Raw genomic sequence first — 57,671 nt, forward strand, 5'->3', positions numbered from 1 at the left:
CTCCTGCTAGGATTTTGGAACTGCGGCACAAGGGGTTCAACATCACGACCCATATCCAGTCTCACGTGCTATATCGCGGCCACATATACAAGAACACAGCGACCTATGTTCTAGGACACCCCGAATGGTCACCCACTTCCCAGTCTGACAGCAACGTGACCACCAGCTAACTCCTCTAGAGACCAACACCATGACGATTAACATCAATGGGCGTAGTGCTCAGGGTGAAGCCTTACCAAAAATCGGGAAACATAGCCTCAGAACCCTCCAGATAAAGGCGATTTTTGATGCCCGGGCCAGCAATACGCTGGTGGCAATTCAGACCGGGAGTGAGAGATGAGCAAAGCAGGATTCGTCTCGGATGTGGCCGCTGCGGCTACCGGTCATTGGCCCGATCTGCTGACGACTGTGGGTATCGACACCCCGCATCGTGGCAAGCATGGCCCCTGCCCTGCTTGCGGAGGGAAAGACCGCTTTCGACTCGATAACAAGGGAGGGCGCGGTACTTGGATTTGTAACCAGTGCGGTGCCGGAGATGGGCTGACGCTGGTTAGCTTGGTGACTGGCAAGCCGATCAAGGCGGCGGCTGAGTTGATCGCCCCACTGGTAGGGTTGTCTGCTAGTAGTCTGGATATAGTGGCTCAGATCCTGCTTTGTGGCGACAACGACATCACCACCGATGGCAACCCTGGCAAGGCAAAGGCCGAGCTCGCCGCTGCAGCCGTAGGGGGGCTGCTGGCCCTACCTCATGAGTTTTCAGGAGATTGGAACGACTACCACCAAGCCCACGGACTGACTAGGACACAAGAGGCCATCATGATCGCCAGCACAGCCATAAATCAACCACCGGACGCCAGCCAGAAAGAAGTGGCACCCTGCCGGGCCGAGGTTGTCTCACTCCATCCGGTTCGCCATGACGAAGTGACGGAAGAGCAAGATCTACCATCAGGGTTCGCGGTCCGGGGGGATCGCCTCTGTGTCTGGGAACTGGTTGTGCGAGGCGATGATGCCAGGCAAGAGCTGATTCCTATTTCAAGTCCGATCCGGGTATTAGCTGAAACCTCAGACGAGCATGGGCGGGGGTATGGTCGCCTGCTGGAGTGGCAAGATAGTGTCGGTCGGGTACGCCGATGGGCTATGCCGGTACGTTCCTTGGTACCACGCAACGGTGAAGAAGTGTTCACTGCTCTGCTGGACTCAGGTTTGCCTTTTATCGATCTGGGCCACAAGCGGAAGCTGGCAGCCTACCTGATGGCCTGCCAACCGGATAAACGGATCACCTGTGTGGAGCGTACCGGTTGGCATAATCATGCCTATGTGCTGCCAGGCAGGGCCATAGGGTCCGACGGCCAAAGCGTCATTCTGCAGACTACCGGTTACACCCCCAGCGACTTCACCGAACGCGGAACGCTGACTGACTGGCAACAGAGTGTTGCGGCACTGGCTGTCGGCAATTCCCGTCTCTGCTTTGCATTATCACTGGCCTTTGCGGCCCCACTGCTATCGCTGGTAGATATGGAAGGAGGGGGATTTCACCTCAAGGGCGAAAGCACGGACGGCAAGACTACTATCATGAAGGCCGCCGCTAGTGTCTATGGCAACCCGGATCGTTACAGCCAAACATGGCGGGCCACCGGTAACGCCATTGAGGGGATCGCCAGTCGCCGTAATAATGCTCTGCTCTGCCTGGATGAACTAGGTGAATTGGATGGACGCGAAGCGGGGCAAGTGGCCTATATGCTCGCCAATGGTCAAGGCAAGGGCCGCAGCAAGCAGGATGGCGAGCTACGGGAGCGTAAAGCGTGGCGGCTGCTGTTTCTGTCTACCGGTGAGCTGAGCCTTGAGGATCATGCTGCCAGCGCCGGAAAAAGCACCCAGGCGGGGATGGAGGTGCGCACCATCCAAATCCCGAGCGATACCGGCCACTATGGCGCGTTTGAGTGGCTTCACAGCATGGATGGCGGGCGTACTTTTGCCGATACCCTCAAGGCCCATGCAGAACACCAGCATGGTACAGCCTTTCACGTTTTTGTGAGGGAGCTTGCAGAAGACATGATGAAGCACCGTGAATACATGAAAAGCGAGATCCTGCGTCTTGCTGCCGATCTGACCCCAAGCGGAGCAGGCAATCAGGTGGGCCGCGCCATCAATCGGTTTGCGCTGGTGGCCGCTGCCGGAGAACTAGAACCCGACTGGGTGTGACGGGCTGGCCAGAGGGTGAGGCAATCAGGTCGGTGCGGATATGCCTCAAGGCGTGGCTTGCTGAGCGGGGTCACCTTGGAAACAAGGAGGATGCTGCCACGCTGGCGCAGGTGCGCAGTTTTGTCGCGGCGCACCAGTACACCCGCTTTGCAGATTGGTTCGACACCAACCATCGTCCGGCCAACATGGTGGGCTATCGCAAGGTTGAGCAGGATGGTGTGAGCTTCTTTGTGCTATCCCCTGGCTGGAACGAAATCACCAAGGGGCGAGACCCCAAGCGAGCGGCGACTCTGTGCCTGGAGGCCGGCTACCTGTTGACCAGTAAGGACAAGAAGCGACTCCAGCGCAAGACCAGGCTGCCTGGCATGCGTGGAGCCGCGTGGGTATACCTTCTGACCGAGCGAGTGCTGGCCGATGAGGTAGAGGAGCAAGAGAATGAACAATGCTAGCCAGAGGGAAGCAGTTGCCGCCAAGCCAGGTTCCTTTTTCTCCGACTAATGCGCGTGCGCGAAAGCACTGAACATGGTGGAACGGTGGGAACTGTGTCCTCAATGAGCCGGCAATCCCTTACGTACCAACGTCTATGGTTGTTCCCACCTGACATGGTTGGGGTGGGAACAAGGAGGGAACCGTGGGAACAAACAGGCAATCTATTTGAGTTGATCCCACCGGTTCCCACAGCATGACCAGCTTGGTGGGAACAGCGAATCCCAGTAATGGCGGGGTATTGCGGACTTTGTTCCCTCACTCCCACCGTTCCCACTTATTTATGCATAGAGAACGAGCACTGGTCATCAGTGGGTTGTGCTTTGGTAAGGCGGTCGGTTTGCCGATCACCACAGCTTCGGAATGCGTACAGATATAAAGACAGGTTCTAACTGAACACAGGAGGAGCATAACGTGAGAACCCAAGAGATGGACAAAGAGGAAAAACTGCGGCTGCAGTTGCAATTAGAACGCCAACGAAAACGGCTGCAAAAATTATGTAAACAGCCACCGGGTGTTGAACCTATCACTAAGTATCGTAATGCTTGGCCCCGGTTTTTGGGCGGGCAGCGGAGCCGACGATTGATGGAGAGAGCAGAACGAGAGCTGGCTCTTGAAGATTTGGGACCCATCGATCACTTGGCTGCTTTGGTCATTGCAATGGCCTGGCACCCCCATCGTGCTTACATCTTGTGCGTGGCAACACATCCAGGCGTCACCTGTGACGAACTGACGCACGACTATGGCTTGACGTACTCAAATCACAGAATGGTGTTTCGTCGCTTCAACAAAGTGCTGGGGAAAGTGGGTTGGCGTTTCACTTCACACCTCAAGGGGGCACAAAACGAGCCATGGGGCTGGACGCTGGAAAAAATCCCGATGGTCCCATTTCTAAGATGATCACTTTATTTGTTACAAGCGATCATAGCGCTGTGACTATGGCCTTCATGCTTGCAGAACTCAGTGATAGTGCGGGTTGTAGTCATGTTTAGGATTCTCAATCCCGGCAAAATGATCGTTTTTGGCAGTGTCACATCAGCCGATCGCTTAGTATCGACCTAAATATGGCTTAACAAGTTGTAATAAAAGTGTTTTTCATGAATTTTCGTCATCGAGCATGATCGCTTTCTCTATGCTGTTAGCGATCACTTTTCTTGCTAGCCAAGATCGTTTTTATCTCACCACGAGCCCACCAGGTCACCGCCATGCCAGTCATGGCAAGGGTTTTCTGGGTGGGGTGCACACAAGCACCAGCGGTTTAACGCCGAAAATAAAAAACCTTTATATGCTTACAGGTGATCACTGTTGCCAGCAGTCAGCAAAATCCGTGAGCGCATGACTCCGTCTGTCACTCGCAGCGGGTAACCGATTTCTCATCTCACACCACAATCCGCCGCAGCTGTGGTTTATAGGGCACAGGCTCGGGGGTAGACCAACTCATCAACCCATTCGCGGCAAGGGCCTGTTCTGGCAGGTGTTTGCCCTCTTGCTTTACCCGGTGCCATTCATGTTTGAACAAGCCTTCAAGAATATCGACGATGCCCTGCACAAATAGGCTCTTCCATCAACATAACTGGAGCGGCTAAGAGGCCCGATGCGGCTTCTTGTCATGCTTGTTGATTACTTACCCACTGATGGTTATTTTTGAACAATCATGGGTAATGCTTGTAACCGGGGTATCGGCGGCGGGTCGGTCGGTACGGAGCGCCGGTGGCTCTTTCCTGTCAGCACCCTCGACCCGACCATTTTCCCCTTCGACCAAACAACTCAAACCCGTGTCGCATGGCTCGCCAACAAATGGCATCGTCAAGAGCATGCCCTCCCTACTTGTTGATTGCTCCGTTGCCAAGTATTGATTAGCATACGGACAAAACATAACAAACATAACAGACATGACAAAACCAAACAATTTCCCGGCTATACTCCGTGCCACTCGTGCGGCCCTCAACCTGACTCAGGAGCAGCTCGCCGAGCGCCTGGGCGTCTCCTTTGCCACGGTCAACCGATGGGAAGGTGGCGGCAATAAGCCACAGCGTGCCGCGCAGGAGACCATCCTCGCGCTGGCGCGAGAGGCCGGGGTCGAGGGTGCTGAAAGCCCCCCACCTGCTGAAGCGGCTGCTCAGGTAACCCGGCGTCGCACTGGGCGGGCGGCGGCTGCGCCCACCACCAAGCCGATGGAGCAGATGCTGTGGGATGCCGCCTGCTCAATCCGGGGCGAGAAGGACGCGGCCAAGTTCAAGGATTACCTGCTGCCGCTGCTCTTCCTGAAGCGGTTGTCCGACGTCTTTGACGACGAAATCGAGCGCCTGGCCGAGGAGTACGGCGACCGGGCCACCGCTCTGGAGATTGCCGAGTCGGACCATTCCCTGTTGCGCTTCTACCTCCCCCCCGAAGCGCGTTGGGCGGTGATCAGCGGGCGCGAGTCGTTCGATTGGCCGCTTGATGACCGTGGCCGCCCGACCGCACCCCGGGATATCGGCGAGCACCTGACCAAGGCCGTGCGTGCCGTGGTTAAGCAGAACCCGACGCTGTCCGGCGTGATAGACGTGGTGGACTTCGCCGCCGAGCGCAACGGCGAGCGCGACATCAACCCGGCCAAGCTGCGCGGCGTGGTCGAGACGTTCTCCGACCCGCGCTACCGCCTCGGCCTTGCCGACGTGCAGCCCGACTTCCTTGGCCGCGCCTACGAATACCTGCTGCGCAAGTTCGCCGAAGGCTCGGGCCAGAGCGCGGGTGAGTTCTTCACCCCGACCGAGGTCGGCTTTCTGATGGCGCACATCCTGCGCCCCAAGCCCGGTGAGACCTGCCACGACTACGCCTGTGGCTCGGCGGGGCTGCTGATCAAGCTCCAGCTCGTCGCCCGTGAACTCGACCCCACCAGCCGCGTGCCGCTCAAGCTCTCCGGTCAGGAGCTGCAGGCCGAGAGTTATGCCGTGGCACAGATGAACGCCATCATCCACGACATGGAGGTGGAGCTGGCGCGCGGCGACACCATGATCAACCCCAAATTCCGCGAGTCCAGCGGCAAGATTCGTGGGCACGACATCGTGGTGGCCAACCCGATGTGGAACCAGCCGTTCGCGGCGGACCTGTTCGCCAACGATCCGTTCGATCGTTTCCGCACGGCGGGCGGCATCACCAGTGGCAAGGGGGATTGGGCCTGGCTACAGCACACGCTGGCCTGTCTGGATGACCACGGCCGCGCCGCAGTCGTGCTCGACACCGGCGCGGTAACACGTGGCTCCGGCTCCAAGAACGAGGACAAGGAACGCAACATCCGCAAGTGGTTCGTTGATCAGGACCTGATCGACGGCGTGATCCTGTTGCCCGAGAACCTCTTTTACAACACCACGGCGGCGGGCGTCATCGTGGTGCTGAACAAGCGCAAGCCCGCTGCTCGCAAGGACAAGATCGTCCTGCTCAATTGCAGCCGCCACTTCCAAAAGGGCAAGCCCAAAAACTATCTGCCCGAGGAAGATATTCGGTCATTGGCTGCTATGTACGTCAAGGGTGAACCCGTTGACGGCGAGTTAGCCGTCATCACCAAAACGCAGGCAGAAGAGACCGACTACAACCTCAGTCCAAGTAGATGGGTCGGACAGGCCAGTTCAACGGAGTTTGGATCAGTCAGTGCGTTGGTCAAGAAGGTGACCGCTCTGGATCAAGAGACGCACCGCCTTTCAGCAATCATTTCGAAGCTGCTGGCAGGAGTCGAAGATGAGTCTGTTTGACGTCGATCTTGGCTCTGGACGGATTTGGAGTCGCGTTGGAGATTCCTATGCAGTCACGAAGAAACCTCGCGGCCTCAATGTCGGCGCTGTGGCCGAAATTCCCTTCTCAGCGATGGAGGCAATTCCGCAAGGTGGCGCCTACGATCCAACCTTCACGATGAGGTCGCCGCAGGCAATTACCAGCGGCACGTACGTTGAACGCGGCGATGTGCTGGTCGCGAAGATCACGCCTTCATTCGAGAATGGTAAGCAGGCGTTGGCCCGCAGCCTTCCAGCGCCATTCGGTTACGCCACTACCGAAGTTATTCCTTTGCACCCGAGCAAGCCAGGGCATGATCCTCGGGTGCTGTTCTTCTATCTCCTGCATCCCGATGTTCGTCACCATGTCGCGGAACGGATGGAAGGCTCTACCGGTCGTCAGCGAGTACCAGAAGGCGTACTTCTCGATTTACCAATCCCGGAAATCGAGCCAGACGATCAATCGGCCATTGCGGATGCGCTGGAGACGATTCACGAAGCTGCTGCCGCTGAACTGAGCGCCGAACAAAACGCTAGGGCCCTGAAGCGTACCGCGATGAACGCTCTCTTTACGCGCGGCTTGCGAAATGAAGCTCAGCAAGATACCGAGATTGGACCGGTTCCGGCTGGTTGGTTGGTTGAGCGGCTCGGAGTGCATCACTCTGTCGTCTCAGGCGGCACGCCATCGCGGAGTAATCCCGCATTTTGGTCGGGAGGCACCATTCCGTGGGTTAAGACTGGAGAAGTGAATTACTGCGTCATTAGGGAAACCGAGGAGCAGATTACGCCGCTTGGGATTGAGCAATCCGCCGCTAAACTGCTGCGAGCCGGCACCCTACTGATGGCCATGTATGGACAGGGAGTGACCCGGGGTAAGGTTGCCATCCTTGGTATCGAGGCTGCATGCAATCAAGCTTGCGCAGCCATCTCACCGAAAGACGACGCGATATTGCCGCATTATCTGTACCACTTCCTTAGCTGGCGCTATGAGGAAATTCGATCTCTTGCGCATGGCGGTCAACAGCAGAACCTCAATCTCGAAATAGTGCGAGAGCTTCCTGTTGCGTACCCGCAGAGCCTCACAGAGCAGGAAGAGATCTTCACAACACTTGACGCACTAGACCGCAAGATCGATCTGCATCAGCAGAAGCGATGCGTGCTGGAAGAGTTGTTCAAGGCGCTGCTGCACAAGCTGGTGACCGGCGAGATAGCCGTGTCGGATCTGGATCTGTCGGCGCTGTCCCCGGCCTCGACGCAACCCGAGGAGGCCACGGCATGAGCACACTCAAGATCAGCGAAGCCGGCACGGTGCAGTTCCCGATGGTGAAGCACGCGATGGAGATCGGCTGGACGTCGATCACGCCGCAGGACGCACGCACCAAGCGCGGCGGCGAGGCGGGCACCTTCTTCCGCGACGAGCTGGAAGCCAAGCTCGCCGCGTTCAACTCCTGGATGACCACCGATGCGGTGCGCTCGGTGGTGGAAACCCTGGATGCTCTGCCGGCCACCATAGAAGGCAACCGCGAACTGCTTGCCTGGCTGCGCGGTGAACGCCAGTGGTACGACGAAGGCGAGAAACGCCATCGGCCCGTCACCGTGATCGACTTCGAGCACGTGGCGGACAACGTCTTCCACGTGACCTGGGAGTGGAAGATCAAGCCGCCCGCGCGCAAGGGCAACCGGGCCGACGTGATGTTTGTCGTCAACGGCGTACCGGTGGGGATCGTCGAGCACAAGAACCCGAAAGACAACGACGCCATCGAGCGGGCGATCAAGCAACTGCGCCGCTACGAGCTGGAAACGCCGGAGCTGCTGGCGACCACCCAGCTGTTCAACGTGACGCACCTGCTCGATTACTGGTATGGCGTGACCTGGAACGCCAACCGGCGCGACATGGCGCGCTGGAAGCAGGCGCCGGAGGAAACCTACCGCTTTGCGGTGCAAGCCTTCTTCGAGCCGACCGACTTCCTGCGCACCCTGCAGCACTGGATCTTGTTCTATGTGCAGGACGGCGAGACCCGCAAGTCGGTGCTGCGCCAGCACCAGCGGCGCGCTATCGACGCGATCCTGGACCGCTGCGCCGACCCGGCCAAGACACGCGGCTTGGTCTGGCACACCCAGGGCTCGGGCAAGACCTTCACGCTGCTGACGGCGGCGCGTCAGATCCTTGAGGACAAGGCGCGCTACGCCAACGCGACGGTAATCCTCGTGGTGGATCGTACGGAGCTGGAAGGTCAGTTGAAAGGCTGGGTGGAACGCCTGCTGGGCGAGATGCAGCAGCAGGATATTGCGGTTGAGCGGGCCAACAACAAGGCCAAACTGCAGTCCCTGCTGGATGCCGACTTCCGGGGCTTGATCATTTCGATGATCCACAAGTTCGAGGCCATCCGCAAAGACAGCTGTCTGCGCGACAACGTCTACGTGTTCATCGACGAGGCGCATCGGTCGGTGGCCAAGGATCTCGGCACCTACCTGATGGCGGCCGTGCCCAAGGCCACGATCATCGGTTTCACTGGAACGCCCATCGCGCGCACCTCGCAGGGCGAAGGCACCTTCAAGATCTTTGGCACGCAGGATGAACTGGGCTACCTGGACAAGTACTCCATCGCCGAGAGCATTGCCGACGAGACGACGCTGCCGATTAAGCACGTCATGGCGCCGAGCGAGATGACGGTGCCCGCCGAACAGCTGGACAAGGAGTTCTTCGCGCTGGCCGAGAGCGAAGGCGTGACCGATGTAGAGGAACTGAACAAGGTGCTCGACCGCGCGGTGGGCTTGCGCACCTTCCTGACGGCGGACGACCGCATCGAAAAGGTGTCCACCTTCATCGCCGAGCACTTCAAGGAGAACGTGCAGCCCCTGGGCTACAAGGCCTTCGTGGTGGCCGTGAACCGCGAGGCCTGCGCCAAGTACAAGAAGGCGCTGGACAAGCTGCTGCCGCCCGAGTGGAGCGCGCCGGTCTACACCGAAAACTCTGCCGACGTGGTGGACCGGCCACTGGTGGCCGAGTTGCAGATTTCCGACGAGGCCGAGGAGCAGGTGCGCCTCCTGTTCAAGAAGCCTGCCGAGAACCCGAAGATCCTGATCGTCACCGACAAGCTGCTCACCGGTTACGACGCGCCGCCGCTGTATTGTCTATACCTCGACAAGCCGATGCGCGATCACGTACTGCTGCAGTCGATTGCGCGCGTGAACAGGCCCTACGTGGACGCCAATGGCGTGCAGAAGCGTGTCGGCTTGGTGGTCGACTTCGTCGGTGTGCTGCGTGAACTCAAGAAAGCGCTGCAGTTCGACTCCAGTGATGTCAGCGGTGTGATTGAGGATTTGGACGTGCTGCTGCAGGACTTTTTGCAACGCATCGAGCAGGCCAAGAAGGACTACCTTGAGTCGGACGCCGGTGGTTCGCCCGACGAGCGACTCGAACGCCTAGTGTTCGGCCGCTTCCTGACGCCCGAGGCGCGCAAAGCGTTCTTCGAGCATTACAAAGAGGTTGAGGCACTGTGGGAAATCCTCTCGCCCGACCCGGCGCTGCGTGACCACATCGCGACGTATAGGCAGCTTAGCCAGCTATATGCGACTGTGCGCAACGCCTACGCCGAAAAGGTCGGGTTCGTTGCTGACCTGGCCTACAAAACCCGCCGCCTGATCGAGGAAAGCGCAGAGCAACATGGTCTTGGACGATTGACCAAGACCGTGACCTTTGACGTGGCAACCCTGAAGTCGCTGCGCGGTGATAATGGGTCCGACGAAGGCAAAGTATTCAACCTGGTGCGTGGTCTGCAGCACGAGATCGACCAAGACCCTGCCGCCGCACCGGTGCTGCAACCGCTGAAGGACCGAGCTGAGCGCATCCTGAAGGATCTGGAAGAGCGCAAGTCGAACGGTCTGGCTGCGATGGACCATTTAGCAGCTCTGGCGGCTGAGAAGGAAGCGGCTATGAAGGCGGCGCGCGACAGCGGCCTGTCCGCTCGCGCTTTCGCCGTAGCCTGGGTGCTGCGTGAGGATGCCGCCGTCAAGACTGCGGGGATCGATCCCATGACGCTGGCCAAGGACGCCGAAGAGTTGCTCGGACGCTTCCCGAATGCCCCGGTCAACGCCGACGAGCAGCGACGGCTGCGTGCGTCGCTGTACAAGCCCTTTCTTGCCCTGGCACAGGAGGAACGTGCACGGATCGTCGACCTGGTGGTGCAGTTGCTGCTCGCGGATGGTGGCGAATGAAATCGTCGCTGTACCCGGCACAAGACTTAAGGCGCCGCGCACTGGCCTGGGCGGTCAAGCTGAAGGTTAATCCCCGCGTTGTACGGGTGCAGGAGATGCGCAGGAAGTGGGGCTCCTGCTCATCAGCAGGAACCGTCACCTTGGCCACTGATTTACTCGATCAGGATGAGCCTTTTCAGGATTACGTCATCGTTCATGAACTGCTTCACCTGCGTTACGCGAACCACGGGAGGATGTTCAAGGCACTGATGAGCGCCCATGTCCCTGGTTGGCGAACGATCGAGGAAAGTCAGATAGCGGGTGCTGGTGGATCATCCGTTGAGCGACGCTCGCGCAAACCTAGCAGATATGTCAAATAACGATGGAATCCCCAAAAGCTATGTCCTTCGTGACACGAGAACACAGAATGCGCAAAACGAGCAATAACATGCTGCGCACGCAGAGCTAACGAGGAAGGCTCCATCACTGAGACGACTGGCGGCGCAGACTTCCCAACATACCGTAAGAATGTGACCCTGAGAGGAACCCAAAGGGGGCCTATATGAAAGACTCACCCACCCTCGGCAAGGGGTGCACCGTCACGAATGGTAACACTGACAGTAACAACGCCGAGTTACATCTAAAAATATAAACCTTGCAAATCAACAGGCTGTTAACTTAATTAAGGTTCCCCCAGCGTTTGGAAAGGGCCATCTCGCAAGAGGTGGCCCTTTTTTATTACTCTGTTTTCAGCAAACACCCAATCCGCATAATCTCGCCGCCAATCCCGTTACTCCTCGCAACGAGCTATCAACTCTGACATCAGAGTGATGGTCATGGCGATGCTCATGGTGTCACCGCGCTGCAGCAGCCGCAGGCCGGGGTGACCGGCCATATGGTGGGCATTGGCGGCGTGGCTCTGGGGCTCAAGACAAACAAAACCGCTCGCTTCATCCGGCTGATAGAGCATCAGGAAAGAAGCGTCGCTGACCACCTTCAGCCGTTGCTGGCGGGTGGGGTGCACCAGCTCGGCCGTACCATGCCAGCCACCGTAACAGTGGTTGAGCCACCCTTGCGGGCACTGCCACTGGCGAAAGTCAAGGTGGGGCGCTAGCCGGCTAGACCAGTCGGTCGGCAGATGCTCCGGCCCCTCCTGCCAGACGCCGCTCGCCAGAAAGCGAATCTTTGTCTGCTCGTCGCGCCAGAAGAGGGGATGAAAACCGGCGCCGTAGAGACAAGGCGCCTCCCCCAGATGGGTCAGACTGATGCGTGCCAGCAGGCTCACCCCCTGTAGCCGATAGTCAATCTCGGCCAGATAGTGAAAAGGGCCGCATTGGCTGTTGAGCTGCAGCGTCACCGAACTGGCAGAGCCTGCCACCCGCTGCCATGGCAGCAACCAGCCATCGCCATGCAGGAAGAAGTCGGGATCAACCAGATTTTCTGGCAAGCGATGCTCCTCCTCCCACAACTCAAAACAATTGCCTGCCACCCGGTTGGCCAGCGGCACCATAGGAAAGAGGGCGCTTTCGCCGGGATAACAAGATGTACTGGGGTCACTATCGCGCAGCAACGGGCGCCCTTTGTCATCCTCAAGACCCTGCAGACAGGCCCCTTGTGTTGAAACCCGCATCCTAAGATGCGGGTTGCTCAATGTGTATACCGTCATGCCGAGGCGCTCGCCTTGGTCGGCGTCAACTCCACCTTGCCCTGGGCCAGCTGGGCTTCCAGCGCCTCCAGCGTCACCCCCTTGGTCTCGGGCACCTTGCGATAGATAAAGATGAGCCCGGCGAAACAGATGATGCCGTAGAGCAGGAAGCTGCCTGCGGCCCCCAGCCCGGCGTTGAGCAGCGGGAAGGTGTAGGTCAGCACGAAGCAGGCGATCCAGAGCGCCAGGGTTCCGGCCGACATCGCCAGCCCACGCACCCGGTTGGGAAAGATTTCGGAGAGCAGCACCCAGGTGACCGGCGCCAGGGTCAGGGCATAGATGGCGATGGCCGCCAGCACCAGCAACAGCACCGGCAAGCCCAGCACGCCGCTGGCATAGGCCGCCGCCATCATGCCGTAGATGATGGTGAGACCGGCCGAGCCAATCAGCATCAGCTTGCGGCGGCCGAGCTTGTCCACCATGGGCAGTGCAATCAGGGTAAACAGCAGGTTGATAAGGCCGGTGGCGACAATGGATTTGAGGGTGCTGTTGATGTCAAACCCGGCGGAGGCAAAGATCTCCTGCGCGTAGTTGAAGATGACGTTGATGCCGCACCACTGCTGGAATACCGCCAACACCATGCCGATGATGAGGATGGGGCGCACCGAGGGCTTGCCCAGCTCCGCCAGCGATACCTTGTGCGCCGACTCCCCCACCAGCGTCTGGCGGATCTCGGCCAGCGTCTGCTTGGCATAGCCATCGCCACCAATCTTGCCGAGCATGCGGGCCGCCTGCTCATACTGGCCATCTTTGGCCAGCCAGCGCGGTGACTCCGGCACGAAGAACATCAGCACCAGAAACGCCAGCGCCGGCACCAGTTCGGCCCCGAACATCCAGCGCCAGCCGGACTGGCCGTTCCAGGTGGCCAGAATATCGGCCTGGGTGGCGTTGCTCGCGACCGGATCGGCGATCATCAGGTTGACCAGCTGAGCCGCCAGCACACCGATCACGATGGTGAGCTGGTTGATGGCAACGAACTTGCCCCGCTTGTCGGCCGGACTGATCTCGGCGATGTACATGGGCGAGAGCGCAGAAGCCAGACCGATACCGATCCCCCCCACAATGCGATAGACCACGAACAGATCGAAGTTGCTGGCCGCAGCCGTACCCCATGCCGAGATGGTAAACAGGATGGCGGCCAGGATCAGCGGCTTCTTGCGGCCGAAGCGATCCGCCGACCAGCCGGAGATGGCGGCCCCCAGCACACAGCCCACCAGCGCCGAGCTCATTGCCCAGCCGGACTGGGCCGGATCGGTGATGGAAAAATAGGCCTCATAAAAGGGCTTGGCCCCGCCGATGACCACCCAGTCGTAACCAAACAGCAGGCCACCGCAGGCGGCTACCAGGCAGATCATCCAGACGTAGCCCATGTTGAGCCGGTGCGTATCCGAGCGATGTTGAGTGTGTTCCATGACTCATCCTTATTATCTTGTCGATTGTAGGGTGCAGTGGCGCCCCGTACCGTGGCGGGGCGCCCGTTGTTGTTATGGCTGTGATGGATTGAGTGACAGCTCGCGGCAGATCAGGGCGAACAGCTGCCCCTTGTCGTGAGCCGGGTTCAAGATGAGCAGCTCGCGCAGGGTCTGGGCACACGCGTCGCGCTGATCCAGCCCCAGCTGACCGAGGGCCCTCACCAGCAGACAGTGCTGGCGGTGTTTATGCTGCGGGTCGTCATCCAGCACGATGAGATCCGGCAGCGAAACGGCGAAGAAGTCCGCCTCGACCGACTCGCCCATTGCCTGCTCGGCCCAGCCTACCATCCCTTCAAACAGACGCTGCGCCTCGGCAACCCGACCAAGACGCGTCAGCGCCATACCCTGATAGAAGAGGTAATCCACCGGCTGATCGTTGTAGTAGCGGCTGGCCCCCAGCGACCCCTGACCAAGACAAGCCGATTGCAGGCACTGGGCCGCCAGACTCTGGTTGTCACAGGCCAGATGGCAGAGCGCCAGCAGGTAGTGAATGTCGTTGTCGGTTTGTCCTACAAGGCGCCCCTCTCCCAGATTGAGGGGGTAGTGCAGCGCCTGTTGCAGCAACGGAATAGCCTGCTCGTGGCGTCCCTGAGTCATCAACACCAAGGCACGGCGCTGCTGGTTGATGAGGTACTGGCCGGTCACCTTGCCCTCGCCCCCCTCCCAGGGGTGGAATTCGCGCAGCCGCAAGATCTCGGCCGCAGCCTCCAACTGACCGGTGATGTGATAGAGGCTGAGCAGTTCGGCGGTCAGATCATCGCGCTTGAGGGCGACCGCCCGGTGCGACTCCAGCAGGGCCAGCCGCTCTGCGGGGGCCATGGCACAACGCTTGTGCAATTGATCCAGCTCGAACAGCAGCCGCGCATCGTTCGGCTTGAGAGCAAAGGCCCGACGGAGGCACTGCTCGGCCGCCGCCATATCACCCGCCTTGTTGAAGTGGTGGATACCGAGGTTACGCCAGACCGGGGCAAAGTCCGGTGCCTGCTCGCACACCCGCAGCCACAGGGCAATCGCCTGCTCGTAGTTGCGCTTGCTGTAGTGAAAGCAGGCCAGCAGATAGCTGGCAAACCAGCTGTGGGAAAGCTGCGCCAGCATGGCCACCTCGCCCAAGGTGTTGGGGAAACGTACCTTGCGGCCAAACGCCTGCTCGGCCCGCATCAGCAGCGCCTCCTGCTCCGGCCCCGCTGCCAGCAAGCTCGCCTCGAACAGCAGCGGCAGGGTCTCCTCCATCGGCAGGGCTGCCAGCAGCTTGCTGGCCAGTTCGGGGCGCCGCCAGCTCAGCAGTTCGCTGGTGAGGAAGCAGAGGTTGGTGCCACGCCCGTTGCAAAGACGGACCAGCGCGTCGCGATCGGCGGTCTGCTCGCTCGCCAGCCAGCGCAGGAAGGCCAGCTGATAGTGAAGCGGATAGCGGACTCGCTGCTCGTCGATATAGGTAATAGCTGCCTCCGGCTCACCAGACTCCAGCAGGGCCAACCCCTTGAGAGCGATGGCACCGTAGTGAGTGCCGTTGACGGCGAGGCTGCGCTCGACAAATTGCAGCGCCTGCGAGGCGTCGCGGCGCACCATGGCGATACGGGCCAGCCCGAGGAAGCCGCCATCGCGACAGTTGCCACTCCAGGTCGCCTTGTAGAAGTCATCGAAGGCGGCATCGAACTGGCCGAGTCGCTCCTCGATATGGCCGCGCAGCAAGCTGGCCTTGCCGCACTGGGGGTTCTTGTTGAGGCGATGGGCCCGGGTCAGCGCCTGATTGACGTAGACCAGCGCCTGCTCATAGTTGGCACGGTTGTACTCCAGGGTCGCCAGTGCCAGGTTGCAGCGATAGTCGCCGCTATCGAGCTCCAGCCCCCGCAGGTAGTAATCAAAGGGTGAGCGGCTGGCGTGCAGATACTGCTCCAGATGCTGGCCGATGAAGTAGAGCTCGTCGACCGAGTCGAGGTTGACGGCGGGCTCTGGTGCGGTGGCCGGATCCGGCAGAGCCTCGCCTGCGGGCTGATGCTCCAGATAGCTCAGCACGCACTGACCCTGCTCATCCAGCAGACGGGCCTGCAAACGCCCCTCGCTGGTAATGGCGAGCGACTCCAGCCAGGCCTGACCCGGCTGCAGATCCAGAGGTTGCGTAAACAGCACGCCCCCCTCGTCGCTTACCTCGAAGCTGGCCCCGCGAAGTGGCGCCACCGCATAGACCCCGCAGACGAGGCCGTCATCGCTGCGCTCCAGCTTGATAGCGGCGCGGGTGTTGGCGTTTTGCAGAGTGCCCAGGGTGTTGTAGGGCAGGAAGTTCTGCACAAACACCTTCTCCTCCCCCGCATCCAGCCAGGTGAAATCGGGCTGGTTGTCGGTATAGACCCCGGTCATCAGCTCGATGTAGGGGCCGTTGTCGTCGGTCAGGTTGCGATCCCAGGCCTGACCAAAGTCACAGTTGCCCCAGCTCCACTGCTTCTTGCCCGGCGAGACGTGGTGATCCGCCACGTGCAACAGGCCGCCCTGCTCGTCATAACAGTAGGCACCAACGAAGTCGTAGTCAGATTTGTCCGCCATATAGGAGGTGGGCACCGGAATGTTGCGGTAGCGGGAGATATCGACCCCGGCGGAGTAGTCCACCTTGTAGTAGGTGCCACGGGCGATGGGGAAGGCGCTGACGTCGCGCTTGCCGTGGTCGTAGACGGCGGTGACATCGGGCGGGAAGACGCTCTGGTGGGCATCCCCCCCTTTCACTGCCGGGTTGGACCACCAGAGGAAATGGCGCGGCGTGTCGTTGCCGTTGAACACCTTGCCGGTGATCTCGATGAGCGCCTTGTCGGGATAGAGGGTGAAGCCTGCCATCACCTGCAAACCACGCATCGGCTCAACCTCGCCCAGCCAGACGGTCTTGGCGCCACCCTCCTGCTCCGCGATGGTGAAATCCACCGGCATGAAGGTGGTGGGTCTGTGGTGCTGCGGCCAGTTGAACTCGATGCCGCCGGAGATCCAGGGCCCTACCAGCCCCACCAGCGCGGGCTTGATCACTTCGTTGTAATAGACGAAATCCCGCTGCATCACCTTGTCGTAAGCACGGTGGATGCGACCACCCAGCTCCGGCAACAGCATCACCTTGATGAAGTCGTTCTCCAGCCAGACCGCCCGATAGGGCTTCATCTGCTTCTGGCCGGTGAGGGTATCGATCACGCCATAGGGATAGACGGCCCCCGAGGAGCCCTGATAGACCCGCTTCTCGAGAAACATGGGGTTGGGATCTTCGGTACCCACCTCGTAGGTCGGCAGGGTGATGGTCTCGACCCAGACCTTGACATCAGCTCTCATCAATCTCGCCTCACTTAATACTTGTTAGTAAAAATTTCAGTGAGACCAGATTAGAATGGTTAAACCACCATTAATTGCCTAAAGATCACGCAATACAGTAAGCGGAGTTTAGTGAAGTGATGAGCACAGGGTTGAACAATCAGAAGGTACGCCACCACAACAAGCAGGTGCTGCTGGCCCTGCTCTACCAGCTCAAGGAGGCGAGCAAGTCCACCCTGGCACGCCATTGCGAGCTCTCCATTCCGGCGGTCAGCAAGATCCTCGACGAGCTGGTGGCCGAGGGGGCCATCAGCCACAGCGAGCAGAACCTCTCCCAGCGCGGCATCAATGGCGGCAGCTACCGCATCGCCAGCGGTCAGGGGGCGATCCTCTGCCTCAATATCAGCCCCACCAGTCTGGAGAGCATTCTGGTGGACAACCTGATCACCCCGCTCGATGACTACGCCGGCCAGAAAATTGCGCCGCAAACCCCGGACGAGCTGCTGCGCCTGATCGAGGTCTGCTACTACCAGCACAAGCGCCACCACAAGGGGCTGGCGATCCGGCTGGCCATCGCGGTACACGGTCAGGTCAACCCGGCCAGCGGGGTGTCACAGACTATGCCACAGGCCCCCTGGCACGCGTCGGTCGAGCTCAAGTATCTGCTGGAGGAGCGCCTCGGCTGCGAGGTGATGGTGGACAACGACTGCATCATGCTGGCGCTGGCCCAGAAGTGGCAGGGGGTGGAAAACGTCGGCGATTTTTGCGTCATCAACGTCGACTACGGCATCGGTTCAGCCTTCATCATCAACGGCCAGATCTACCGGGGAGCCCTGTTTGGCAGCGGCCAGATCGGCCACACCATCATCAACCCGGATGGCAGCGCCTGTGCCTGCGGCCGTTACGGCTGTCTGGAGACGGTCGCCTCCCTCTCGGCCATCAAGAAGCGGGCCCGGGTCTTTCTCAAGCAGCAGGGGGCGGATCCCGCAGCACTGGCGGAGGGGCGTGTCGGCACAGCCCAGCTGCTGGCACGCTATCAGCAGGGAGAACCCATGATCCGGGCCATGGTGGACGAAGGAGCCCGCGCCATTGGCCTGAGCCTCTACAACTTTCTCAACATCCTCAACATCAACCGTATCTGGCTCTATGGTCGCAGCTGCGGTTTTGGCGAGGAGTGGCTGCAGACCATCATCCACCAGACCGGTGCCAACCCGTTCGACTGCAGCGACGCCGTCAACGCCACCCACATCCGCTTTGGCCAGCTCAGCCGCGCCCAGCAGGTGATGGGGATTGGCTATCTCTATGTGGAAAGTGCCCTGGCACAGCCTCACTAGCCTGTTTGCGCAAGGGCTGACTCAGACCCCCGCCTGCTGGCAGGCCCAGTCGATGAAGGCTTGCGCCTTGGGGTTCTGGCAATTGGGCAGGGTGGCAATGTAGTAGCGCTGGGCGCAGTGCACCGCCATGTCCGGGAAGGGGGCCACCAGCTCGCGCCGTGCCAGTCGCTTGCTCACCAGGTTCTGGCGCCCCATGGCGATCCCGGCGTGGTTCATGGCGGCGATGATGGCGAGATCGGAGCGATCAAACCCCATGCTGGCCCTGCATGCCGAAAGCGACACGCCGGACTGCTCGGCCCAGCTGGACCACTCGTCGCCGTCGGAGTCATGGCCCCAGGCTTGCCGATCGTGCAGCAGGCGGCAGTGCGCCAGGTTGGCCGGGTTGGCCGGGTTGGCCGGGTTGCCGAGCAGCCCGTGCTGTTCGGCATACTCAGGGCTGCACACCGGCACCATGTACTCGTCCATCAACGGATGGATGGCGAGCCGCGCAGGCGTCTTGTCGTCGAAATAGAGGGTGAGATCGATGCCGTAACCGTGCAGGTTGATGTTCTCGTTGCCGGTCATGATGTTGAGCTCGATCTGGGGATGCAGGCGAGAGAAATCCGCCAGTCGCGGCACCAGCCAGCACTGGGCGATGGAGGGACGCGAGTAGACGGTCAGGGTGCCCGACAGCTCCTGATGGCGGATCTCAAGGATCTCCTGGTTGATGAACTCCAGCGATGACTTGAGCGCCCAGAATACCCGCTGCCCGTCTGCCGTCAGCGCCACCTTGCGGTGAAAGCGCTGGAACAGCTTGAAGCCGAGATCCTCCTCCAAGGCGCTTATCCGGTGGCTCACCGCACTCGGGCTGAGCGCCAGCTCGTCGGCGGCCAGCGCAAAGGAGCCGTGTCTGGCTGCCGCCTCGAAGGTGTGCAGCCTGGCCAGCTGATAGCCGTTGAGCAGCTTGTTTCCCGCAACACAGCTTCTCGCCACATAGTTCTCTTCGCCGTACATATGCCCCCCTTGCGAAATCGGCACCGATGATACCGAAAAAGTGGCCCGCTGCATCAGCTCACACCACGCAAAACCACCTTCACAACATAAATGTGATGAATGTGGCACCTTTGCATCAACCCAGCTCATCCAAGCTGCCGATTTCATCATTTGTCAGGGAACCTGCATTTTCATTCAATAGCGCCAACATCATTCCCATCACAGAGGCACGCCATGAATTCAGAAATGTGGATCGTCGGAACCCTGCTGACCAGCATATTGCTGATCGTCGTCACCATAGTGAAAGGCAAGGTCCACCCCTTCCTCGCCCTGCTGCTGGCGAGCTTCTATGTGGGTGCCCTGATGGGGATGAACCCGCTCAAGATGGTCAATGCCATGGAGGAAGGCATAGGCGGCACCCTGGGCTTTCTGGCCGCCGTCATCGGCCTTGGCACCATACTCGGCAAGATGATGGAGGTGTCGGGCGCCGCCGAGCGCATCGGCCTCGCCCTGCAGCAGTGCCGCTGGCTGTCGCCCCAGGTGACCATGGTGCTGGTCGGGCTGGTATGCGGTATCACCCTGTTTGTGGAGGTGGGGGTGGTGCTGCTCATTCCGCTGGCCTTCTCCATCGCCCGCAAGACCAACACCTCGCTGCTGACCCTGGCCATTCCACTCTGTACCGCCCTGATGGCCGTGCACTGCATAGTGCCGCCCCACCCCGCCGCCCTCTATGTCACCAACCAGCTGGGTGCCGATGTGGGATCCGTCATCGTCTATGGCCTCGCGGTCGGGCTGTTTGCCTCGCTGGTGGGTGGCCCGCTGTTTCTGAAGCTGCTGGGCAAGCGGGTACCGTTCAAGGGGGTGCCTGCCGCCTTTGCCGACATCCAGGCCCGCAACGAGGACGAGCTACCGACCTTGGGCGCCTCTCTCTTCACCGTGCTGCTGCCTATCCTGCTGATGCTGGTCAAGACGGTGGCCGAGCTCAACATGGATCACGCCAGCCACCTCTATACCCTGCTGGAGTTTATCGGCAACCCCATCACCGCCATGTTCATCGCCGCCTTCACCGCCTACTACGTGCTGGGGATCCGCCGGCGCATGCAGATGGAAGGGCTGCTGGACCAGACCGAGCAGTGCTTCTCCTCCATCGCCAACATACTGCTGATCATCGGTGCCGGCGGCGCCTTCAACGGGGTACTCAAGGCCAGTGGCCTTGGGGACGGCCTGGCCACCATCCTCTCCCAGCTCGACATGCATCCCATCCTGCTGGCCTGGCTGGTGGCCATCGTGCTGCACGCCGCCGTGGGCTCAGCCACCGTCGCCATGATGGGGGCGACCGCCATCGTCTCCCCCATCATGGTGCACTACCCGAACATCAGCCCGGAGATCATGACGCTCGCCATCGGCTCTGGCGCCATTGGCTGCACCATGGTCACCGACTCCCTGTTCTGGCTGGTCAAGCAGTATTGCGGCGCCACCCTGAACGAAACGCTCAAGTACTACACTACCGCCACCTTTGTCGCCTCCCTGATGGCGCTGGCCGGCACTTTCCTGCTCTCCTGTATCGTGTAACGAGGCCGAGAACAACATGAAACACATCGACGTATCACAACTCACCCAGCAGTTTCCGCTGCTGCAATCCCTGATCGCGCTGGAACCGGTCAGCTGGTTCAACCCCAAGGCCACCACCCTGGTGGAAGGTCTTCCCTATGTGGGGCTCGATGGCAGCGATGTGGCGGATGCCTCCGCCCGCCTAGCCCGCTTCGCCCCCTACCTGTGTGAAGCCTTCCCCGAGACCCGTGCCAGCAAGGGCATTCTGGAGTCCGAGATCGCAACCATTCCCGCGATGCAGGCCACTCTCAACCAGCGTTACGGCGTTGAGGTCACCGGTCGATTGCTGCTCAAAAAAGACAGCCATCTGCCCATCTCCGGTTCCATCAAGGCGCGCGGCGGCATCTACGAGGTGCTGGCCCACGCCGAGCAGCTGGCGATCAAGGCTGGCCTGCTCTGCGAAGAGGACGACTATCGCAAGCTGTTTACAGACGAGTTCCGCCACTTCTTCAGCCAGTACAGCATCGCGGTGGGCTCCACCGGCAACCTCGGCATGTCCATCGGCATCATGAGCGCCCGCCTCGGCTTTCGCGTCACCGTCCACATGTCGGCCGATGCGCGGGAGTGGAAGAAGCGCAAGTTGCGCGAACATGGCGCCATCGTGGTGGAATACGCCGAGGATTACGGGGTGGCCGTGGAGCAGGGACGCAAGGAGGCCGAACGCGATCCCGCCTGCTTCTTCATCGACGACGAGAACTCCCGCACCCTGTTCCTCGGCTACGCAGTGGCCGGTGAGCGGGTGAAAACGCAGTTTGATGACATGGGGATTGTGGTGGACGCCGACCATCCGCTGTTTGTCTACCTGCCTTGTGGTGTCGGCGGCGGCCCCGGCGGGGTGGCCTTTGGCCTCAAACTCGCGTTTGGGGACAATGTTCACTGCCTGTTTGCCGAGCCGACCCACTCCCCCTGCATGCTGCTCGGGGTCCACACCGGCTTGCACGATGCCATTGCGGTGCAAGACCTTGGCATCGACAACCTCACTGCGGCCGACGGCCTGGCGGTGGGGCGCGCTTCCGGCTTTGTCGGCCGCGCCATGGAGCGGCTGCTGGCCGGTTTCTACACCCTGAGCGATCAGGAGATGTATGACCTGCTCGGACTCTTGGCCCGCGCTGAACAGATCAAGCTCGAACCTTCTGCGCTGGCCGGCATGGCAGGTCCGTGGCGCGTGGCGGCCAACCTTGAATGGCAGGCTGTCCAGGGGCTGGATGCAGCCAGAATGGCCCGGGCCACCCACCTGGTGTGGGCCACCGGCGGCGGCATGGTGCCCGCCGAGGAGATGGAAAAGTACCTGGCCAGCGCCCGCCTCTGATCTTTTTTCCAGCCATAAAACCCGCCAGACTGGCGGGTTTTTCTCGTGTGGGATCAGCAAGATGGCGCCGCTGTTCGCCCCCTTGCAAGCCAGACGGCCAGACAGCTGGACACCCTGAATTGCCGACAATCCCCCCAAGCTGGTTATTTTGTGATACGATAGTGACCGTTTTTTGACATCTGCACCCACGTTGGCGCCCTGATCCGGCGAGATCGCGACCCAATCCGTCGATCACAACCATGTCGGGCATGCAGAAAAACCGTGGCCTGATGGCCCCGTCCGGCACAAAGCCTGGCGGTGGTCAGCAAGACACACGAGATAAGGAGATCGGGCAATGAAACAATATCAAAGCTGGCTGGGACAATATCTGATGAGTCGCCGCGATGGGGATCACGCCATGGCATCCGAACTCGCCAGCTCCATCTGCGAGTTCTGGCAGGCCCAGGGAGACGAGGCCGAGTTCAGCAAATGGCAGCAGATCTACCAGCAGCACGTGGAAAAGACCACCTGACCCATTGGGTGCCCCCATCGGCACCCGCCCATCACCCATAAAAAAACCGGCGCTCATGGCGCCGGTTTTGCATTTCAGGGACCAAATTACATCTGGTCGACCATGTCCTGGGCGAACTGGGAGCAGGAGCGCAGGGTGGCCCCTTCCATCAGACGCTCGAAGTCATAGGTGACAGTCTTGTTGCGGATCGCCGCTTCCATCCCCTTGATGATGAGATCGGCCGCTTCGGTCCAGCCCATGTGACGCAGCATCATCTCGGCAGAGAGGATGAGGGAGCCCGGGTTGACCTTGTCCTGACCAGCGTATTTCGGCGCGGTGCCGTGGGTTGCTTCGAACAGGGCCACGCCGTCGCCGATGTTGGCACCCGGTGCGATGCCGATGCCGCCCACCTGGGCCGCCAGCGCGTCGGAGATGTAGTCGCCGTTCAAGTTCATGCAGGCGATGACGTCATACTCGGCCGGGCGCAGCAGGATCTGTTGCAGGAAGGCGTCGGCGATGACGTCCTTGACGACTATGGTCTTGCCGGTTTTCGGGTTCTTGAAGGAGCACCAGGGGCCGCCGTCGATGAGCTGGGCATCGTACTCTTTCTGGGCCAGGGCATAGCCCCAATCCTTGAAGGCACCTTCGGTGAACTTCATGATGTTGCCCTTGTGCACCAGGGTCACGGAGTCGCGATCGTTGTCGATGGCATACTCGATGGCGGCACGGACCAGACGCTCGGTACCGGCCTTGGACATGGGCTTGATGCCGATGCCGCAGGTCTCGGGGAAGCGAATTTTCTTCACGCCCATCTCGTTTTGCAGGAAGGCGATCACCTTCTTGGCCTCGTCGCTGTCGGCTTTCCACTCGATGCCGGCGTAGATGTCTTCGGCGTTCTCGCGGAAGATCACCATGTCGGTCAGATCAGGACGCTTGACCGGGCTCGGGGTGCCCTCGTAGTAACGGACCGGACGCAGGCAGATGTAGAGATCCAGCTCCTGACGCAGAGCCACGTTGAGGGAGCGAATACCGCCACCGACCGGGGTGGTCAGCGGGCCCTTGATGGCCACGCAGTATTCACGAATGAAATCCAGGGTTTCGGCCGGCAGCCAGGTACCTTCGCCATAGACATGAGTCGACTTCTCGCCGGTGTAGATCTCCATCCAGGCGATCTTGCGCTCGCCTTTGTAGGCTTTCTCGACCGCGGCATTCACCACATTCAACATGGCCGGGGTCACGTCCACACCGATGCCATCCCCTTCGATAAACGGAATGATCGGATGGTTGGGAACCTGCAGCTTGCCGTTGGCATCGACTGTGATTTTCTGGCCCTGGGTCGGGATAACTACTTTGCTTTCCATCGGCATCTCCTAACTTCCGTTTGTTATCAATCTGTAAGTTGCGCGCGGCCATCTTAAGCCCATCCATTTGCAGAATCAAATGGCGAGCACGCATGTCAGACCATAGTCGCGCACTGGATCACAATGCGTCCCTTCGGCCTGCTCCGGATCCGAAGCAGCCCCGCCGGTGCCTGACTCGGACAGGCTCCAGCAGCATCCCTGCTTATCCCGCCAGCCCCTCGGCCTGCCCCTGCGGCTGGCTGAGTGCCCGGTACTGGGAGGGGGTCAGCCCGGTCTTCTGCTTGAACACCCGGCAAAAATAGTTCACATCGCTGTAACCACAGCGGCTGGCCACCTCTTCGAGGCGAAAGCGGTATTTCTTGAGCATGAACTTGGCCCGATCGATGCGCACCCAGCTGATGTAATCGGCCAGACGCATGTGCCCCTGCTCTCGAAACAGGTGCGACAGGTGGCTGGCCGAGACGTTGAAGCGATGGGCGATCGAATCCCGGCTGATGGGGCGGTGAAAGTTCTCCTGGATATAGATGCAGATCCCGTGAAACAGCTCGGCCCCCCGCGGCCGCTCGAAGGTGGACTCGGCCAGCAGCTGGCGCACGCTGGTGAGCAGCGCCTGCAGCAGGTGATTGTCGGTGGGGGAGCGAGCGGGATCCTCGGTCAGCACGTTGAGTGCCGCCAGTATATGTTCGTTCACATGGCCGGCCCGGGCCATGATGCTGTGCTTTTGCACGTCAAAGAAATCGGGGTCTTCCCGCCGCTTGCTCACCAGACTGAAACCCAGCTGGCGCTTGCCGAACAGCAGGCTCAGCACCGAGCAGTCGGTGGTCCAGAGCGGCTTGTTCCAGCCGTTGGGGGGGATGTAGAGCGCCTGCCCCGGGGCGATACAGATCTCCTGGCAGCCCTGCTCCCTGTCCCAGATCTGGTTGCGGTACTCGCCGCTGAACACCAGCTCGAGGCGAGGAAAGTTGACCTGATAGCTGAAACCGGGCGGCACCCCCTGATCCTGGGCAAACCAGATCTGGTCGAAGGGGGCCTGCTCGTGGAGGGCGCCATCGAGCAACTGGCTGAAGACAAGAGACATGCTGATCCTGATCAAGAGAGAGGCAAGCGGTTGCGGTGCCCGCGACCGCCCATGTTATAGTCCGGTCCGCGGCAGCAATGCCACCCTTTTCTGCACCCGATTTTCTGCACACCAAATGAGGCATCCCTTATGAGCAGTCGCGATCTGCCCTCTTTTTTGTCAATGCAAAATCCGATTCAAGGCTACGACTGGGGCAGCCATGACGCCCTCACCACCCTGTTCGGCATCCCCAATCCGGCGGGCAAGCCCCAGGCCGAACTGTGGATGGGTGCCCACCCCAATGGCTGCTCCGAGGTCGTGCTGGCCGGGCAGGCGCAAAAGCTCTCGACCCTGATAGAGAACGCCCCCGCCGCCGTGCTGGGGGACGCCACCCAGGCCCGTTTCGGCAGCCTGCCGTTCCTGTTCAAGGTGCTGTGCGCCGAGAAGGCTCTCTCCATTCAGGTGCACCCGAGCAAGGCGCAGGCCGAAGCCGGCTTTGCCAAGGAAGAGGCCGCCGGCATCTCGCCCAAGGCCGCCAATCGCAACTACAAGGACCCCAACCACAAGCCCGAGCTGGTGTTTGCCCTCACCCCCTATCAGGCGATGAACGGTTTTCGCGCCATCCCGGCCATCCTGGCGCTGTTCGAGCGGGTCAAGCTGCCCGCCCTTGCCGAACTGGTTGCCGCCCTCGCCGCCAGCCAGAATGAAGCGGGTCTGCAGCACTTCTTCCACCAGTTGCTGGTGCTGGCAGGGGCGCGCAAGGAGGAGGCACTGGCGGGCCTGCTGGCCTTTGCCGCCGCCCATCAGGATGAAGAGACCTTTGCGCTGATCACCAGCCTGGCCGCCCAGTACCCGGGGGATGTGGGGCTGTTCTCGCCGCTCTTGCTCAACGTGGTGACCCTGCAGCCCGGTCAGGCGATGTATCTGGACGCCTGCACCCCGCACGCCTATGTACGCGGCACCGGCCTTGAGATCATGGCCAACTCCGACAACGTGCTGCGCGCCGGGCTCACTCCCAAGTACATAGACGTGGCCGAGCTGCTGGATTGCACCCGCTGCTTGCCCAAGCCGGACGACCAGATCCTGCTGGCCCCCCGCATGGAAGGGGCGGTACAGCACTTCGAGGTGCCGGTGCCGGACTTCACCTTCAGCGTCTATCCGGCGGGCGAGCACCAGCTCACCACCGCCAGCGCCGAGATCCTGTTTGCCATCGACGAGGTGGTGATCCTCAAGCGCGGTGACGACACCCTGCGCCTCGAGAAGGGGCAGTCCGCCTTCATCCCGGCCGCCACCGGCCGCTACCAGCTGCTGGCCGAGGGCCGGGTCGCCCGCGCTGGCAACCGCTGCTAAACCGGTCTGCATCGACCCATGACCACAAGGGCCATCCAGGATGGCCCTTGTTTTTTGACGGCCACCGCCACCGCGCTCCCCTGCTCTCTGATCTCTACTCTTTGCCGACAAATTTCTTGATGTGCGGCATAAATTCATCAGATCCTGCTGTCGTCCTCTGCCGGGTTGGCTATCATGCCCGTCTGGCTATCACTGCGCCTTGACCCTCGCCGGGGCCACCACAGTCACCCGGCACCCGTTCAGGAAGAACATCATGAAAGGCTACTGCGGACTATCCGTTTTATTGCTGGCGCTGCTGGGCAGCCCGGTGCATGCCGCCTGTGACAAGGGGGTGGCGCTCAGGCTGGCCAAGGCGTTCTGGAACGAGCACAAGGATTTCTATTACGCCGACCCGGCGCCGCTCAAGGCGCTGCTCACCCCCGACTTCTTCGCCGTGCTGAGCAGCGAAGCTGCCTGCAACGCCGACGGCGAGGTGTGTGCCATTGATGCCGATCCCTGGATCAACGCCCAGGATGGCGAGGTGAGCGAACCCGTCAGCTTCACCCTGGCCAACCAGCAAGAGCAAGGGGTAACGGTCAGGATGCAGTATCTGTTCGCCCTCTCCGACACCCAGAAAGAGCCGCAGACGGTCAGCCTCCACTTTCAAAAGAGCGGCGACAACCGCTGCTACCTGATGGATGACTTCATCCCCCCCGGCGACAGTTCCCTCAAGCAGCGCCTGCGCCAATGGCAGAGCCACAACGCCATCGAACCGCAATAAAAAACCCCCGCCGTGCTGGCGGGGGTTTTGCATTCTGCCGGGCCGCGTGCGCCTCAGCGCCGGGCTGGCCACGGGGTCACTCCTCCACGGCCTCCGGCTGAGGCTCTTCAGCGCGGATCTGCTGCAGCTCTTCGACCCTGGCCTGCCATTTGTCGTGGGCCTGTTTGCGCTCCTGTTGCTTGAACTCTTCGCGCATGGTGTCGATCTCTTGGACCAGTTTTTCCATCGGGATGTCTCCTTACATCTGGGTGAACATGACAAGTAAAACGGGTTGACGGCACACTCCGCATCAAGGGCGTTGGCCTGTCGGTTCATCAGGTTTGACTTCCGGTTTGCCAAAACTGTCCAACTAAATAAACGATTGGATATGCAAAAAGCAATCTAAAAAATGATTAAACGTCTCCCAGTAGGCCATCAAAAGGAGGTCAAAACCGCCTCTTTCCTCTCCGACCAAGAAAACAAAACATATTAATTATCAAGCATTTACACACAAACCACTACAGATCTACACACCCTTTTCAATCGGCCGATTATGCACTGATTTTTCACACCCTGTTCTTGCGTTTCCTGCCACCACGCCACCATGAGCATCCCCCACGGCCAGGCCACCGCTTTTGCCGACCGGCTCACAATTTTCCCGCCCGCTCGAGCGCACAAATCTCCATCCCATCGTCTGCCGATAGCATTCAGGCTCATCACTTATTGGTCATCAGTTGTACTCAGATTAAAAATAACCATCTGTTTTAAAATACATTTTTATAAAAGTGAGCTCACCCGCTCAAGCGGGACAAAATGCGAGCAGGGTCACAGGCAGGCGCCATTGGCACAAAAATCCAGTAAAGGGCACATATGTCCGATTTCAGCCGAGACCTTTGGGAGAAACAATAGGCAGGTCAAACAGTTGCACCACAGTTTCAACAGGACCACTTCCATTCGGACGGCACCAGCCAGGAGAGAACCATGCTCACCACCCTGATAGATGAAGGATTGATCTGCCTCGATCTTGCGGCCCGCGACAAGCAGGCGCTGTTTGTCGAACTGGCCGCCAGGCTCAAGGCCAGCGGCAAGATAGCCAGTCAGGATCAGTTTATCCGCGACCTCTGGGCGCGAGAGGAGCTCGACAACACAGGCTTCGAGCAAGGGGTCGCCCTGCCCCACGCCAAGAGCGAGGCGGTGCGAGAGCCCGCCATCGTGGTCGGTATCAGCCGCCAGGGCATCGACTACGGCGCCGAAGATGGCAAGCCCTCCAGGCTGTTCTTCATGATTGCCTCCCCGGCGGGCGGCGCCAACCACCATATCGAGGTGCTGGCCGAGCTCTCCACCAAGCTGCTGGAACCCGGTTTCATCGCCAGCATGCAGGCAGCCACCAGCCGTGCCGAGGTACTCGCCTTGCTGGCCGCACCAGGGCCGTCCGCAGCCCCTGCCGCCCCCGCCCGGGCGCAGCCTGCCCAGCCGGCGGAGCCGCAGGAGCGCGGCATCAAGGCCCAGCTCAACACCCTCAAGCAACACCTGCTGTTTGGCACCTCCCACATGATCCCCTTCATAGTCGCGGGAGGCGTGCTGCTGTCGCTGTCGGTGATGATCAGCGGCAAGGGCGCCGTGCCCGAGGCGGGCGTGCTCAAGGACATGGCCGACATGGGGATTGCCGGGCTCACCCTGTTTACCGCCGTGCTGGGCGGCTACATCGCCTACTCCATGGCGGACAAACCGGGCCTGGCCCCCGGCATGATCGGTTCCTGGATTGCAGTGCAGCAGTTTCATACCGGTTTTCTCGGCGCCATCCTGGTGGGCTTTATCGCCGGCCTCATCGTCAACCAGCTCAAACGGATCAAGCTGCCGGATTCCATGAGTTCGCTCGGCTCCATCTTTATCTATCCGCTCATCGGCACCTTCCTGGTGTGCGGCATCGTGATGTGGGTCATCGGCGCCCCCATCGCCGCCATGATGGAGGGGATGAACCACTGGCTCTCCAGCATGGCGGGCTCCGGCAAGGTGATGCTGGGGGCCATCCTCGGTGGCATGACCGCCTTTGACATGGGCGGCCCCATCAACAAGGTGGCCACCCTGTTCGCCCAGACCCAGGTCAACACCCAGCCCTGGCTGATGGGCGGGGTCGGCATCGCCATCTGCGTGCCACCGCTCGGCATGGCGCTGGCAACCCTGCTCTCACCGCGTCGCTACAAGAAGGAAGAGCGTGAAGCGGGCAAGGCGGCCGCCATCATGGGCATGATCGGCATCAGCGAGGGTGCCATCCCGTTCGCCGCCGCCGACCCGGTGCGGGTCATCCCGGCCATCGTCGCAGGCGGCATCGTCGGCAACATCACCGGTTTCATGATGCACAGCATCAACCACGCCCCCTGGGGCGGCTGGATCGTGCTGCCAGTGGTGGAGGGCAAGATGGGTTATATCCTCGGCACCCTGCTCGGCGCCCTCACTACGGCCCTTATCGTCAACCTGCTGAAAAAGCCGGTCAGCGACACCGAAGAGAGCAACGAGCGCCAGGAGGAGTACCAGATCATCGAGGCGGAAGGGGAAGCCGAAGTGCTGGCCATCACCGCCTGCCCCTCCGGCGTGGCCCACACCTTCCTGGCCGCCAAGAGCCTGCAAAAAGCGGCCGCCAAGGCCGGCATCAAGCTCAAAGTGGAAACCCAGGGCGCCAACGGCATCATCAACCGCATTACGCCCAAAGACGTGGCCAACGCCCGCTGCGTCATCCTGGCCCACGACGTGGCCATCAAGAACAAGGGGCGCTTCGCTAATATCGAGGTCATCGACGTCAAGACCCGGGAGGCCATCCACAACCCGGAAGGGCTGCTGGCCCGCACCCAGCCGGGGTGCCAGGTGGCCTGACAACGGCACTTGAGAATACCTACGACAGAAGGGGCCAAGGGCCCCTTCATTTATCTCGGCATCAGGCAGCAGCAAACCCTGCTCGTCAGCCGCCCGAACGGGGATAGCGCCCTCCCCCTCAGGATCGATAAGATAGGAGCCATATTGTGCCTTCGCCTGCCAGCCGGCCTCGCGACCGCACATGGACGGAGCCTTGCAAAACATGGAATTGACGGACGTACTGCTCACCCTGGCGGGTCTGGTGACCGCCGGCATCATTCTCAAGAATCGCGCAGTGACCCAGCCCGACTGGGACAAACTACCCACCCTGCCCGAGTACCTCGCCCGCCATCCCGAATGCGCCACCGACGACAGTGAAAACGCCAGTTGCTGTGCCTGCGGTTCGCACAAGGTGCTGTTCAGCCCGTTGACTGGCGCCGGCGATTACCGTCTGCGCCACACCTGCCTGGCCTGCGGCAAGGTGCTGTTTCGCAGCCGCGCCATTCTCTGACAGAATGCCGCCGCCATGCCATTACTGTACGCCTCCTCCTTGACGGCTTAACCTTCATCACTACCAGACCCAAACAGCACGAAGGGATTTGATGACACCAGATCTGGATCTGAACACCCTGCGCAGACGTTGGCTTAAAAAACATTTGCAAGAACTGCGGGCAGCAAAAAATGAGGAAGAAGAGAAAGGAGGCATACTGGGATTCGTCGGTATTCTATGTGCTCTGATCCCCTTAATGACGGCGGCTGTGTACTTTGTGGGAATGCGCTATTACCAAGGTTACCTGGGGCAATTCAGACTGGAATCAACGGAGTTTTCTCCACCCGCCGATATCACACTGTTTACCGGTTTCTATCTGCTTATCCAGCTGCTTTTACCCTACGTAGTCCCAGTAATCGCTGTGCTAGGAACGCTTTTTCTTACTCTCTTTGCCATGTTGTTTACCGTGAGATGGCGTCTGACTATTTCCTGGTGGGTTATCCGTTTCTTTGTCCTAACCCCTCTGGTACTAAAGGGAGGAAAAATCGCCAATAACTACCCGGCCCCCTTAACCTTCCACACCATGATCTGGTTACAGAGTTCTATTTTCAAACTCGCTATTTTCATCGTCCCTCCCTTGCTGGTCATCATGGCCTCTGAACATCTCAAGCCCATGGGCGAAGAGCTTGCCCAAAAACAGATAGACCAGTTAGAGCAAGACAAATGGCCGCAGAGAGAGGCCCATAGTCAGTCTCCTCTGCTGGGGGATGAGCCCCATATTCGCATCGCCTGCAACGCTTCCCACTGCGCCTATCGCCTCAAGGGGGGCGATACCCTGATCCTGCGCTTCGATCAGATAGAAGAGACCCGCTATCGGCCTGACAAGGCCGCCTCGAAATAGCAACCGCCGCCCTCGGGCGGCGGTGTGCTATCTGGCCAGCAGTTCTTGCAGTGCGCTTATCAAGGCGTCGAGGCCTTTATCTACTTTTGAGCGAGGGCAGCCGACGTTGAGGCGAAGATAGCCTGTGCCTTCGGGGCCATAGGTGTCGCCGCGCATGATGGCGACCCGGTACTTTTCCACCAGCAAGGTTTGCAGCGCATCCATCCGTTCGGTGTTGTCGATGCCAAGGCCGCTCAAGTCAATCCAGGCGAGATAGGTCCCCTCGGGCACCCGATAGTCGATGGCGGGGAAGGCGGCGTTGAGCCGCACCGCCACCTGGGTGAGGTTGCCGTGCAGATAGCTTTTCAGGGCATCGAGCCAGGCACCGCCGTCCCGATAGGCGCTGATATGGGCCAGCACCCCGAGAATGGGGGGCGATGAGAGGCCGTGGGCCGCCTTGAGCCGCTGCAGATAGCCGGCCCGCGCCTCGGCGTTGGCAATAAAGGCGTAGGCGCCACCAAGGGCGGGGATATTGAAAGATTTCGAACCCGAGCCCACCAGCGCCCAGTGATCGTCCAGCGCCACCTCGCTCCACGGCAGGTAGCGGGCAAAGCTCACATCCATATGGATGTCGTCCGAGATAACCTTGACCCCGTAGCGCTGGCAGATGGCGGCCATCCGGCAGAGCTCATCCCGCGTCCAGACCCGACCGGTAGGATTGTGGGGGCTGCAGAGCAGCAGGATGCGGCAATCGGGGCGAGCCGCTTGCTGCTCGAAGCAGGTCCAGTCGACTTGGTAACCTCCCTCTGTTTTTTTGAGCGGGCAAGGCAGCAGCACCCTGTCGTTGGCGGCCAGCATATTGCCGAAGGCGTCGTAGGCGGGGGTATGTACCAGCACGCCTTCGCCGGGAGCAGACCAGAGGATCACCAGCTGGGCGATGATGTAGATGACCGAAGGGCCGTAGACCAGGGTGTCAGGGTCGAGCTGCGCCCCGTAACGGCTGGCGAACCAGTCGCTCACCGCCCCCTTGAAGTCGTCGTGATTCCAGCGGCTGTAGCCAAAGACCCCGTGCTCAAGGCGCTTGGCCAGGGCCGCGCGAATGCAGGGGGCAGTCTCGAAATCCATGTCGGAGATGGTAAAGGGGAGCAGGTCGGCGTGGCCGAAGCGGTCGGCCACATAGTCCCACTGGGTGCAGTAGGTGCCGTGGCGATCGACGACGCGATCAAAATCAAAGGAGTCGGTATTGGCCATCTCTTTCTCACCAGTAAAACAGCAATGAACAAGGGGGCATGGCGCCCCCCGAGGTAGGGTAACAGAGGGCCGGATCAGACCCCCATCAGGCTCTGCAGCTGGTTTTTCACCAGATGGACCTGGGGGCCGATCACCACCTGCAGGTTGTGCTCGTCGAGCTTGATCACCCCGATGGCGCCATTCGCCTTCAATACCTTGTCATCGACCCGGCTCATGTCCTGCACCGACATCCGCAGGCGGGTAATGCAGTTATCGAGCGCCAGGATGTTGTCGGCGCCGCCCAAGGCGTTGAGGATCACCTCGCCGTTGTAGCCGCTGTTGCCAGCCTTCTTGCCTGCGGGCTGGGCAGCCTCGCTGGCTTCAATCTCGCGGCTCTCTTTTTCACGGCCAGGGGTTTTGAGGTTGAAGCGCACGATGGCAAAGCGGAACACCCCGTAATAGATGGCAAACCAGATGGCGGCCGCCACCGGCACCAGATACCACTTGGTGGCAGTGCCTTGCAGCACGCCAAACACCAGAAAATCGATCAGGTTGCCGTCAGTGTTGCCGATGGTGACGCCAAGCAGCCCCATGGTCATAAAGCCGAGCCCGGTCAGGATGGCGTGAATGACGTAAAGCACCGGCGCCACGAACAGGAACAGGAACTCCAGCGGCTCCGTGATGCCACCGATGACGCAGGCCACCACACCGGAGACCAGCAGCGCCTTGATCTTGCCGCGATTTTCCGGGCGGGCGCAGTGATACATGGCGAGCGCCGCCCCCGGCAGGCCGCCGAGGAAGGCCGGCATCTTGCCCTGAGAGAGGAAGGAGGTGGCCGACACCGAGAACTGGGTGGTGTCGGCGCAGGAGAGCTCGGCGTAGAAGATGTTGAGCGCGCCGCTCACCTCGTTGCCGCACACCAGCGACGTGCCGCCCGCCTCGGTAAAGCGAATGAGCGCCACCAGAATGTGGTGCAGGCCGAGCGGCAGCAGCAGCCGCTCGCCAGTACCGAACAGGAAGGGACCGAAGGGGCCGGCGTGGGAGATGAGCGTCCCGATGCCGTTGATGCCGGTGGCAAACCAGGGCCAGACCAGAGGCACCACCAGACCGACCACACCCAGTACCAGCGCGGTGATGATGGGCACGAAGCGGGCGCCGCCGAAGAAGGCGAGCGCATCGGGCATCTGGTAGGTGTAGAAACGGGCGTGCAGTTTGGCGACGATCACCCCGACGATGATGGCCCCCAGAATGCCGGTGTCGATGGAGCTGATGCCGAGGATGGATTTCACCCCGTAGGCCTTCTCTGCCGCCCCGTCACCGATGACGTTGGCCACCGTGAGGTAGAAGTTGATGGAGAGGTTGAGCGCCGCATAGCCGACGAAACCGGCAAAGGCCGCCACTCCCTTCTCTTCGCGCGCCAGCCCGAGCGGAATGGCCACCGCGAACATCACCGGCAGGTAGATAAAGGCCACCAGCCCGACCTTGGTCATCCAGAGGAACAGCAGTTGCAGCACGGTATTGTCGAGGAAGGGCATGCTCTGCTTGACCGCATCGCTGGTGAGCGAGCTGCCGACACCGAGCAGAATGCCTGAGAAGGCCAGCAGGGCGACCGGCAGCATGAAGGTCTTGCCGAGGCTCTGCAGGAACTCCCAGATGGTGGATTTGGCGGGGGACTTGGCCATGTGTCAGATCCTTGTGAGGTGAGGGTCATTCGATACGCCTGCCCGCTAGCCTCCCTGACGGATGGCGACGGCGAGCCGTATCTGGTTTTTCTGGATGATAAAACGTTTTATCAACTCACAAGTGCCGACAGGATCACAGTTCAACCGCCCTGCTGGACGCTGTTCCTCAAATTTGTGAGGCAGATCCATGGGCGCGGGATGTAACGTTTCACTCGGCAACCCAAGCGGGTATGCTGTGCACCTCCTCTCTTCGCCTTGATCGCCACCGCCTGCCTATGTCGCCCAAACCGCTGCTCGCCAACAACCCCAAGATCACCGACGTGGCCCGGCTGGCCGGGGTCTCGGTCACCACCGTCTCCATGGTGCTGCGCGGCAAGGGGCGCATCTCGCCGGCCACCGCCGAGCGGGTGCAGCAGGCGATAAAAGAACTCGACTACGTGCCCAACAGCGCCGCCGCCAACCTGCGCAGCCAGCAATCCAACCTGGTGGGGCTGATCCTGCGCGACATCACCGACCCCTTCTATACCGAGGTGACCGCCGGGGTGAGCGAGGTGCTGGAGCAACAGGGCTATCTGCTGTTTCTGACCCAGTGCGGCCACAGCCCGGAGCGGTTGCAGCAGAGCATCCAGTCCCTGTCGCGCCAGGGGGTGGCGGGCATCATCTTCAACCCGGTGCGCGGCGCCGCCGCCAAGCCGCTGGAGAATCTGCTTGGCTCGGCGCTGCCGCTGGTGTGCGCCGCCCGCTCCTACTATCGCGACGACGTGGACTTTATCGGCCCGGACAACACCCACGCCGCCCAGCAGGCCACCACCTATCTCATCGAGCAGGGTCACCGCCATATCGCCTACGTCGGCGGGCGGGCCGACTCCCTCACCCGCGCCGAGCGCATCGGTGGCTACTGTGCCAGCCTGCTGCAATACGGCCTCCCCTTCAAACCGGAGTGGGTACTGGAGTGTGAGCGCACCCAGCGCAGCGCCGCCGACACCATCGCCCAGCTGTTGCACCGGCACCCCAAGGTGACCGCCGTGCTCTGCCACTACCCGGAGGTGGCCCTCGGCGCCATCTACGGCGTCGAGGCGAGCGGGCGCAGCGTGGGCAAGGACAACTACGTCGGCCAGCAGGTGGCCCTGCTCGGCTTTGACGACGTGGCGGAGGCCGAACTCACCTTCCCCGCCCTTACCTTCGTCAGCTCGCCGGCCCGCGACATCGGCCGCCAGGCCGCCCTGCGCCTGCTGACCCGATTGCAGCAACCCGAGCTCGCCCCCAACCGCCATCTCATCATCCCCAGCCTGCAAAAGCGGGCATCGGCCTGAGGCGCCCTGTTGCGGCGCCAGGCAAGCGGCAGTTGTGGTCAAGCAAAAAAGCGCGAGCGCAAAAACGTGAGCCTGCTCACTGCCTTGGCAAGGAGAGATTGAGAGCCAAGTGGAGAGGAATATGATGGGCGCCCACTCTCTTCACGAGCCCCTGTATGAGCAACCCGCACGACCAGAATCCACCGAGTGAAATCCATCGCTGTGACAAATGCCGGGAGCGCACCCGCCATATCGTGGTGCTGGTCGCCCGCGATCACACTCAGGACATCATGCCCAAGGATCCGCGCAAAGCCTTCTGGCAAGCTTTTACTTCCAGCAGCATTACCAACTGGGCGTTTGGCGAAACGCTGGCTTACCAGGCCACCCATGTAAAGCACCTGATCTGCGAGCGCTGTGGCGAGAAATTTCTGGAATATTGAGGCCCAGAGGGCGGCGTGCCCCGGACAGTCAGAGCGAGATAACAGAGAAATAAAGATGAAGTGTGTCGAGATGGATCCCGGTCAACTGCCGCTGGCGCTGCTGCTGGAGGCAGATCCCGCAGAGCAGCGCATTGCCGCCTATCTGCCCGGCGCCTGGGGCTTTGCCGCCCTGGCGGGCAACAATGGCAACGAGGTAGTGGGCGCCTGCGTGGTCGGTCTGGTGGGAGAGCAAACAGCCGAGATCTTCAATATCGCCGTAGCCCCCAACCGCCAGCAGCAAGGTATCGGCTCCGGCCTGCTGCGCTTCGTACTGACCAGCCTGGCCGGGAAAGGGGTATGCCGCGTCGAGCTCGGTACCGGCAGCTTCGGCCACCAGCCACCAGCTCACCTATTACCAGCGCCACGGCTTTCGCGTCGATGCCGTCGTGAAGGATCACTTCCTTATCCACTATCCGGAGCCCCTGATGGAGCACGGCATCCAGCACAAGGATATGCTGCGGCTCTCGCTGGCGCTGGAACCCAATAACCCGCTCCATAGCGGCCAGTAACCCGTTGCTGCCGGCAGGTGGCGGCCAATCAACCCCCCTTCCTTATTAAGTAATTTGTTGATCTGAGGCTGATTTTTATCAGCTTCCTGTTTTGCTACCCAATCACCTTGGTTAAGATGCCCACTTGGCAACCATTCTTGCAGAAACACATCTGTGCAGCCGTTTCGCCATCCACCACATCGCCGGATGACCGCAGCAGGCTGGAGGCCGTAATCCACGGTCGGTAGCGTGGAATTTCGCCTCTTTATTCAACTCAATTTAAGACGCTCCGAGACAGTAAATAAACGACGCAAGCAACACTTTACAAAAATTCAAGTGGCAGAATAAATCAACATGAAATTATTTATCATCATCACAACTTTATTACTATGCTTCTCCATCTCTGCAAGAGCAGACTCCACATTTATAATTGACGGAGTAAAAATAGACATTAAAAAAGAGGGTGAATGCTTTTACTTGATAACAGCAGAAAAAGAAAAGCAGCAACTTAAATGTATTGATGATAACTTGGAGTCTGATGTTATAATAAAGGACTTCAACTTTGATGGTTATAAGGACATTGCCATTACCAACTATCTTGGTATGGTAAATAATATTTTTTATGTATTCCTATATGACCATGTAAATACTGCATTTAAAGAGCTAAAAATTGCAGACTCAAAGGCACCAACATCTGCCTGCGAAGATCTCTACAACCTTGCAGTTCGATTAGATGATCTTTCTTTGGTTAGCTCTTGCCGCTCCGGCCCTGTATGGTATTACGACACTTACCGATATAACGCCCAAGGTGAACTCTGGCTATATAAAACAACAGAGTATCAGATCCAAAACTCCGAGATTGATACCTTCCCTTTTTACGAGCACACATTTAATCAGAAGGGAGAGAAACTGGACACAGTTGCGATTGACTTTGATGGCAAGAAAATTCTCTGGCCAGTCACAGCCGAGAAAGCCTCTCTCTACTCATCACCTGAAAAAACATCAAAGACCAAAGCCTATCTTATTCATAACGACAAAGTAGAAATTCTCGAGCAAAAGGATGACTGGATTAAGATTCGCTTTGCCTCCAGAAAAGGCCCTCTTGTCCGCTGGCTTTACCTTCCAGAAGCAATAGCCAAAAGTTAGCTTGCAAATTTTAATATCCAATCGCACTTGGACATTCACATCATCCACTCGGTAGTGGTGCAATAAGCGCAGCGCATTGCACCTCTACCTCTCCTGCCTCCAAACAAGCGGTGCAATTCACTTCGTTCATTGCACCCTACGGGGCCAATGCCTGTGCTTTCACCCGTGCGTTGTGGTGGGCTGTCTGACACCTATGGCGTGACCCATTTATCCACCCTTCCCCTCGCCGGCCTCCCCTTATCAAGCACCCCATCACCACCATTTATGTGCGACAGCTCACACCCCGCACCCTCTTTTTACCTCACAAATTTACAGTTTCACACCGATTCCTGGCCGGATAACATCACCCTCCATCATAAAAACATGTTGAAAGAATCAGCGCCAAGACGCTGATTTTAAAAAATAAAAAATAACTTATCGATTCAATCCAGACCCATTTTGTCAGCTGGTCTGCTGTGCGATCGAGGTCACACTCGAGGTGGTTGCGCACAAAAATCCAGTATTTCGCAGTTTTGTCCGATAGGTGCACGGCCCTGCGGGCGGGATAATAGTGGGGTCACTTTTGTCTGCATGTCCTGGGCGCTAGCCCAGGAAAAGATGCCAACAGGCTCCGGCCAGGAGCAGGGAGAACGCCATGATCACCACCCTTATCAACGAGCAGCTGATCGCGCTCGATTTAAAGGCCACGGGCAAGGAGGAGGTCTTCACCGAGATGACCCGCTTGCTGGTCGCCCAAGGCAAGGTCAGCGACGAGCAGCAGTTCATCAAGGACTTGTGGGCCCGGGAAGCGCTGGACAATACCGGCTTTGAAGAGGGGGTTGCCCTGCCCCACGCCAAGAGCGCGGCGGTCAGCACCCCGGCGGTAGCCATCGGCATCAGCCGCGCCGGTATCGAATACGGCGCCGAGGATGGCAAGCCCTCCCGGCTCTTCTTCATGATTGCCTCCCCGGCGGGTGGCGCCAACCACCATATCGAGGTGCTGGCCGAGCTCTCCGCCAAGCTGATCGAAGAGGGCTTTATCGATGCCCTGCTGGCAGCCAAGACCCCGGCCGATGCGCTGGCTCTGCTGCTCGAGAAGAAAGAAGAAACAGCCCCGGCGCCCGCCGCCGACAAGGGGCTGATTATCGGCGTCACCGGCTGCCCGGCTGGCATCGCCCACACCTATCTGGCGGCGGAATCCCTGGAGCGCGCCGCCAAGGAGCTGGGCTTTGAGGTGAAGGTGGAGACCAACGGCTCCATCGGCGTCAAGAACAGCCCGACTGCGGCCGAGATCGCCCGCGCCAGCGCCATCGTGGTGGCCTGCGACAAGCAGGTGGACATGGCCCGCTTCAACGGCAAGCCGCTCATCAAGACCGGCGTGAAAGCCCCCATCAAGGATGGCAAGGGCCTCATCGAGCAGGCACTGAAGGCCCCCGCCTATGTGGCGGACAAGGATGAGCGCAAGAGCGAAGAGAAGAGCTCAGGCGGCAGCTCGGATCTCTACCGTTATCTGATGAACGGCGTCTCCCACATGATCCCGTTTGTGGTCACCGGGGGTCTGCTGATCGCCCTGGCTCTGGCCATCGGCGGCGATCCGACCCCAAGCGGCATGCAGATCCCGGCAGGGAGCATGTGGAACCAGATCCTCAACGTGGGCGTCGCCGCCTTCACCCTGATGATCCCCATTCTGGCGGGCTACATCGCCTACGCCATCGGTGACAGACCCGCGCTGGCACCGGGCTTTATCGGTGGCTGGATCGCCAACAACGGCAGCTTCTACGGCGCCGACGCCGGCACCGGCTTTATCGGTGCCATCATCGCGGGCCTCTTGGTCGGTTATCTGGTGCGCTGGATTGCCACCCGCCACTACCACAAGATGGTGCAGCCGCTGGTGCCGATCCTGATCGCCCCCATCGTCGGGTCGCTCTTTATCGCTGCGGTCTTCATCTTCATCATCGGCGCCCCCATTGCCGACATGATGACGGGTCTGAACGCCATGCTGCTCTCCATGAGCGGCGGCAGCCTAGTGCTGCTGGGGATCGTGCTGGGCGGCATGGCCGGCTTTGACATGGGTGGCCCGGTCAACAAGGTGGCCTTCCTGTTCTCGGTGGGCATGATCGCCTCCGGCCAGACCCAGTTCATGGGTGCCATGGCCTGCGCCATTCCGGCCGCCCCCCTTGGCATGTCGCTGGCCACCGTGCTCGGTCGCAAGCTCGGCATCTTCGATGCCACCGAGATTGAAGCGGGCAAAGCCGCCGGTGCCATGGGCCTGGTGGGGATTTCGGAGGGTGCGATTCCGTTTGCCGCCCGTGATCCGCTGGCCGTCATCCCGGCCAACGTGCTGGGCAGCATGACCGCCGCCGTGATGGCCTTCCTGTTTGGCATCACCAACAGCGTCGCCCACGGTGGCCCCATCGTGGCCCTGCTGGGTGCCGTCAACAAGCCACTGCTGGCGCTGCTCTGCATGATCTGCGGCGCCATCGTCACCGGTGTGGTGGCGGTTGCCCTGAAAAAACTGCGGGTCAAGAAGAGTGACGAGGTGACCCTGGCCAAGGCCGCCTGATCCCCGCCCAACCAAGCCGCCCCCTTGCGGGACTGATGACAAACCGGACGAGGCCACCTGCGGGTGGCCTCCTCTTTTGTCGGGTTCGAGAGAGCCCGTTCACCTCTGCTGTACGATGCCGGCTTGTGATCCTCTTCACGCTTCGCGGCCGGATCCCGCCAAACTAGGAAATTTTCCTACCCCCCCTAGGGATGGCTCTCACGCCATTTGCAGCGCGCCTCATTAAAGTCACGCTACCTGATGTCGTTACCCGACCCGCGCCATGGCGCAAGGGACGGGCATGGGTTCAATCGACAGGGGCTCGTCGCGCACCGCGCCCGCTTCCTGTTGTTCTTTCCGTGGCGTGACCTTCAACTCCAATCAAAAAGGGAGGAACGCGGCGGAAACAGCGTCTATCTCGCAGAGGATGAACGAAGATGTTTAAACTGCTCGAACAGGTCCGGGTCCCCACCCTGAACCTGCCGGTCGAAGCCCGGCGCAAGCTCTGGTTCAAACCGTTTATGCAATCCTATCTGGTTGTGTTCATCGGTTACCTGACCATGTATCTGATCCGCAAGAACTTCAACATTGCGCAGAACGACATGATCCAGGAGTACGGTCTCTCCATGACCGAGCTCGGCATGATCGGCCTTGGCTTCTCCATCACCTATGGGGTGGGCAAGACCATCGTCTCCTACTATGCCGATGGCAAGAACACCAAGCAGTTCCTGCCGCTGATGCTGATCCTCTCCTCCCTCTGCATGCTGGGTTTCAGTGCCAGCATGGGCGGCACCGGTTTCAGCCTCTACCTGATGATCTTCTTCTACGCGGCCAGCGGTTTCTTCCAGAGCTGTGGCGGCTCCTGCAGCTACTCCACCATCACCAAGTGGACGCCCCGCAACAAGCGCGGCACCTACCTCGGCATGTGGAACCTCTCCCACAACGTGGGCGGCGCCGGTGCGGCCGGTGTGGCGCTGTTCGGTGCCAACTACCTGTTCGATGGCAACGTGCTCGGCATGTTCATCTTCCCCTCCATCATCGCGCTGATCGTCGGCTTCATCGGCCTGCGCTTTGGTAGCGATTCGCCGGAAGCCTATGGTCTGGGCAAGGTGGAAGAGCTGTTTGACGAAGTGGCCAGCGAAGAAGATATCGCCACCGAAGAGCAGCAGCTGACCAAGTGGCAGATCTTCGTCAAGTACGTGCTGATGAACAAGGTGATCTGGCTGCTCTGCTTTGCCAATATCTTCCTCTACGTGGTGCGTATCGGTATCGACCAGTGGTCCACCGTCTATGCCCACCAGGAGCTCGGCTTCTCCAAGGAAATCGCCATTCAGGGCTTTACCTTCTTCGAAGTGGGCGCCCTGGTCGGTACCCTGATGTGGGGTTACCTCTCGGATCTGGCCAACGGTCGCCGTGGTCTGGTGGCCTGCGTGGCGCTGGCGCTGATCATCGCGACCCTGGGGCTCTACCAGCACGCCACCACCCAGTTCATGTTCCTGGGCTCCCTGTTCCTGCTGGGCTTCCTGGTGTTCGGTCCGCAGCTGCTGATCGGCGTGGCCGCCGTGGGCTTCGTGCCCAAGCAGGGCATCAGCGTGGCCGATGGCGTCAAAGGCACCTTCGCCTACCTCATCGGTGACAGCTTCGCCAAGCTGGGTCTGGGCATGATTGCCGACGGCACCCCCATCTTCGGCCTGACCGGCTGGACCGGCACCTTCGCGGCGCTGGACATGGCCGCCGCCGCCTGTCTGGTGCTGATGGCCTGCGTCGCGGTTGCCGAAGAACGCAAGATCCGCCGCATCAAGCGTGAACTGAAAGCTGCCACTTTGGCGACCCAGTCCGTCTGAACCAGCGCGAACTGAAAGCCGCCACACTGGCGACCCAGTCCGCCTGAGCCCCGGCATCCGCCCAAGCAGACCGGGCAGTCACTGCCCGGTCGCACGGTTTCACTCCGTAGTGTGCATTCGGCCCGCCCTCTGGCGGGCCGTTTTTTATCTCCGTTTCCCCACTTGTCCCTTTTGGGGCCACAAAAGCGCTCACCCCTTGCCCATCCCTTCAGCAGAGCGCAGTCGGGATCCCATTTTTGCCTTCGCCCCTTTGGCAAGGCCGTCCCTTGGCGCTATCTTGTTGCCCCACCCGAACTTGCCGTGAGAGCCCATGAAGATCCTCGCCGTCACCGCCTGCCCCACCGGCATCGCCCACACCTACATGGCCGCCGAGGCGCTGCAAAAAGCCGCCGACAAGCTGGGGCTCAAGATCAAGGTCGAAACCCAGGGGGCCATGGGGCTGGAGAACATCCTCACCGCCCGCGACATCGCCGGCGCAGATCTGGTGCTGATCGCCTCCGATATCGAGATTGAGCAGAAGGATCGCTTCCTCGGCTGCCCCATCCACCAGGTGGCGCTGGAGGCGGTGCTGCTCGATGCGGTGGCCGTGCTCAAGACCGCCGCCCCCGGCGTCTGAATGCTGATCCGCGAGATCTCCTTTCACTGCCGGCTGGGGCTCACCATCACCCAGGCCAAGCAGTTGAGCCGGCTGGCCGGGCTGTTCAAGTCCCATATCCAGTTCATCAACGTCACCCGCCGTCAGGCGGTGGAGGCGACCAACCAGCTCTCCCTGCTCACCCTGGCCACCCAGCCCGGCGATCTCTGTCTGCTGCTGATCGAGGGGCTGGATGCCGAGCTCGCCCACATGGCCTTCACCTGCTGGTGCGTGGAGCTGGGCCAGCCACTGGGGCGCCCCGGCAGCGCCGCCCTGGCCGAACAGCGCCTCGGCCAGGCACTGCCCGACTATTGCTTCACCCTGGCTCAGCTCGGCCATGCCACGGCGCCCCTCGACAAGGCCCAGGCACTGGCGGTGCTGGTGGATCTGCTGCCCGCTGCGCTGATAAGCGACAGGCCCATGCTGGATCAGGCCATCGCCGCGCGCGAGCAGCTGGCCGCCACCATCATCCGGCCCGGGCTCGCCATGCCCCATGTCATCTGCCCCGCCATCCGCCGCCCCGCGCTCTCGCTGCTCAGCAGCAGCGAGCCCATCGAGTGGGGCTCCGCACTCGGGCCGGTGCAAACCCTGATTTTGCTGGCAGTGCCCGCCGGCCTGGCTCCCGAGCAGTTGCGCCCCCTCACCCGGCTGGCCCGCGCACTGATGGACGAGCAGGTAGGCACCGCATTGCTGCACGCCGGCTCCGCCCCCGCCCGTCAGGCCATCGTCATCGACGGCCTGCTCGGCTGAGCGGCTGGCCTCCCGTCCCCGTCGTTCATGCCCGCGACAGCCCCCTGTGGTACACTCGCCCTTCCCCTGTTTTTGGTATGCATGCGATGAAATCAGCCCGCCCCCGTCTCTCCCTCTCCGCCCGTCCTGACGCCAAACGTTCGGCTAGCGGGCCCGCCACCACGGCACGCCCATCCCAACGCCGGGAAGTGCAACACGCCATGAGAGACAAGGAGGGCGAGCGCAAACCGGCCCCCGCCCCGGCCGATCGCAAGCTGCTGCTGTTGAACAAGCCCTATATGGTGCTCTGTCAGTTCACCGACGAGGCGGGTCGCGAGACCCTCAAGGATTACATCACCGAGCCCGGCATTTATGCCGCGGGCCGGCTCGACCGCGACAGCGAGGGGTTGTTGCTGCTCACCAACGACGGAAAGCTGCAGGCGCGCCTTACCCAGCCAGGAGAGAAGACCCCCAAGACTTATTGGGTACAGGTAGAAGGCATCCCGAGCGAGGAGAAACTGGCCGCCCTGCGCGCCGGTGTGGAGCTCAACGACGGCATGACCCTGCCCGCCGGGGCGCGCATCATGGATGAACCTGCCGTGTGGCCACGCAACCCGCCCATTCGCGAGCGCAAGGAGATCCCCACCTGCTGGCTGGAGATCAAGATAGTGGAGGGGCGTAACCGCCAGGTGCGGCGGATGACCGCCCACATCGGTCACCCCACCCTGCGCCTTATCCGCTACGCCATCGGCGAGTGGACCCTCGACGCGCTGGCACCGGGGGAGAGCCGCGCCCTGCCCGCCCCCGAACTGGCAGCGGCGCCACGGCCAGCTGCCACGCAAGGGAAAGCACGAACATTCGCCAAGCCGCAAGGGGCAGCACCGCGAGCGGCTCGCCGCCCCCAGCATCAGGGCCAAGAGCAGGTACCCGGCCAAGGGCGGGGCAGCCGTGAGGCCGAGCCGCGCCCCGGCCATCGCAGCGGCGGACGCGGCACCGCCCGTCGCCCGGCTCGCAGCAAGCCGTCGGAATAATACGCGTAAGCGATTTGACCAGCGTGCCGTCACCTGAACAGCACACTTGAATCCAGCACCCCGCCGGGGCACAGCCAACCAGACAAGGAGTCCCTATGAGCGATCACCCACCGCTGCCCACCCGCCTCACCGTGGCCGCCCTGGTACACTGGCAGGGCCGCTTCCTGCTGGTGGAAGAGGAGATCAAGGGCCAGCGCCGCTTCAACCAGCCCGCCGGCCATGTGGAGCCGGGGGAAGATCTCATCCAGGCGGCCTGCCGCGAGCTGAAGGAGGAGACCGGGCTCACCGCCGCTCCCACCGGCTGGCTCGGGGTCTATCTCTACAAGCCGGCGGACAGCGAGGCCACCTTTGTGCGCACCGCCGTCATCTTCGACCTTGAAAAGGCGCCGGGTCAGCACCATCCAGAGGATCCTGACGGCGACGTGCTGGCCTGCCACTGGCTCACCCTGGCGGAGATCGCCGAGTGCAAACCGGCCCTGCGCAGCCCCCTGGTGTGGCAGTGCATTCAGGACTATCTGGCCGGCACCAGGCTGCCACTGTCGGCCCTCAAAGCCTTTATCTGAGAGCCTGCCCACGCTCTTACTGCGAGACCGTGATCAAGGCTCATGTGCTGCTCGGAATCCTCACGTATATCTATACGTTCCGGTTCCTGCGCTGCTCTTTACCTTGCTGACGGCCTCTCGTGACAGATCGTGAACAGGCTACACGGGACCGTTTGGCGCCACTTTTTCATCATGGCGCCGACAAATAGAAAAACGATTTCCTGTTGCCGGGTTCCTGATGGGAACGGCGGCATGGATATGTGACCGGGGGCGCAAAACTCTGGTAGAATACGCCCCGTTTAAACGAACTGGTAACTTCGACTAATGACAGACAACAGCCAAATCAAGGTGATCGTCGGCATGTCCGGCGGCGTGGATTCTTCCGTCTCGGCCTACCTGCTCCAGCAGCAGGGCTATCAGGTCGAAGGCTTGTTCATGAAGAACTGGGAAGAAGACGACACGGACGAGTACTGCTCTGCCGCCCAGGATTTGGCTGATGCCAAGGCCGTCTGCGACAAGCTGGGGATGAAACTCCACACCATCAACTTCGCCGCCGAGTACTGGGACAACGTGTTCGAGCACTTCCTCGAAGAGTACAAGGCCGGCCGTACGCCGAACCCGGATATCCTGTGCAACAAGGAGATCAAGTTCAAGGCGTTCCTGGAGTTTGCCGCCGAAGAGCTGGGGGCCACCTACATCGCCACCGGCCACTATGTGCGCCGTGACGACAGCACCGGCCGCCCGCGCCTGCTGCGCGGTCTGGATACCAACAAGGATCAGAGCTACTTCCTCTACACCCTGAGCGAAGCTCAGGTGGGTCAGAGCCTGTTCCCGGTCGGCGATCTTGAAAAACCCGAGGTGCGCCGCATCGCCGAGCAGCTCGATCTCATCACCGCCAAGAAGAAAGACTCCACCGGCATCTGCTTTATCGGTGAGCGCAAATTCAAGGATTTCCTGGCCAAGTTCCTGCCCGCCCAGCCCGGCCCCATCGAAACCGTCGATGGCAAGGTGATCGGCGAGCATCAGGGCCTGATGTATCACACTCTGGGCCAGCGCAAAGGGCTTGGCATCGGTGGTCGCAAAGACGCCACCGAAGAGGCCTGGTACGTGGTCGACAAAGAGGTGGAACGCAACACCCTGGTGGTGGCGCAGGGCGAGCATCCCCGTCTCTACTCCGATGGCCTGATCGCCAGCCAGCTGCACTGGGTGGATCGCACCCCCATTCGCGCGCCGCGCCGCTGCACCGTCAAGACCCGCTATCGGCAGGAAGATATCCCCTGCCTGATCCAGCCCATCGACGATGAAACCATCCGGGTCATCTTCGACGAGAAGCAGGCTGCGGTCACCCCGGGTCAGTCCGCCGTCTTCTACGACGGGGAAGTGTGTCTGGGCGGCGGCATCATCGAACAACGTTTCAGCCATCCGGTCTAAGGGCTGGGCGCTCACGAGCGTCCGCGCTGTACTCCCTTCTCCCCTCGAGGGAGAAGGGTTGGGGATGAGGGGTAACCACCCTCACCCTGACCCTCTCCCTGAGGGAGAGGGGACAAAGACAAAACAGCACAAGGCAGCGATACATGATTGGCAACTTCCAGGCCGGCTCATGGCATCGGCCGGTGAATGAACAGAACAGGGCTGTGAAGATATGAGCGACAAATTCCAAGACAGAACCATGGCCTTTGCCGGCATCTGCCAGGCCGCCTATCTGGTGCAGAAGGTGGCCCGTGACGGCAGCTGCGACGAGGCGGCCCTGCGCGAGAGCCTCTCCAGCATTCTGGTGACCAACCCGAGCCAGCCGCTCGAGGTGTTCAACAACACCCATCTGGCCATTCGCGACGGCTACCGTGCGCTGGTCGAGCAGCTGGGCGCCGACGGCAGCCAGAAGAATGCCGAGCTGACCCGCTACGTGGTGAGCCTGATCGCGCTGGAGCGCAAGCTGGCCAAGCGCAAGGACATCCTCAACATGCTGGGTGAGCGGATCAGCCAGATTGGCCGCCAACAACAGCACTTCGATCTGCTCGACGAGCAGATCCTGGCCAACATGGCGAGCATCTACAGCGATCTCATCAGCCCCATCGGGCCGCGCATTCAGGTGGCGGGTACCCCGCTGTTCCTGCAGCAGCCGCTGGTGCAGCACAAGGTGCGCGCCCTGCTGCTGGCCGGCATCCGGGCCTGCGTACTGTGGCGTCAGCTCGGCGGCAGCCGCACCCAGATCATCTTCGCTCGCAAGAAGATGGTGGAGCTGGCCAAACGTTACTAATCATCGGCTCGCGCGCGGGCCGAGGGACGACAGCAAGGCGGGCAGCCGCACATCCCCCTTGCTGACGACCCGGGCCCACGCGCGAGTGGATACGGATCCCCCACACCAATCATCAGGAGTTCACCCCATGGAGCTGTCCGCGCTGACTGCTGTTTCCCCGATTGACGGTCGTTATGGCGACAAGGCCGATGCCCTGCGCCCTATCTTCTCCGAATTCGGCCTGCTGCGTTTTCGCGTCGAAGTCGAGGTGCGCTGGTTGCAAAAACTGGCCAGCCACGCCGGGATCCCGGAAGTCCCTGCCCTGAGCGCGGCCGCCAGTGCCCTGCTCGACGACATAGTCCAGAGCTTCAACGAGCAGGATGCCGCCCGCATCAAACAGATCGAGCGCACCACCAACCATGATGTGAAAGCGGTGGAGTACTTCCTCAAAGAGAAAGTCGAAGTGAACCCGGAGCTGGCCGCCATCGCTGAGTTCATCCACTTCGCCTGCACCTCGGAAGACATCAACAACAACTCCCACGGCCTGATGCTGAAAACCGCCCGCGAAGAGGTCATCAAGCCTTATTGCGAGAAGCTGATTTCCGAGCTCAAGCGCCTGGCCGTTGAGTACCGCGACATGCCGCTGCTCTCCCGTACCCACGGTCAGCCGGCCACCCCGAGCACCATGGGCAAGGAGATGGCCAACGTCGCCTACCGGTTGGAGCGCCAGTACAAGCAGATCATGGCGGTGGAGATCCTCGGCAAGATCAACGGCGCAGTCGGCAACTACAACGCCCACATCAGCGCTTACCCGGATGTGGATTGGCACCAGTTCTCCGAGGAGTTTGTGACTTCTCTCGGCCTGACCTGGAACCCCTACACCACCCAGATCGAGCCGCACGACTACATCGCCGAGCTGTTCGACGCCATGGCCCGCTTCAACACCATCCTGATCGACTTCGATCGCGACGTGTGGGGCTACATCTCTCTGGGCCACTTCAAGCAGCGCACCATCGCCGGCGAAATCGGCTCCTCCACCATGCCGCACAAGGTCAACCCCATCGACTTCGAGAACTCCGAAGGCAATCTGGGTCTGGCCAACGCCGTGTTCCAGCATCTGGCAGCTAAGCTGCCTATCTCCCGCTGGCAGCGTGATCTCACCGACTCGACCGTGCTGCGCAACCTGGGGGTGGCGGTTGGCTACTCCCTGATTGCCTATCAGGCGACCCTCAAGGGTATCTCCAAGCTGGAAGCCAACGACGCCGCCATGGCTGCCGATCTGGATGCCAACTGGGAAGTGCTGGCCGAGCCGATCCAGACAGTGATGCGCCGTTACGGCATCGAGAAGCCCTACGAGAAGCTCAAAGAGCTGACCCGTGGCCGCCGCGTCGATGCCGAAGGGATGCGTACCTTTATCGACACCCTGGAGTTGCCGGAAGCGGTCAAGGTCGAGCTGAAGAAGCTGACCCCGGCCAACTACATCGGCGACGCCCAGCGTCTGGTCGATCTGCTGAAATAAGCGGATAAGTGACACCACCGGGGCCCTGTGCATGATCTGCAACAGGGCCCCGGTTATTTTATGTGGCACCCTATACACCCTTTGCAAGAGGTCTTGCCTGAGGCCAGCCACCGCCTCCGGCAAGACCTCTCCTGACCTTTGTCGAACCCTTTGACGAGAAGATCTATGTACCAACTCAATCTGGATATCGCTCACTTCCTCGAGCACTACTGGCAGAAGCGCCCACTGCTCATCAAGGGCGGCTTCACCGACTTTCAGGATCCCATCAGCCCGGACGAGCTGGCGGGTCTGGCCATGGAAGAGGTGATTGAATCGCGCCTGGTCACCCGTTTCAACAACAAGTGGGAGGCGGCTCACGGCCCCTTCGAATCCTACGATCATCTGGGTGAAGAGAACTGGACCGTGCTGGTGCAGGCCTGCAACCACTGGGCTCCCGAGGTCAACGAGCTGGCGCTGCCGTTCCAGTTCATTCCGGGCTGGCGTTTTGACGACGTGATGGTGAGCTTCTCCACCCCTCACGGCGGCGTCGGCCCCCACATCGACAACTACGATGTGTTCATCACTCAGGGCCAAGGCAAACGCCACTGGCGCGTCGGCGATGCCAAGCCCTTGAACGAGTTCGCCGCCCACGCGGCCCTGCTGCACTGCGAGCCGTTCGAAGCGATCATCGACGTCATCATGGAGCCGGGCGATATCCTCTACATCCCGCCTGGATTCCCCCACGAGGGCTACGCCATCGAGCCCTCTCTGAACTTCTCGGTGGGCTTCCGCGCACCGGATGCCAAGGCGCTTATCTCCTCCTTTGCCGATCACCTGATCGACAACGAGGTGCGCACCGAGCGTTACGGCGATGCCGACCTCAAGCCTCGCGCCCGTCACGGCGAGATCCAGCCCCACGAGCTGCACCGTCTGCGCGAGCTGATGCAGCAGGCCCTCGATGACGAGACCCTGTTCAAGGAGTGGTTCGGCACCATGATCTCCGAGGCCAAGCACGATCTGGACGTCAATCCGGTGGAGCCGGACTACAGCGCCGAGGAAGTGGCCGACCTGCTGACCCAGGGCGAGCCCGCCATCAAGGTGCCAGGCCTGCGCACCGTCTGGTTCAGCGGCGAGAGCCAGCAGTGCTACATCGACGGCGAAGCCTGGACGCTGCAGAGCGAAGATGCGGCAGCCATTTCGCTCTTGTGCGACAAGGACATGGTCACCCAGGCCGACATGGTGGAGCTTGCCGATCAGGCCGGCTTCCTGCAGCTGCTGACCCGACTGGTCAACCGCGGTTACTGGTTCTTCAGCTGAGCTGACGGACAGAGATAAAAAAGGCGCCCAAGGGCGCCTTTTTGTTATTTGCAACTTATTTGGATGTACCTGGTTTTCGTACATGGGCCGGTTCAATAATGACGACTCTTGGCCAAGCGATGGACAAGGGCGTCACCTCCGCTATTTCGGAATAAACGCATTCTTGTAGAAGGATCGGAATCCATTGTCCGGCACCTGAAACTCAACCCCGTTGTACAATGACAATGAGGCATCATCAGTCTTACTCATAATTGCGCCATAGCGGGCATAGCCACTTTTGCCATCGTGGTACATAAAGTCCATCCGCGAAACCAGATCGCTGGTTTTCTTGAACAACCTGCCAACAATCGGCGAGTCTGAGGACAGGGGATTATTGATGGTCCGCAGTAATTTCATACGGGTATAGTCACCATTGTCATCCCGGGTCAGCAGATAATGGTAGCGGGTCTCGGGAGCCTGCAGACCATTTAACCGATAGATCAAATTCACGTTGGTACCGAGTGCCAGGGCATTCAGGCCATAGGTTATCGGTGCATCGCGCTGACCGACAAAGTCAGAGATTATCCTGCGCGCTACACCACCTTTCACTTGATAGATATGTCGGGTAGTGAAGATAAGGAACATGGTCTCATCAAGGCCATTGATGGCAACCACATCCAGCGGATATTCTTGCCACTCCAGATTTAATTGACTCGTCAGCTCATTGCTGTTTGTCGGGGCATCTTCCAGGTGAGACGTCAAGAACGCGCGTGAAAAGCTTGAGTTGTTTCCCAGTGCCACAAATATAGCAGCGCGACTATTATTGCTTGCCTGACTCTCAACGGCATGCAAGCAGGTCTGCAAATCACTCCCTGGCCGCCAGTTACTGATCGGTGTGGTGGCTCCCGCAGTGAAGAAATTAGATATATTTCCGTAACCTGGCTTCTGAATATTGGCAAAGTTATAAATCCTGCCATTTCTCGGCGAGGTTACCAGAGCCCCTGGCTGAGTATAAATCGGATTATCATGATCAGCGATACTTGGGACATAATCCCAATCGGTATTCATGGTCCTTGCATCGAATGCGCACACCAGAGTACGCTTCCAGTAACTGGACACCCGGCAAATATATGCACCAAGGTCTTCATACTCAAGCCCCCGTGGCTTAATATATTCGTTGGTATATCTGGCGATCGGGGTAGGTTTGACCTCTTCTTTTTTAAGTAAGGTGTAGATCCACTGGGCAATGGCCACCACTATGCCTATCACCGCGACAATGATACCCAAGGGGCCGGCAATGGCAAACCCCATAAAAGAGGCAATGGCGACCCCCAACGCCACCGTGGCGACCAACATATTGATTGCCGCAAATATAATATCCCCAATATCGCCGCCCTCGACAGCCTGATACAGGTTATACGCGGCCAGGGCCGCCCCCAGTGCCGCCAAGCCAACAAAACATATATTGATAACCCGAGTGATATTTTGCGTGGCGAGAAACATCTTGCTGGCGATCTGCCGCTCTAGCACATTCGTGAGATGCTGGCCTTTGGCGGTAAGGTTGCTCAAGAATTGACTGAATTTCCCCATATTGATGGCGATGCTATTGATGATGCCTTCACCATTGCCATAAATAAACATGGTCACTTTATCAAGGAACCGACCGAGCTGGATCAGATTCAAGGTCACATCAAACAGGGCTGCCCCCAACTCCATCAAAGGAACAGGGTTGCTCCATTCCTCCCGATCGGTGGCCGTCAACCAGGTAAAGTTGCCCACCCCCAGCAACAAGGTGAACACGGAAAGGAATGAATCTATGGGGAAGGCCGCGAGAGCCACACCGGAGAAGGCTGTGGGAGCCATACTGCCCGCCGTCCCTGCCAGAGCAGGATATCGTTGAAGAATACGCTGCCGGGCCCCCTCATCCTGCAAGGTGCTCGTTCTCAGGTTCAGATTATTCAGTTCATTCCAGAAGCTATCCGGGCTATTTTGGTTGAAGAAATTGTTCCAGAAGGTGCGCTGCGTACCGCTTTCATTTCTCAGCAAGGTCACCACATCATCGAAATTCCTCCGGTTGGCCAGGACTGTGTATTTCTCGCTTTGCTGACCCCAGCTCATGTTCATGGCAAACCCGCTGTAAACAGATCCCGCCATGGTACGTTCAAATTTTTTCAGCTCATCTTCGGTGATGCGACGACCGGATGAAATATTGAGCGCTCTTACTTTATTGATGGTGTTGTACACTTTCCACATCGCCTTTTCAAACGATGAGCCTGACCCCAGATACTCCTGAACTTTAAAAGAACTGATAAGTTCGTCTAATACCTCATTCTTGGAGTAGTGTTCGATAAGTTGACGAGCCCAACTTTCCCCCCCTGCTTTGTAGGCGGTTAACTTTCCATTTTGACAATAATGGGTGGCAACAGAGTATAGCTGATCGATAATCTCCTTAAACTGCGCCCCCTTTTCTGCTTGCTTGATATTCGCATTTACCTTCACCATATCCCAGGAGTTATACAGCTTCCGGTCAGCTACTGTGACATTGGTTTGCTTGCTATATGAGTTCTGTAACAGGCCACTCACGTACTCAACCATATTATCGGTAAAATAGCGTCGATTGCTGCTGTAAATAGCATTGACCGAGCTGATGCCATCACTCATTGTCAGCACATTATTATTAGGCTTCATGCCAGGGCCCAATGCTTCGCTTAATGAGCTGTTCTGATACTGGAATTCGTACTTCATCAACTCTTGAAACATCACCTGGGCAAGATATTGCGCTTCATCGGTTTCTTGTACAAAGTTGACCCAATTTGAATCAACGGCGGGCTGGTTAGACGCCATCACGTAAAAATTGATCGCATCCAGTTCAGAAAAATTGCCACTGTCCAAGACAGCAATGGCAGCCTTCACCGGGGCAGGAAAAACGCTGCCAGCTGCCAGACCAATCAGCGACATGGAGGAAAACGTCAGAAAATCACGACGTCCTTGTGAAACTTCACGATGGATTATTGCTGAGAGTTTTTTCATATGATGTATCCCTATCAGTGCTCAATTTATTCCAGATTGCCCGATATTTTCAGGCAATAGCTGGGCAGGCCATATCATCATGACCGAGCATATGGTGGTTGTTTTTGGCTGTAATATGAAGACAGGTTACCGCGTCAGCATTATTGATATGCAAACGAGAGTAACTCTATCGATATATAAGACAAGGGTGGGTATGAATAATTAAAGCCATGGCAATCGCACCAGGCTTCCTTGTTTATATATTCAACAACCTACCTTTACATCCTCATTTGAGTCAAACATCAATAATGAGGTCAAACCAAAAAATGTTACCCGTTAGACAAAAACAGATCTTTCCGATAAAAAATTTGTAACAAGACATTGCAACAGAATACCTCCGGAAAAAGCAACGGCCAGCCCTCAGGCAGCAGCCACCATATTCAGAGAATATGGTGGCGCGCTCCATATATCCCGACACGGATTCAAGAGGTGTTTGCTCAATGGCATGGGCGCGGATACTGCCCAGGATGATGGAGCGGAGGAGCACAACGACTCATCGCTTATTCAAGGGGAAAGGCGCAGCACCTGCTGCTCATGCAGATAACAAAACGGCAGCCCGCAGGCTGCCGTTTGCGTTGCTCATTGTTCTTCGGGCAGCTCGTCAAACAGCGGGTGGTAGAGCACTTCGCCCTGCATCCCCGTCAGACCGCCTTCCTGCAGCTCCATCGCCATAAAGCAGTCGGCGGGCACTTCGTAGATACAGTGCAGGCCGAACTCGCTGGCGGGGCGAAAACCGAAGCGGCTGTAATAGGTCGGGTCACCCAGCACCACCACCGCCTTCCAGTCCATCTCCAGCGCCGTATCCAGCCCCTCGCGTACCAGATCCGACCCTATGCCCTGCCCCTGCCAATCGGGATGGACCGCCACAGGCGCAAGACCGAGCCAGGGCCCTTCCATGCCGTTAATGGTGATCGGGCTCAGCATCAGGTGCCCCATGAACTCGTACTCCTCCTCCTCGACCATGGTCACCACGGCGGCGCCACATTCGCGCAGGCGGTTGACCAGTTCGGCCTCGTCGGAACGGCCAAAGGCGGCGCTCACCAGGTCATAGACCGGCAGCATGTCGCCGGGGCGCTCGGTTCTCAGCATACAGCGTTACTCCTCGTACAGCAGAGCGGGCATTATTCCACAAACTGACCGCCGCCCTGAGCACCTTTGTCGAGAAATGGGAGGGTGGACTCAGGAAACCGCATGGCCAGCAGGCGCAGCAGTGCTTGCAGATCGCTCGGTTGCAGGGTGGTGATGGCCACCCGATAGGCCGCAAACAGCTCGGCATCCGTCTGCGCCAGCCAGCTCAGCGTCTGGTCAGGCCCGCGATGCCAGCGTCCGGCCAGCTCGTCGATGAGGGCGGGCAACTCCACCAGCAGCCAGAGCTGGTGATAACGGCGACTGACACCCTCCCCCTGTGTGTTCTCGCCGCTCGCCCGGCGGGCCAAGGTGCCCAGCCAGCCGAGCCGCTGATGCCGCTCCGCCAGCATGAGCGGTGCCGGCCCCTGGCGCTGCAGGCTGGCCAGCTGCTGCAGATAATCCAGCCCCTGCTCGTCATGGTCCTTGAGCAGCAGCCCCCGATAGAGATAGAGCTGGTCCGGTTCGGCCTGCGCCAGCACCGCCTGATCGTGATACTCCACCGCCAGCGGCCCGTCATCCTCCTGCTTGGGCAGGAGCTCAACAGCCAGTCCGCTCTCTGGCTCCGGCTGCACCAGAAAGAGGGCCAGCCGCCTCGGCTCATCCTCTTCAGCACCTGCTTGCAGAATGGCCGCCACCACCCGTTCGTCGGCCAGCAGAGGGGCCAACTGCCGTGTCAGCGGCGCCGCCAGCGTCTGGCTTCGCTCCAGCTGCCAGTAGCTCACCTCGCATGGTGGCTGACCACTCAGCTCGCGCCGACCGCAATAGCGCATGCCCAGCTTGGCCATCACCCGGCCGGAGGCCAGATTGCCTGGCATATGGCGGGCGGTCAGCACCGGCAGTTGCCGCCGCTCAAACGCAAAGGCCTTGACCAGCCGGGCGGCCCGGGTAGCCAGCCCGCGATTTTGCCAGGGCACGCCCACCCACCAGGCGAGCTCGCCGTTCCAGTACAGCGAGATCACCCCCACCAGCGGCGCCTGGCTCTCCCCTGCTGGCAGGGTCAGCGCCCAGCTCCAGCCCAGCCCGAGCGCAGCCCTGCGCCAGCAGCCGGCCAACCAGTCACGGGCCGCCTCCGGCGGGTAGGGATGGGGGATGTTGAGGGTGTAGCGGGCGAGCGCCGCATCGCTGCAATAGCGCACCACGTCGGCTTCATCGCACGCCAGCAGGGGACGCAGTTGCAGGGCAGGCCCCGACGGCGAGGCGGGCTCGGCCAGCACCGGCACCGTCAGGCGGCGGGCCAGCAGGCGGTTGAGCACGGCGCCCAGATCGTCTGGCGCCGTCAGCGTCAGATCGGCGCCCTGTGGCCCCAGCGTCAGCAGCCCTTCCTCCCGGGCCAGGGTCAGCAGGGAGGCCGAGCCGCTGATGAGGATCTGGCGGCTCGGATCCCTCGCGGGCTGGGCAGTCAAGTCACCATCCAGCCAGGCGGCCAGCAGCGCGTTGGCCGAACGCACGCCATCGGGTGGACAACAGGACCAGAGTCCGCCGGTGTCGCTCGGCAAACCCTCATCGGCCTTGCTCTGCAACAGCAGCCAGCGGCCGCCCTGCCGTTGCCAGGCCTGCAGTACCGGCGCCCAGTGGGGCTGCCACAGGGCCAGCTCGATCAGCAGCTCCATCAGCCGGCCTGACAGGCAGCCGGCAGGCTCAGGTGGCGAGGATGCGCCTCGATACGGGCGATCCAGTCGCGAATAGCTGGCCAGCCCTGCAGCGAGAAGATCCCCTCCTCCGCCACATGGGTGTAAGCGTAAAGCGCGATGTCGGCGATGGTCGGGGAATCACCGCACAGGTAGGGACTCTGCTTGAGCTGCTGCTCCAGCACCGCCAGCGCCTTTTCGCCGCCGGCTTTGAGCCCGTCGAGGCGCGCCTCCTGGGACTCTGGCCGCCCCAGATAGTGCACGATAAAACGGGCTACCGCGATATAGGGCTCATGGCTGTACTGTTCGAAGAACAGCCACTTGAGTACCTCGGCCTGCTGGCGCGGCTCGGTCGGCCACAGGGGCGATCCCTGCGCCAGATAGAAGAGGATGGCGTTGGATTCCGCCAGGGTATCGCCGTGGGTCAGCTCCAGCACCGGGATCTTGCCGTTGGGGTTGATGGCCAGAAAATCGGGGGTACGGGTCTCCCCCGCCAGCACATCCACCGGCACCCAGTCGAGGGGCAACTCAAGCCAGCGGGCCAGCAACCAGGGCTTGTAGCAGTTGCCGGACTTCAGATCGCCATACAGACGCATACAGACTCCTTGTCAGCGGCAGCGGGCACTCAGGGCGCCAGCCGCTCGATGTGCCAGCCTTCCCCCTCACGGGTGTAGTAGAAACGGTCGTGCAGGCGATGCTCGCCCCCCTGCCAGAATTCGACCGTGTCGATCCGCACCCGAAAACCGCCCCAGAAGCTCGGCAGCGGCACTTCGCCATTGGCAAACTTCTGCTTGAGCTCGAGGAATTTGGCCTCCAGCACACCGCGCGCCGAGATGCGGGTCGACTGCTGGGAAACCCAGGCGGCGATCTGGCTGTCCTTGGGGCGGCTGTGGAAGTACTTCATCACCTCGAAGGTGCTCATCTTCTCCACCCGGCCGGTCACATGCACTTGTCTATCCAGCGTGTGCCAGGGAAACAGCAGGCTGATGCGGGGGTTGCCCTCCAGCTGATGCGCCTTGCGGCTGCCCATGTTGGTGTAAAACACCATGCCCTCGGCATCGTAATGCTTGAGCAGCACGGTGCGCTGCCAGGGCTGGCCGTCGGCATCCACGGTACCCACCACCATGGCAGTGGGATCGGTCAGCTTGGCCTCGCACGCCTGGGCCAGCCACTTCTCGAACAGAGCAAGGGGCTCGGCTGGCAGATCGGCCCGGTGCAATCCACCCCGGGTGTATTCGCGGCGCAGATCGGCTACATCCATCATCTTGATTTTCCTTCTCTCTTTGCCGCCCATGCGGCCATGCGTGCTGGCATTGTGCGACGAGCACGCCATGGGTACAAGCCTTGTAACCGGCAAATGGCGGCTGCAAAAAAGAGGGAGGCTCACGCCTCCCTCCTTGGTATGCCCTTCGTACGCTCTTGCTACGCGCAGACTTATTGCTTGCCAGAGGCAGCGGGACAATACGTCAGCATGCGCCGGTTGTAATCCGCCGCGTAGGCCGCCAGCTTGGCCTGGGCCTCTTCCTGCCCGGGCTTGATGACATCCCCCAGGCCATCGAGGTAGCGCACGCCGCAGCGCGCCTTGGCCGAGGCCTGCTGCTCCGGCGCGATGCCGGGCGCCACCTCGCCGCGCCCGGCCCGCACGATCAACCGGTAATCCTGCTT

The 57,671-nt window shown here is 60.3% G+C and carries 44 protein-coding genes and 2 pseudogenes (2 of these 46 running past the window's edge); 30 read left to right on the top strand and 16 right to left on the bottom strand.

The window, feature by feature from the left end; genetic code table 11:
* The 3 genes and pseudogenes from QLG02_RS07470 to QLG02_RS07480 form a co-directional block, all read left to right on the top strand.
* A protein-coding gene (locus tag QLG02_RS07470; RefSeq protein WP_282464937.1) for a helix-turn-helix domain-containing protein crosses the window boundary here: on the top strand, positions 1–170 show its 3' portion. Its footprint begins 70 nt before the window's first position; the window shows 170 of its 240 coding nt (coding positions 71–240); its start codon lies beyond the left edge, outside the window; the stop codon is at positions 168–170.
* Between the two features lie 166 nt (positions 171–336).
* Positions 337–2,651 (top strand): annotated as a pseudogene (locus QLG02_RS07475) (DUF927 domain-containing protein).
* Positions 2,652–3,102: 451 nt separating this feature from the next.
* Complete coding sequence (locus QLG02_RS07480) at positions 3,103–3,588, top strand: hypothetical protein (protein WP_282464878.1); 486 nt, start codon at positions 3,103–3,105, stop codon at positions 3,586–3,588.
* Between the two features lie 478 nt (positions 3,589–4,066).
* Here QLG02_RS07480 and QLG02_RS07485 read toward each other — a convergent pair whose 3' ends face one another.
* The gene (locus tag QLG02_RS07485) at positions 4,067–4,237 is read right to left on the bottom strand and encodes a hypothetical protein (RefSeq protein WP_282464879.1); all 171 of its coding nucleotides are present in this window, start codon (positions 4,235–4,237) and stop codon (positions 4,067–4,069) included.
* A 343-nt stretch (positions 4,238–4,580) separates the two neighbouring features.
* On the opposite strand from QLG02_RS07485, the gene QLG02_RS07490 reads away from it, so the two are divergent.
* The 4 genes from QLG02_RS07490 to QLG02_RS07505 are packed head-to-tail and all read left to right on the top strand — an operon-like array spanning position 4,581 to position 11,014.
* Positions 4,581–6,419 carry an N-6 DNA methylase gene (locus QLG02_RS07490; RefSeq protein WP_282464880.1) on the top strand — a complete coding sequence of 613 codons (1,839 nt, stop codon included), beginning with the start codon at positions 4,581–4,583 and terminating at the stop codon, positions 6,417–6,419.
* Positions 6,406–7,716 carry a restriction endonuclease subunit S gene (locus tag QLG02_RS07495; RefSeq protein ID WP_282464881.1) on the top strand — a complete coding sequence of 437 codons (1,311 nt, stop codon included), beginning with the start codon at positions 6,406–6,408 and terminating at the stop codon, positions 7,714–7,716. Before QLG02_RS07490 ends, QLG02_RS07495 begins: the two co-directional genes overlap by 14 nt.
* The gene (locus tag QLG02_RS07500; protein WP_282464882.1) at positions 7,713–10,655 is read left to right on the top strand and encodes an HsdR family type I site-specific deoxyribonuclease; all 2,943 of its coding nucleotides are present in this window, start codon (positions 7,713–7,715) and stop codon (positions 10,653–10,655) included. Before QLG02_RS07495 ends, QLG02_RS07500 begins: the two co-directional genes overlap by 4 nt.
* Entirely contained in the window at positions 10,652–11,014 is a 363-nt protein-coding gene (locus QLG02_RS07505) for a M48 family metallopeptidase (RefSeq protein WP_282464883.1), read from the top strand. Before QLG02_RS07500 ends, QLG02_RS07505 begins: the two co-directional genes overlap by 4 nt.
* Positions 11,015–11,424: 410 nt before the next feature.
* Here the strand turns inward: QLG02_RS07505 and QLG02_RS07510 are convergent, their stop codons facing one another.
* From QLG02_RS07510 to QLG02_RS07520, 3 genes are all read right to left on the bottom strand, one after another.
* Entirely contained in the window at positions 11,425–12,300 is an 876-nt protein-coding gene (locus QLG02_RS07510) for an aldose 1-epimerase (protein ID WP_282464884.1), read from the bottom strand.
* The gene (locus QLG02_RS07515) at positions 12,297–13,751 is read right to left on the bottom strand and encodes a sugar porter family MFS transporter (protein ID WP_282464885.1); all 1,455 of its coding nucleotides are present in this window, start codon (positions 13,749–13,751) and stop codon (positions 12,297–12,299) included. Before QLG02_RS07515 ends, QLG02_RS07510 begins: the two co-directional genes overlap by 4 nt.
* Before the next feature lie 72 nt (positions 13,752–13,823).
* Complete coding sequence (locus QLG02_RS07520) at positions 13,824–17,111, bottom strand: DUF5107 domain-containing protein (RefSeq protein WP_282464886.1); 3,288 nt, start codon at positions 17,109–17,111, stop codon at positions 13,824–13,826.
* Between the two features lie 131 nt (positions 17,112–17,242).
* On the opposite strand from QLG02_RS07520, the gene QLG02_RS07525 reads away from it, so the two are divergent.
* Positions 17,243–18,424, top strand: a complete 1,182-nt coding sequence (locus tag QLG02_RS07525) for an ROK family transcriptional regulator (protein ID WP_282464887.1) — start codon at positions 17,243–17,245, stop codon at positions 18,422–18,424.
* A gap of 21 nt (positions 18,425–18,445) precedes the next feature.
* Here the strand turns inward: QLG02_RS07525 and dsdC are convergent, their stop codons facing one another.
* Complete coding sequence (gene dsdC, locus QLG02_RS07530) at positions 18,446–19,417, bottom strand: DNA-binding transcriptional regulator DsdC (protein ID WP_282464888.1); 972 nt, start codon at positions 19,415–19,417, stop codon at positions 18,446–18,448.
* Between the two features lie 213 nt (positions 19,418–19,630).
* On the opposite strand from dsdC, the gene dsdX reads away from it, so the two are divergent.
* The 3 genes from dsdX to QLG02_RS07545 all read left to right on the top strand — a co-directional run bounded on the left by dsdX (position 19,631) and on the right by QLG02_RS07545 (position 22,827).
* A complete protein-coding gene (gene dsdX, locus QLG02_RS07535) occupies positions 19,631–20,968 on the top strand; it encodes a D-serine transporter DsdX (protein WP_282464889.1) in 1,338 nt (445 codons plus the stop codon).
* Positions 20,969–20,984: 16 nt separating this feature from the next.
* Complete coding sequence (locus QLG02_RS07540) at positions 20,985–22,316, top strand: D-serine ammonia-lyase (protein WP_282464890.1); 1,332 nt, start codon at positions 20,985–20,987, stop codon at positions 22,314–22,316.
* A 334-nt stretch (positions 22,317–22,650) separates the two neighbouring features.
* On the top strand, positions 22,651–22,827 hold the full coding sequence (locus QLG02_RS07545; protein WP_011705338.1) for a hypothetical protein: 177 nt from the start codon (positions 22,651–22,653) through the stop codon (positions 22,825–22,827).
* Between the two features lie 86 nt (positions 22,828–22,913).
* Here QLG02_RS07545 and icd read toward each other — a convergent pair whose 3' ends face one another.
* Positions 22,914–24,167, bottom strand: a complete 1,254-nt coding sequence (gene icd, locus QLG02_RS07550; RefSeq protein ID WP_282464891.1) for an NADP-dependent isocitrate dehydrogenase — start codon at positions 24,165–24,167, stop codon at positions 22,914–22,916.
* A 202-nt stretch (positions 24,168–24,369) separates the two neighbouring features.
* The gene (locus QLG02_RS07555; protein WP_005298937.1) at positions 24,370–25,245 is read right to left on the bottom strand and encodes an AraC family transcriptional regulator; all 876 of its coding nucleotides are present in this window, start codon (positions 25,243–25,245) and stop codon (positions 24,370–24,372) included.
* A gap of 129 nt (positions 25,246–25,374) precedes the next feature.
* On the opposite strand from QLG02_RS07555, the gene manA reads away from it, so the two are divergent.
* Together manA and QLG02_RS07565 are read left to right on the top strand one after the other, a co-directional pair.
* The gene (manA, locus tag QLG02_RS07560; RefSeq protein WP_282464892.1) at positions 25,375–26,574 is read left to right on the top strand and encodes a mannose-6-phosphate isomerase, class I; all 1,200 of its coding nucleotides are present in this window, start codon (positions 25,375–25,377) and stop codon (positions 26,572–26,574) included.
* Positions 26,575–26,827: 253 nt separating this feature from the next.
* A complete protein-coding gene (locus QLG02_RS07565) occupies positions 26,828–27,334 on the top strand; it encodes a hypothetical protein (RefSeq protein ID WP_282464893.1) in 507 nt (168 codons plus the stop codon).
* 76 nt (positions 27,335–27,410) lie between these two features.
* Here the strand turns inward: QLG02_RS07565 and QLG02_RS07570 are convergent, their stop codons facing one another.
* Positions 27,411–27,560: a hypothetical protein gene (locus QLG02_RS07570; protein ID WP_011705333.1), complete on the bottom strand. Its 150-nt coding sequence runs from the start codon at positions 27,558–27,560 to the stop codon at positions 27,411–27,413.
* Between the two features lie 734 nt (positions 27,561–28,294).
* Between QLG02_RS07570 and QLG02_RS07575 the strand changes: the two genes are divergently transcribed.
* The 3 genes from QLG02_RS07575 to QLG02_RS07585 all read left to right on the top strand — a co-directional run bounded on the left by QLG02_RS07575 (position 28,295) and on the right by QLG02_RS07585 (position 31,554).
* Positions 28,295–30,184, top strand: coding sequence for a PTS fructose transporter subunit EIIC (locus tag QLG02_RS07575; protein WP_282464894.1), 1,890 nt, complete (start codon positions 28,295–28,297; stop codon positions 30,182–30,184).
* 202 nt (positions 30,185–30,386) lie between these two features.
* Positions 30,387–30,674, top strand: coding sequence for a hypothetical protein (locus QLG02_RS07580; protein WP_017409991.1), 288 nt, complete (start codon positions 30,387–30,389; stop codon positions 30,672–30,674).
* 91 nt (positions 30,675–30,765) lie between these two features.
* Positions 30,766–31,554 carry a hypothetical protein gene (locus QLG02_RS07585; RefSeq protein ID WP_282464895.1) on the top strand — a complete coding sequence of 263 codons (789 nt, stop codon included), beginning with the start codon at positions 30,766–30,768 and terminating at the stop codon, positions 31,552–31,554.
* Positions 31,555–31,581: 27 nt separating this feature from the next.
* On the opposite strand, the gene QLG02_RS07590 is transcribed toward QLG02_RS07585, so the two are convergent.
* Together QLG02_RS07590 and malX are read right to left on the bottom strand one after the other, a co-directional pair.
* Positions 31,582–32,784 carry a MalY/PatB family protein gene (locus QLG02_RS07590; protein ID WP_282464896.1) on the bottom strand — a complete coding sequence of 401 codons (1,203 nt, stop codon included), beginning with the start codon at positions 32,782–32,784 and terminating at the stop codon, positions 31,582–31,584.
* A gap of 74 nt (positions 32,785–32,858) precedes the next feature.
* Positions 32,859–34,445, bottom strand: coding sequence for a maltose/glucose-specific PTS transporter subunit IIBC (gene malX, locus QLG02_RS07595; RefSeq protein ID WP_282464897.1), 1,587 nt, complete (start codon positions 34,443–34,445; stop codon positions 32,859–32,861).
* A gap of 275 nt (positions 34,446–34,720) precedes the next feature.
* Between malX and QLG02_RS07600 the strand changes: the two genes are divergently transcribed.
* From QLG02_RS07600 to QLG02_RS07665, 14 genes and pseudogenes are all read left to right on the top strand, one after another.
* The gene (locus QLG02_RS07600; protein WP_113994002.1) at positions 34,721–35,758 is read left to right on the top strand and encodes a Mal regulon transcriptional regulator MalI; all 1,038 of its coding nucleotides are present in this window, start codon (positions 34,721–34,723) and stop codon (positions 35,756–35,758) included.
* A gap of 155 nt (positions 35,759–35,913) precedes the next feature.
* The gene (locus QLG02_RS07605) at positions 35,914–36,177 is read left to right on the top strand and encodes a hypothetical protein (protein ID WP_016350086.1); all 264 of its coding nucleotides are present in this window, start codon (positions 35,914–35,916) and stop codon (positions 36,175–36,177) included.
* Between the two features lie 55 nt (positions 36,178–36,232).
* Positions 36,233–36,725: pseudogene (locus QLG02_RS07610) on the top strand (GNAT family N-acetyltransferase).
* A 333-nt stretch (positions 36,726–37,058) separates the two neighbouring features.
* Entirely contained in the window at positions 37,059–37,850 is a 792-nt protein-coding gene (locus tag QLG02_RS07615; protein ID WP_282464898.1) for a hypothetical protein, read from the top strand.
* 634 nt (positions 37,851–38,484) lie between these two features.
* The gene (locus QLG02_RS07620; RefSeq protein ID WP_282464899.1) at positions 38,485–40,392 is read left to right on the top strand and encodes a fructose-specific PTS transporter subunit EIIC; all 1,908 of its coding nucleotides are present in this window, start codon (positions 38,485–38,487) and stop codon (positions 40,390–40,392) included.
* Positions 40,393–40,808: 416 nt separating this feature from the next.
* On the top strand, positions 40,809–42,215 hold the full coding sequence (uhpT, locus tag QLG02_RS07625; RefSeq protein ID WP_043124246.1) for a hexose-6-phosphate:phosphate antiporter: 1,407 nt from the start codon (positions 40,809–40,811) through the stop codon (positions 42,213–42,215).
* Positions 42,216–42,525: 310 nt separating this feature from the next.
* Positions 42,526–42,831, top strand: coding sequence for a PTS fructose transporter subunit IIB (locus tag QLG02_RS07630; RefSeq protein ID WP_017409976.1), 306 nt, complete (start codon positions 42,526–42,528; stop codon positions 42,829–42,831).
* Positions 42,832–43,599, top strand: coding sequence for a PTS sugar transporter subunit IIA (locus tag QLG02_RS07635; protein ID WP_282464900.1), 768 nt, complete (start codon positions 42,832–42,834; stop codon positions 43,597–43,599). It begins immediately after the preceding gene.
* Between the two features lie 77 nt (positions 43,600–43,676).
* A complete protein-coding gene (gene rluE / locus QLG02_RS07640) occupies positions 43,677–44,609 on the top strand; it encodes a 23S rRNA pseudouridine(2457) synthase RluE (RefSeq protein ID WP_282464901.1) in 933 nt (310 codons plus the stop codon).
* 95 nt (positions 44,610–44,704) lie between these two features.
* On the top strand, positions 44,705–45,172 hold the full coding sequence (locus QLG02_RS07645; protein ID WP_044799537.1) for an NUDIX hydrolase: 468 nt from the start codon (positions 44,705–44,707) through the stop codon (positions 45,170–45,172).
* Between the two features lie 303 nt (positions 45,173–45,475).
* On the top strand, positions 45,476–46,582 hold the full coding sequence (mnmA, locus tag QLG02_RS07650) for a tRNA 2-thiouridine(34) synthase MnmA (protein WP_011705316.1): 1,107 nt from the start codon (positions 45,476–45,478) through the stop codon (positions 46,580–46,582).
* A gap of 211 nt (positions 46,583–46,793) precedes the next feature.
* Entirely contained in the window at positions 46,794–47,408 is a 615-nt protein-coding gene (hflD, locus tag QLG02_RS07655) for a high frequency lysogenization protein HflD (RefSeq protein WP_005334622.1), read from the top strand.
* A 127-nt stretch (positions 47,409–47,535) separates the two neighbouring features.
* Positions 47,536–48,906 carry an adenylosuccinate lyase gene (gene purB / locus QLG02_RS07660; RefSeq protein ID WP_282464902.1) on the top strand — a complete coding sequence of 457 codons (1,371 nt, stop codon included), beginning with the start codon at positions 47,536–47,538 and terminating at the stop codon, positions 48,904–48,906.
* A gap of 165 nt (positions 48,907–49,071) precedes the next feature.
* Positions 49,072–50,202 carry a cupin domain-containing protein gene (locus tag QLG02_RS07665; RefSeq protein ID WP_011705314.1) on the top strand — a complete coding sequence of 377 codons (1,131 nt, stop codon included), beginning with the start codon at positions 49,072–49,074 and terminating at the stop codon, positions 50,200–50,202.
* A 141-nt stretch (positions 50,203–50,343) separates the two neighbouring features.
* On the opposite strand, the gene QLG02_RS07670 is transcribed toward QLG02_RS07665, so the two are convergent.
* From QLG02_RS07670 to QLG02_RS07695, 6 genes are all read right to left on the bottom strand, one after another.
* Positions 50,344–53,211, bottom strand: coding sequence for a hypothetical protein (locus QLG02_RS07670; RefSeq protein WP_282464903.1), 2,868 nt, complete (start codon positions 53,209–53,211; stop codon positions 50,344–50,346).
* Positions 53,212–53,829: 618 nt separating this feature from the next.
* A complete protein-coding gene (locus QLG02_RS07675) occupies positions 53,830–54,339 on the bottom strand; it encodes an N-acetyltransferase (protein WP_039215280.1) in 510 nt (169 codons plus the stop codon).
* Positions 54,340–54,371: 32 nt separating this feature from the next.
* Entirely contained in the window at positions 54,372–55,988 is a 1,617-nt protein-coding gene (locus QLG02_RS07680) for a GNAT family N-acetyltransferase (protein ID WP_282464904.1), read from the bottom strand.
* Complete coding sequence (locus tag QLG02_RS07685; protein WP_282464905.1) at positions 55,988–56,602, bottom strand: glutathione S-transferase family protein; 615 nt, start codon at positions 56,600–56,602, stop codon at positions 55,988–55,990. The genes QLG02_RS07680 and QLG02_RS07685 overlap by 1 nt, the downstream gene beginning before the upstream one ends.
* A 29-nt stretch (positions 56,603–56,631) precedes the next feature.
* Complete coding sequence (gene pdxH, locus QLG02_RS07690) at positions 56,632–57,270, bottom strand: pyridoxamine 5'-phosphate oxidase (protein ID WP_011705310.1); 639 nt, start codon at positions 57,268–57,270, stop codon at positions 56,632–56,634.
* 170 nt (positions 57,271–57,440) lie between these two features.
* On the bottom strand, positions 57,441–57,671 hold the 3' portion of the coding sequence (locus tag QLG02_RS07695) for a hypothetical protein (RefSeq protein WP_282464906.1). The gene runs 93 nt beyond the window's last position; the window shows 231 of its 324 coding nt (coding positions 94–324); the start codon falls outside the window, past its right edge; it ends in the stop codon at positions 57,441–57,443.

The sequence above is a fragment of the Aeromonas sp. V90_14 genome (assembly GCF_029967615.1).
GTDB classification, from domain to species: domain Bacteria; phylum Pseudomonadota; class Gammaproteobacteria; order Enterobacterales; family Aeromonadaceae; genus Aeromonas; species Aeromonas hydrophila.

Excerpts from the sequence above, each read along its gene's own strand:
- QLG02_RS07490 (WP_282464880.1), top strand. The coding sequence starts at position 4,581 with ATGACAAAACCAAACAATTTCCCGGCTATACTCCGTGCCACTCGTGCG.
- QLG02_RS07495 (WP_282464881.1), top strand. The coding sequence starts at position 6,406 with ATGAGTCTGTTTGACGTCGATCTTGGCTCTGGACGGATTTGGAGTCGC.
- QLG02_RS07500 (WP_282464882.1), top strand. The coding sequence starts at position 7,713 with ATGAGCACACTCAAGATCAGCGAAGCCGGCACGGTGCAGTTCCCGATG.
- QLG02_RS07505 (WP_282464883.1), top strand. The coding sequence starts at position 10,652 with ATGAAATCGTCGCTGTACCCGGCACAAGACTTAAGGCGCCGCGCACTG.
- QLG02_RS07510 (WP_282464884.1), bottom strand. The coding sequence starts at position 12,300 with ATGACGGTATACACATTGAGCAACCCGCATCTTAGGATGCGGGTTTCA.
- QLG02_RS07515 (WP_282464885.1), bottom strand. The coding sequence starts at position 13,751 with ATGGAACACACTCAACATCGCTCGGATACGCACCGGCTCAACATGGGC.
- QLG02_RS07520 (WP_282464886.1), bottom strand. The coding sequence starts at position 17,111 with ATGAGAGCTGATGTCAAGGTCTGGGTCGAGACCATCACCCTGCCGACC.
- dsdC (WP_282464888.1), bottom strand. The coding sequence starts at position 19,417 with ATGTACGGCGAAGAGAACTATGTGGCGAGAAGCTGTGTTGCGGGAAAC.
- dsdX (WP_282464889.1), top strand. The coding sequence starts at position 19,631 with ATGAATTCAGAAATGTGGATCGTCGGAACCCTGCTGACCAGCATATTG.
- QLG02_RS07540 (WP_282464890.1), top strand. The coding sequence starts at position 20,985 with ATGAAACACATCGACGTATCACAACTCACCCAGCAGTTTCCGCTGCTG.
- QLG02_RS07545 (WP_011705338.1), top strand. The coding sequence starts at position 22,651 with ATGAAACAATATCAAAGCTGGCTGGGACAATATCTGATGAGTCGCCGC.
- icd (WP_282464891.1), bottom strand. The coding sequence starts at position 24,167 with ATGGAAAGCAAAGTAGTTATCCCGACCCAGGGCCAGAAAATCACAGTC.
- QLG02_RS07555 (WP_005298937.1), bottom strand. The coding sequence starts at position 25,245 with ATGTCTCTTGTCTTCAGCCAGTTGCTCGATGGCGCCCTCCACGAGCAG.
- manA (WP_282464892.1), top strand. The coding sequence starts at position 25,375 with ATGAGCAGTCGCGATCTGCCCTCTTTTTTGTCAATGCAAAATCCGATT.
- QLG02_RS07565 (WP_282464893.1), top strand. The coding sequence starts at position 26,828 with ATGAAAGGCTACTGCGGACTATCCGTTTTATTGCTGGCGCTGCTGGGC.
- QLG02_RS07570 (WP_011705333.1), bottom strand. The coding sequence starts at position 27,560 with ATGGAAAAACTGGTCCAAGAGATCGACACCATGCGCGAAGAGTTCAAG.
- QLG02_RS07575 (WP_282464894.1), top strand. The coding sequence starts at position 28,295 with ATGCTCACCACCCTGATAGATGAAGGATTGATCTGCCTCGATCTTGCG.
- QLG02_RS07580 (WP_017409991.1), top strand. The coding sequence starts at position 30,387 with ATGGAATTGACGGACGTACTGCTCACCCTGGCGGGTCTGGTGACCGCC.
- QLG02_RS07585 (WP_282464895.1), top strand. The coding sequence starts at position 30,766 with ATGACACCAGATCTGGATCTGAACACCCTGCGCAGACGTTGGCTTAAA.
- QLG02_RS07590 (WP_282464896.1), bottom strand. The coding sequence starts at position 32,784 with ATGGCCAATACCGACTCCTTTGATTTTGATCGCGTCGTCGATCGCCAC.
- malX (WP_282464897.1), bottom strand. The coding sequence starts at position 34,445 with ATGGCCAAGTCCCCCGCCAAATCCACCATCTGGGAGTTCCTGCAGAGC.
- QLG02_RS07600 (WP_113994002.1), top strand. The coding sequence starts at position 34,721 with ATGTCGCCCAAACCGCTGCTCGCCAACAACCCCAAGATCACCGACGTG.
- QLG02_RS07605 (WP_016350086.1), top strand. The coding sequence starts at position 35,914 with ATGAGCAACCCGCACGACCAGAATCCACCGAGTGAAATCCATCGCTGT.
- QLG02_RS07615 (WP_282464898.1), top strand. The coding sequence starts at position 37,059 with ATGAAATTATTTATCATCATCACAACTTTATTACTATGCTTCTCCATC.
- QLG02_RS07620 (WP_282464899.1), top strand. The coding sequence starts at position 38,485 with ATGATCACCACCCTTATCAACGAGCAGCTGATCGCGCTCGATTTAAAG.
- uhpT (WP_043124246.1), top strand. The coding sequence starts at position 40,809 with ATGTTTAAACTGCTCGAACAGGTCCGGGTCCCCACCCTGAACCTGCCG.
- QLG02_RS07630 (WP_017409976.1), top strand. The coding sequence starts at position 42,526 with ATGAAGATCCTCGCCGTCACCGCCTGCCCCACCGGCATCGCCCACACC.
- QLG02_RS07635 (WP_282464900.1), top strand. The coding sequence starts at position 42,832 with ATGCTGATCCGCGAGATCTCCTTTCACTGCCGGCTGGGGCTCACCATC.
- rluE (WP_282464901.1), top strand. The coding sequence starts at position 43,677 with ATGCATGCGATGAAATCAGCCCGCCCCCGTCTCTCCCTCTCCGCCCGT.
- QLG02_RS07645 (WP_044799537.1), top strand. The coding sequence starts at position 44,705 with ATGAGCGATCACCCACCGCTGCCCACCCGCCTCACCGTGGCCGCCCTG.
- mnmA (WP_011705316.1), top strand. The coding sequence starts at position 45,476 with ATGACAGACAACAGCCAAATCAAGGTGATCGTCGGCATGTCCGGCGGC.
- hflD (WP_005334622.1), top strand. The coding sequence starts at position 46,794 with ATGAGCGACAAATTCCAAGACAGAACCATGGCCTTTGCCGGCATCTGC.
- purB (WP_282464902.1), top strand. The coding sequence starts at position 47,536 with ATGGAGCTGTCCGCGCTGACTGCTGTTTCCCCGATTGACGGTCGTTAT.
- QLG02_RS07665 (WP_011705314.1), top strand. The coding sequence starts at position 49,072 with ATGTACCAACTCAATCTGGATATCGCTCACTTCCTCGAGCACTACTGG.
- QLG02_RS07670 (WP_282464903.1), bottom strand. The coding sequence starts at position 53,211 with ATGAAAAAACTCTCAGCAATAATCCATCGTGAAGTTTCACAAGGACGT.
- QLG02_RS07675 (WP_039215280.1), bottom strand. The coding sequence starts at position 54,339 with ATGCTGAGAACCGAGCGCCCCGGCGACATGCTGCCGGTCTATGACCTG.
- QLG02_RS07680 (WP_282464904.1), bottom strand. The coding sequence starts at position 55,988 with ATGGAGCTGCTGATCGAGCTGGCCCTGTGGCAGCCCCACTGGGCGCCG.
- QLG02_RS07685 (WP_282464905.1), bottom strand. The coding sequence starts at position 56,602 with ATGCGTCTGTATGGCGATCTGAAGTCCGGCAACTGCTACAAGCCCTGG.
- pdxH (WP_011705310.1), bottom strand. The coding sequence starts at position 57,270 with ATGATGGATGTAGCCGATCTGCGCCGCGAATACACCCGGGGTGGATTG.